Here is a 57,671-nt window from a genome sequence, read left to right on the forward strand (position 1 = left end):
CGCACTTAAGCAGGATCTTGCCACGTTAGGACTCGAGTGGGATCTGGCTTTACTCACATTGTCCTTTGCCGAACTTTCGCTTGGCTCTGATATTGCCGCTGATATTGGCTCTGACGATATTGAAACAGCTACTTCACCTAACATTGATCTTGTTGAGCTGGCTCACTTTAGTGCCCATATTAAAGGCCGTAAATGGGAACAAATTACCGCCTTTGTGCAGCATTTACCCGATGCGGGACTCCCCGTGCTGGAGTGGTGTGCGGGCAAAGGCCATTTAGGCCGCTTAATAGCCAAAACTCGTGGTGTGGATGTGCTAAGCCTTGAGTGGCAAGCAACGCTCTGTGAAGAGGGCCAAGCCTTTGCCGATAAATGGCAATTATCACAGCGATTTATCTGCGCCGATGCCTTTGCTATCGAAGGTAATGCTTGCGAAAATTCCACTCATCAAACCAACCCTTTTCGCGCCCAGCAACAGGCGGTAGCGCTACATGCCTGTGGCGATTTACATGTGCGTTTACTGCAATTCGCCGCAGCGGCGGGCACGCAGGCGGTGGCGATTTCACCTTGCTGCTATCATTTAATTCAAGCCAATCAATACCAAGGCTTATCGACGCTTGCTCAACAAAGTGGCTTGACGTTAACTCGCCATGATTTGCAATTGCCATTGCAGCAAAGTGTGATAGCCAATCCCAAGCAGCAGGCGCTGCGCCATCAGGAAATCGCTTGGCGGCTCGGATTTGATGCGTTGCAGCGAAGCTGTCGTGGCATAGATGCTTATTTGCCGCTACCCGCAGTAAAACAGAGTCAACTGAGCGGCAGTTTTGCCGACTTTTGTCAGTGGGCAGCGGCGCAAAAAACGGTAAATTTAGCCGCCAATATCGATTTTGATGCGTGGCTTGAAATCGGTAAGCAGCGACAAAGGTTAACGCGGCGCATCGATTTAGCCGCGCATTTATTCCGCCGTGCGCTGGAGCTATGGTTAATTCTTGATCGTTGCTGCTTTTTGCAGGAAAGTGGCTATCGCGTCAGCGTGGGGGAATTTTGTGCAAACAGTGTCACGCCCAGAAATGCGCTGATTTTGGCGCAAAAATTGAGCGACTAAAAATTAATCTGAGATTTAACCTTGTACCTGACTGTTTTTTATAAAGTATTTCTTTATTAGTTCATTTTGAATTAACGGCCAAGTGGCATGATCTCTGTGAGCTTATTGAGGTGCCGTGGGACAAGTCTTAAGTGAAAGGTGGTTTTTTATTGAATCATCGGGCTTTTCTTGTTCAAATGTCGCCTTAATGACAAATAACAACTCAAAACTGACCGAAAGATCAGTGATCCTAGTGAGCGAATAAAACAGTTTCATGAAATATTCCCGCGTATTTATCAATAGTCTTGCCTATGAACTGGCACCTGTGGTGGTTTCCAGTAGTGAGCTAGAATCTCGCCTCGCGCCTCTATATCAAAAATTTCGCATTCCCATGGGGCAACTTGCGGCGTTAACGGGCATCACTGAACGTCGTTGGTGGCCGAAAGGGCATCAATTATCCGATGGAGCGATTAACGCGGCGCATAAGGCCATTGCAGAAACGGGAATTGATGTGGCTGAGCTGGGCGCGGTTGTGTATACCGGCGTGTGCCGTGACCAACATGAACCGGCCACCGCCTGTCGTATTGCAGCAGCACTGGGTGTTTCTAAAGATACGGCAATTTACGATATCAGCAATGCATGCCTTGGGGTGCTGTCAGGGATTTTAGACATAGCCAATCGTATTGAGCTTGGTCAAATTAAAGCGGGCATGGTGGTGTCCTGCGAATCGGCGCGGGATATTGTGGATGTGACCATTGATAACATGCTCGCCGATCCGACCATGCAGAATTTTGCCCAGTCGCTGGCGACCTTAACTGGCGGCTCGGGTGCGGTGGCGGTGATCCTCACCGATGGTAGCTTACCGCTGACCAATGTGCGTAAACACCAGCTACTTGGGGCTTCTCATTTATCTGCACCGCAGCACCACCAACTGTGTCAGTGGGGCTTGCAGGAAGTAGGGCACAATATTTACCGTGAGTTTATGCGTACCGATGCGGTGACCTTGCTCAAAGAAGGGGTCGAGCTGGCGAAGCATACGTGGGAGCATTTCCTCGCTCAACGGAATTGGTTGGTCGAGCAGGTCGATAAAGTGATCTGTCATCAGGTCGGCGCTTCAAACCGTAAACAGGTCTTGAGTGCGTTAAACATTCCGCCTGAAAAAGAATTCCCAACATATCAACTGCTTGGCAATATGGGTACGGTGTCGTTACCCGTAACCGCGGCAATGGCGCATGATCAAGGCTTTTTACGCCCAGGGGATCAGGTGAGCTTTTTAGGCATAGGCAGTGGTTTGAACTGCATGATGCTGGGCATTAAGTGGTAGTTTTCAAGTGCTGTTATCTGCCCTAGCTGACGCTTGAGAGCAAGGCTCGCTAGGGCATTTTTATGCTTATTGGTTTAGCGATGAGCATTAGCACTGAGCATAGGTAAAGGCAAATTAGCCACAACCTTCTACCAATACAAAAATAATTAGAACAAAAGATAGGAAGCGTCATGTTAGACACTCTGTTGCCGTTTAAACGTCATTTTATCAGCCGTAATGGCAACAAGCTGCATTACATCAATGAAGGCCAAGGTGAACCTGTGGTCATGGTACACGGTAATCCAAGTTGGTGTTTTTATTACCGTAATCTAGTTAGTGCCCTTAAGGATACTCACCAGTGTATCGTGCCCGACCATATTGGTTGTGGTCTGTCGGATAAGCCAGATGACAGTGGCTACGATTACACCTTAAAGAATCGCATTGACGATTTAGAAGCCCTGCTTGACAGTTTAAAGGTAAAAGAAAACATCACTTTAGTTGTACATGACTGGGGTGGCATGATAGGTATGGGCTATGCGGCGCGTTATCCTGAGCGAATTAAACGTCTGGTGATTTTAAATACCGGCGCCTTTCATTTACCCGAAACTAAGCCTTTACCGCTGGCGCTGTGGATTTGCCGCAATACCTTGCTTGGCACTGTGCTCGTACGCGGTTTTAATGCCTTTTCATCGATTGCCTCCTACGTTGGGGTAAAGCGTCAGCCGATGTCAAAGTACATTCGCGAGGCCTATGTCGCGCCGTTTAACTCTTGGGCAAATCGGATTTCGACCCTGCGTTTTGTGCAGGATATTCCGCTAAAACCGGGTGACAGAAACTATCAGCTGGTGTCGGATATTGCCGCCAGTCTGCCCAAATTTGCTAAGGTGCCGACTCTAATTTGCTGGGGATTACAGGACTTTGTGTTCGATAAGCACTTTTTAGCCAAATGGCGCGAACATATGCCCCATGCACAGGTGCATGAATTTGCCGATTGTGGTCACTATATCCTCGAAGATGCGAGCGATGAGGTGATTACCCATATCAAGCACTTTATGGCTGAGGGGCAAACGCCTGAGCCAGAAGTGCAGCCACTTGAAACGGCGCAGGTCACAGAGCCTGAGGCTGAGACTCAAGCGCCACAGGCCGTACATTAATGACTAGGGTGGAGGATGCGCAGCTCGGCCATGGGACATCTGCCGTCGAGCAAGCACCAGATGCCAATATCTGTCGGCATTTAAAGCAGGCCGCCCATCACATTCCCCATCATCTCGCGGTTGCGGTGCAGCTGGGCAAGGGTAAATCCCTTGCCAATCTGACTTACCAAGAACTCGACTTTATCAGCCTCGATAAACAAAGCGATGCCATCGCCTTCGCACTCAATGCCCATGGGCTGACGCGGGGGATGAAGGCGGTGCTGATGGTCACCCCGAGTCTGGATTTTTTTGCGTTAACTTTCGGCTTGTTCAAGGCGGGGATTATTCCCGTACTGGTTGACCCCGGCATGGGGATTAAAAACCTTAAGCAATGTTTTATTGAAGCTGCGCCCGATGCCTTTATCGGTATCCCTAAAGCCCATATCGCCAGACGCTTATTAGGCTGGGGCAAGGGCAGCGTTAAGCATCTTATCAATGTGGATGGCAATCCCAGCGGACTTGCTGGCGCCTTATCGCGCGTACTCACGGGCGCGCCAAGTTTAGCGTCGATACTCTTATCAACAGCTAAGTCATCTGCGGCTAAGTTGCCGGAACAGGTTGAATACCCGATGGCGCTGCTAGAGCATGACGAGATGGCGGCGATTCTCTTTACCAGTGGCAGCACGGGGACGCCAAAGGGCGTTGTTTATAGCCATGGCATGTTTGAGGCGCAAATTCAGGCGCTAAAACAGGATTATGGCATTGCACATGGCGAGCGTGATTTAGCGACATTTCCGCTATTCTCCCTCTTTGGTCCGGCGCTCGGTATGGCATCGATTGTGCCAGAGATGGATGCCAGCAAACCGATTACGGCCAATCCTGAGTTTTTATTTGCCGCCATTGAGAAATACCAATGCAGCAATATCTTTGTCAATCCAGCCTTGCTTGAGCGTTTAGGCCGCGCCGGTGAGCAAACCGAGTCGAAGCACCAACATAAACTCAGCAGTGTGAAACGCGTGATTTCCGCTGGCGCACCCGCCACTATTGCCTCGATTGCCCGTTTTAGCAAAATGCTCAGTGACGGCGTGCCTGTACTCAATTCCTATGGCGCTACCGAATCCTTACCCATCAGCATGATCGCCAGCGATGAGTTATTTACGACTACTCAGGTTACCGATAATGGTGGTGGCATTTGTGTTGGTCGCGCCATCGATGGTGTCAGCATCGAGATTATCGCCATCACTGAGGATAACATCCCTGAGTGGGATAATGGCCTGCGTCTTAACGCGGGGGAAATTGGCGAAATAGTGGTAACAGGCCCTATGGTGAGCCAATCCTACTATCGCCGCGAAACGGCAACGACGGCGGCTAAAATCTGGGACCGCGAGCGGCAAACCTTTAGGCACAGAATGGGCGACCTTGGCTATTTAGATGACAGCGGCCGCTTGTGGATGTGTGGCCGTAAAGCCCATAGCGTCGATGCCACCCAAGGTGGGCAGTTTGCTAAACGTTATTACTCTATTCCCTGTGAGCGGATTTTTAATACCCATCCAAATGTGAAGCGTTCGGCGTTAGTGGGGATCAAAGTGAAGGGGCAAGGCGGCGCGAGTGAGATTGAACCCCTCATCTGCATCGAGCTTGACCAATCTTTGGTATGCAATAAGAGCGCGCAGCTGTATCAAGAGCTAATGGCGATTGCCGAGCAGTATAGCCACACTCAGGGGATTAGACGTTTTCTCATTCATCCCGATTTCCCTGTGGATGTGCGGCACAATGCCAAAATATTTAGAGAAAAATTAGCCGTTTGGGCACAATCGCAAACCAAAGGCTGATGTTCATTTAAGGGACTTTTAACCTTACTCGTCTAGATTTTCTGTTGCTTTTTAGTGGCATGGGGATGAAATATTATTCCATTGCATATAAGCGCTGAACTTAATACTGTAAACGACACTGTGTGTCTCGGAATAGCAAGATGACCGATAATTGTTCCATTTCTCTCGCCCCTACGGACTTAGAATGTACGCCGTCGCAACCAACAGGCCTAAACCAAGTGGGCGGTGACCAAGCATGTAGCAAGCTAAGTCTCGATATGCGTGAGCAAGTCGCGCTTTATGCCTTGGCGGCTAATGTCAGTCATGCCTTTGTGACTGGCGCGGGCGGATTTTTGGGTAAGGCCATTTGCCTACGCTTACTTGCTGCTGGGATTAAGGTGACAGGGTTTGCCCGTGGCCATTATCCTGAGCTTGAAGCCCTTGGTGTGACTATGGTACAGGGGGATTTAGCCAATCCTGAGCAAGTCAAACAGGCGATGCAGGGCTGCGATATCGTGTTCCATGTGGCCTCAAAAGCGGGTGTATGGGGCGACAGGGACAGCTATTTTTGCCCTAATGTGAAGGGCGCCGCTAATGTGATTGCTGCTTGTAAAGCGCTTAAAATCAGTAAATTAGTTTATACCAGCACTCCTAGCGTGACCTTTGCCGGCGAAGATGAATCGGGGATTGATGAGTCAACACCTTACGCCAGCCGCTTTTTAAATTATTACGCACATTCCAAGGCGATTGCCGAGAAGATGATGCTCGATGCCAATCAGCTTACGACAGCGGACAAGGCATTTTTCCTTAAAACTGTTGCCCTGCGGCCGCATTTGATTTGGGGTCCTGGCGATCCCCACCTTGTGCCGCGGGTGCTGGAACGTGGCCGTTTAGGAAAGTTAAAACTGGTTGGCCGTGAAGATAAATTGGTCGATACCATTTATATCGATAACGCCGCTTATGCCCATATTCTGGCGGCCGTTGAGCTTTGCCAAGTCTCGCCTAAGTGCCAAGGGAAAGCCTATTTTGTCAGTAACGATGAGCCTGTAACTATGGCCAAGATGCTGAACCTCATTCTAGCCTGTGATGGGTTACCACCCGTTACAAAAAGGGTTCCACAGACATTGGCTTACCTTGTGGGTGCCGTGCTAGAAGTCGTGTATCGCCTGCTGAATAAGCAAGAAGAGCCGATAATGACCCGCTTTGTGGCAAAACAACTTTCCTGCAGTCATTACTTTGATATCAGTGCGGCAAAGCAAGATTTTGGCTATAGCGCCTTAGTGTCGATAGAAGAGGGTATGAGGCGCCTCAAGGCATCGCTCTAGTGCGGTATTTAGCACAGGACAAACTTGGTGATATCTTATGCCGTTACGGTAAGCTAATGGATTAAAACGTTAATGGCGTGCGACGATTGTAATACTTCGATTTTTCAGCAAAAGATTGGCCGCTGCAAACGCTGCATGTGGCAGTTGACGTTGCTGTCGCTTATCGGTTGGCCGTTGTGGTGGTATCTCTACAGTGACGCTCCACGTGAGGTCAACTCCATCGCCTTACTGTTTTTCTGCTCAGCCTTTAGTGGTTTGTTGTTACTGCATCTTGTGGTACTAGTCGCGCGTCGTCTGCTCGGGCGCGAATAGTTTTGCACTTTTTATCGAATCATTTTTTACCCCTTGCAGTGGATAGTTATACTCGCCAGTTACGCTATTTCATGCGGCCATTCTTGCCCGCGGATTTTTCATTTTCGCTTAATACTCAAGTGTTAAACAGTGCGCTCAAACAGCTCGCTTTTCACACCGTTAGTGCAAACGCTATCGATTTGTGCTGGCTAAGGCGTAAGTAGTGATGATCCCGTGAGCGTTAGGACTAGGCTTAAATCTGATAAGAGTACGATAAATGCTTCGAAGATAGGATCTAGTGCAACTAGTTGTTTTGGCTGTTTAGTATGGATTTAAACAAATTTTAATCTGCTATTTTAAACTTTTTACCCTGTTTCACTGTTTTTGGTGCCGCTAAGTATTAAGATCGAGCATGGCGATGTGGCCGAGAAAACTCGGTATTTTTAGGTTTTAGGGAGTGTTATGGAGTTTTTTACCACGCTATTTGTGGGTTACCCGATATGGGTTTGGTTAATGTTTTTTGGCTTTGTGTTGGCGTTGTTAGCCTTTGATTTAGGCGTGCTACACAAAGAGCAGCATGAAATCACTGTCGCAGAGAGCCTCAAGTTATCGGCCTTTTATATTTGTATGGGGCTATTATTTGGTGCTTGGTTATGGTGGTACAAGGGTTCGACCGCGGGGATGGAATATCTCACGGGTTACCTTATCGAAAAATCGCTGTCGATGGATAACGTCTTTGTTATTGCATTGATTTTCAGTAGTTTAGGTATTCCCCGTCTGTATCAACACCGAGTGTTATTCTGGGGGATCATGGGCGTTATTGTGCTACGTGCGATTATGATTGGCTTAGGCGCGGCGCTGGTGGCGCAATACCAAGGTGTGTTGGTGTTGTTTGGCCTGTTCTTGATTTTCACCGGTATTAAGATGCTCTTTTCCGATGATGAGCATGGTGATATCCAAGATAATAAGTTTTACAAATGGTTACGCTCTAAAATGCGTTTTACCCCAAGCCTTCATCAAGAGAAGTTTTGGGTAAGGGGAGAGGAGCATCAACTCAGCAAAGGCTGGTGGGCAACGCCCTTGTTCTTGGCGTTGATCTTAGTGGAAACCGCGGATCTGGTGTTTGCGGTTGACAGTATCCCGGCGATTTTTGCGATTACCCAAGATCCCTTCATCGTCTATACCTCTAATATCTTTGCTATTTTAGGTTTGAGGGCATTGTATTTTGCCCTCGCGGCCATGGTGCATCGTTTCGAGTACCTCAAGTATGCGTTGTCGGTCGTGTTAGTGTTTATCGGCGTAAAAGTGGGGTTGGTGTACTTCAATCATGAAGGTATTGTGGACTTTAAGATCCCAACTGCGTTATCCCTAGGCGTCACCTTTGGTCTACTGCTTGCGGGTGTTTTATTCTCATTGTGGAAGACGCGCGAGCAGAAGTAACGACGGTCATATATTGATAAATTAAGGCCATTGAGCAGATGCTCAATGGCTTTTTTTATGAAAATAAAGAGCGCTAATTGCAACGTCAAAAATTAGTCTATGCTTAATTTGCATCATAAAGATGCAAAACTGAATATGACGAATACTTTCAAGGATGAAACTATGAAATTGCCAATCGCGAGCTTATTTTTATGTGCGTTTTTGGGATTTACTGCTCAAGCTGCACAACCCCAAGTTAGTCAACACAAATCTCCCGCTAGCACTACCTGTACAGGAACCTATCCTAGCTATTTTCAAGACCCAGCCTTTAGCAAAACGGGTATGTGGGATAATCAAGTCATCATTAATCAAGCCTATCCCGGATGGCAGGGACCTATTTTTCGGTTAAGTGATGCTTACTCGAGTGCTAAAGCTGATACACAAATGCCATGGCTTAAGTTCAATCCATTTGATAAAAATCTCTCTGAAAAAGATAAGAATACCCAAGCGTGGAATTATCTCTGGGCGGTGATGGCGTATATCCAAGAAGGGAATATCGACAGCGGTGATGTTAATACCGACTGGGACCTATGCAACAATAAAGTACGTTCTTGGTATCACATTCCATATCAGACCTATGACCCGATGAGTGGTCGAGAGTTTATTCATGGATTGACCCGTGAAGCTCCAGTAACGATGACAATCAAAGGGCAAGGGGAGATTAAAACCACCATGTGGGCGGTGGGATTTTATAATCCACAAGCGGCCAACAGCATCTCAAAGGTATGGACAGGTGCGGACTCTCCTGTGATGCCTCAAAGTAATTTTGCCTTTAACGAAGGCAGTGTGATTGGCAAATTGCTATTTACCACCGCAACACCTAATAATTACCCCTTCTTAGAAAATGTGCCGGTATGGCGCGCCAATATCAGTGCAAGTGAGTATTGTGAGTGTAAAAATGCCGATGGCAGCGCCTGTAGTTTTCAACAAGAAACCGAGCAATGCCCGCGTTCTGTCGCCGATGTTTACCTATTACAGTTTGATATAGCAGTGCGTGACAGCCGTTCACCCGTTGGTTGGGCTTATGGTACCTTTGTGGCCGATGGACAGTTTAAAGCTAAGGAAATAAATCCTTGGAACCGTATTTCACCGCTTGGGCTTATGTGGGGTAATGATACGCCGCCCGTCACTGTGGGTGCGGCAGCATTTCCACAAAACCCTGTATCAGGCCTTAAAGATAGCGCGGTATTTCAAGAGGTTGTTACACGTTTAAATGAAAAAACCAATGCGGGACATTTAGGCTGTAATGGACGCTTAAATGGTCCAGCTGATAATGCCTTGAGTAGCTGCTTATCTTGCCATCAAACGGCTTCAGTGCCCGATAGCACCAACAACACCCCCGCAATTATGTACCAGTTTGCGTCGTATCAAGAGCCTGGTAGTGGCCAATGTTTGACAACGCCCAGCAAACTCGATCTTGCGATTGACCAAGTGTATTTTAAGTCCTTCCAGTGTGCTGAATCCTTCACGGGTCCTCAAAATATCGTGCCCTTACCTAAATATCCTCAAGGGCAACAACAGTGGATCTCGACTGATTTCTCGCTGCAACTCAGTATTAGCCTTACCCAATGGCAAGAGTGGCAACAGGATCAGCAAAATCTGCAGAAGAATATTAATGTGCGTGTTTTCGATGGCACGCTGCCATCCCGTTAACACGTGATTTATGTAAGGAGTTGTATTTTATGCTCGCCATAGCGATAAAGTTAACACGTTAACAATTATTTGTATTTTCAATGTAGAAGGGCTCATGTTGAGCCCTTTTTTCTTGTGTGTAATTTAGGATTCCTATTCGCATTTTTTGGGCGTCTATTCGGTAAGTGTATGAATATATTAGTAACTACTGTACTGGTTAAATATTTATGATAACGTGGTGCTATTTTGAACACAAAAGCAAGAGGGAAGCATGCTAACAATTACTGATTTAACCAAAACCTACGATAACGGCGTTAGGGCGCTTGATGGGGTTAACTTAACGATTTCTAAGGGAATGTTTGGGCTGCTTGGCCCTAATGGGGCGGGTAAATCCTCTCTCATGCGTACTATTGCTGCACTGCAAAGTGCTGATAGTGGCAGCATCGTTTTCGACGGGATTGATGTGTTAGCTGATCCGCACTCGTTACGCAAAACTTTAGGTTATTTACCGCAGGACTTTAATGTTTACCCGCGGATCAGTGCCTACGACTTGTTAGATCATCTTGCGGTGCTAAAAGGCATTAATCAGAGCAAACAACGCAAAGAAATCGTGGAAGGTTTACTGGCGCACACTAACTTGTATCAACATAAGAATAAGGCGGTAAGTGGCTTTTCTGGGGGGATGCGGCAACGTTTTGGGATTGCTCAGGCGTTACTTGGCGATCCTAAATTATTGATTGTTGATGAGCCAACCGCAGGGCTCGATCCTGAAGAGCGCAATCGCTTCCATAACCTGTTGGTGAGTCTAGGTGAGGAAAAAGTGGTGATCCTCTCGACTCATATTGTGGAAGATGTGTCTGAGCTGTGCGCCAATATGGCGGTGTTAGCTTCAGGAAAAATTTTATTACAGGGTAATCCACAACAATTAGTAAGCGAGTTAACCGAAAAAATTTGGACTAAAACGGTCGATCAGGCTGAAGCTCAACGACTCGAAAATACCTTACCTGTGATTTCTAAACGATTACTCGCAGGGCGAACCGTTCTGAATGTGATGGCCGAGACGTGCCCTGAAGGTTTTACTCCCGCCGCAGCTGGGCTTGAGGATTTGTATTTCTCAACCTTGCACAGCCATCGCCATCAGGCAGCTTAAGGAGCAAACCCTATGCTGTTATCTATGTTGAGATTTGAGTGGCGTTATTATTTACGTCAGCCATCCTTTTACGTTGTTTCTTTTTTATTGTTTTTAATGAGTTTTTTATCCGTAGCCTCCAATAATATTCAAATTGGTAGCGGTGGCGAAGTGATGAAAAACAGTCCTTTTAGCATTAGCCAAACCTTGCTGATCATGGGGCTTATCTCTATGTTTGCGGTCGTGAATTTTGTCGGCAGCACTGCGATTCGTAACCATCAGCATTTGATGGAGGAGCTTGTCTACAGTAAACCTTTGTCTCCATTCGCCTATCAATTCGGCCGCTTTTTAGGCAGTTTTATGGTGGTGTTGGCCGTATTTGCCTTTGTGCCAATTGGTTTGATGTTGGGCTCATTTATGCCATGGGTCGACGCGAGTCGCTTTGGGCCCTTTGCCTTGAGTCACTATTTGATACCGTATTTGCAGTTGTCTGTCCCAAGTTTACTGCTGATTTCATGCCTATTTTATGCGATGGCAAGCCGTTTTCGCTCATTGATGGCCTTGTATTTAACCGCGGTGGCTATGTTGGTGCTGTACACGCTGACTGGCGAAATGGCGAGCCAGCCGCAATATCGCACCATTGCGGCCTTGCTCGATCCATTTGCACTGCGCACCTTTGCCGAAGTGACCCGCTATTGGACGATCAGCGAAAAGAATCATCAGTTACTCGAATTGTCAGGGCTTGTGTTACAAAACCGCGCACTTTGGTTAGCGATTGCTGGCGTATTACTCGCGATGTCGGGGATTTTTAGTCAACCAACTCTGACGAAAAAGCGTGATAAAAAGTCTTCCAAAGTCGACAAAATCCCTGATTTAGTCCCTCTCACTGCACTCGCGATGGCAACCCTGCCTAATGGTAGATTGCAATTTTGGACTCGGGTGAAGTTTGAGGTTCGCCAAGTGCTATTTACTGCGCCCTTTGTAGTATTGGGTGCACTAACCATTTTCAATTTAGTCGGCCCCATGTTTGATGACTTTGGGTGGTACGGTACCTCCAACTGGCCTTTAACTCAGGATATGGTGGATAACATTGCCGGTGCCACTGGATTATTAATGGTGATCGTGCTGATTTATTACAGCGCCGAAATTGTATGGCGGGAGCGTAGCTCTGGCATGGGCGATATCGTAGATAGCGTACCAGTATCTAACTTAAGTTTTTGGGCGTCAAAATTAGTCGCCGTGCTGATTGTGATGACCTTACTCTATTTGCTCGCGATGGGCACCACCATAGTGTTTCAGCTGATTAAAGGGCAAAGCAATTTAGAAATATCCCAATATCTGATCCGCCTTGGATTTTATTACCTGCTGCCTTTGCTGATGACCTCAGTATTAGCGTTTTTCCTTCAGGTTCTTAGCCCTAATAAATACGCAGGGATGGGGCTGTTTGTCGCCTATTACCTGACTACCTTTGTGATGGCCAATTGGGGCTTTGGCCATAGTTTGTATAACTTTGGCCAATCACCCAGCGTCAGTTACTCAGATATGAACGGTTATGGTTGGGGCTTACTCAGCCATAGTTTGTATATGATTTATTGGGGCGCCTTTAGTGTCTTGTTGTTTGTCTTAGGCTATGGATTGTACCACCGTGGGCCACAGCAAAGTCTTAAAACCCGATTAGGATTATTAGGTTATCAACTTGGCCACAATGGCAAGGTGATTATAGCGGCGGCTCTGGTGATCTTTGTGGGCTCTGGGAGTTATTTGTTTTATCAGACCAAGGTGGTTAATCACTACCTTACCCAAGATGAAACCACGGATTTACAAGCTGATTACGAAAAGACGTTCAAACAATATCAAGGCATGCCTATTTTAGTGACCACTCGGGTTAATGCTAATGTCGATATTTTCCCTGAGCAGCGAAAAATAGCCGCTAAGGTGATGTTTGAATGGCAAAACAAGTCGGATAAGCCAATTGAAAAGATGCTAGTGCAGTTCCCCGAGCATACTCAGGCTGAAACGGTAAAAATCAATATTCCGAATACGCACCTTGGCGAGTTTGATCGCCGCTATCGCAACGCGTGGCTGACGTTTTCAACGCCAGTGCAGCCAGGACAGTTGGTGGTGGGTAATATTGAATTAGTGCGTGAGTCTGTCGGTATGGCCGAGTCTGGTTTTGATTTATCCGTGGTAGAAAATGGCACTTTTATCAATAACCTTGAGCTCTTACCCTTATTTGGTTATCAAGACGGTTATGAGCTGATGGACCGCCATGAACGCCAAAAACGTGGGCTGGCAGAAAAAGATCGCGCCAATAAGCTTGAGGATAGCCGTTTCTATCAGCAAAACTTTTTTGGGGTAGATGGTGATTTCATTCAATTTGAAGCCACCATTTCAACCAGTGCGGATCAAATTGCGCTCGCGCCTGGCTATTTGCAAAAGCAGTGGCAGCAAGATGGTCGCCAATACTTCCATTATTTGATGGACAGCCCAATGGTGAACTTCTATGCCATTATCTCTGGCCGTTATCAGGTTGAAAAGGTTGAACATCATGGGGTTGCCGTTGAGGTGTACTACCATGTGGATCATCCTTGGAACGTTGCTCGAATGGTGGAGTCGGTTAAGGATTCAATCGATTATTACACGGCTGCATTTGGTCCGTATCAGCATAAGCAAATGCGTATTATGGAGTTTCCTGGATACCGAAGTTTCGCACAAAGTTTCGCCAATACTGTGCCTTACTCCGAGCGTATTGGCTTTATTACCGATTTACGCAATGAGGATAATATTGACCCTGTATATTATGTCACTGCCCATGAAGTCGCTCACCAGTGGTGGGGACACCAAGTGGGGGCGGCGGATGTTCAGGGCAGTGCGGTGATCTCCGAAAGTCTGTCACAGTATTCGGCGCTGATGGTGTTAGAGCATAAGTATGGCGATAAAATGATCCGCAAGTTCTTGAAATATGAGCTTGATCGCTATTTGCGTGGTCGTTCAGCTGAGTCGATAAAAGAGCAGCCATTACTGCGTAGCGAAAATCAGCAGTACATTCATTACCAAAAAGGTTCTGTGGTGATGATGGCCATTAAGGATGTGCTAGGGGAGGCCAAGTTAAATGCAAACCTCAAAGCCTTTTTGACACGCTATAAATTTCGTAATGATCCTTTCCCCATCACGTTAGATTTAGTGAGTTATCTAAAGCAGGGGACGGATGAGGTTCAGTCGCGTTTTATCGATGAATCTTTCAATGACATCACGCTCTATGATTTGCGCCTTACCAACGCAGTAGCAAAAACATTACCAGATGGTAAAACGCAGCTTGAGTTAACGATTTATGCAAGCAGAAAGGTAGCTACAGGTAAAGGTGAAGAAGCCGAGCAGCCTTTGGATATGTCTATAGACATAGGCGCCTTTAGTGCCGACCCTGATAAGCTTAAAGATGAAAAGCAAATTTTGTTGCTCGAAAAACATCACTTAGTGAGCGGTGAAAATAAACTCACCATTACCTTAGCTGAAAAGCCCAGTTATGTGGGTGTCGATCCCTTTGTGAAGTTGATTGACCGCGATGCGAGGGACAATATCTTTAAGCTGTAACACAACCCTAAAAACTGACGCCAGAGTGCGTCAGTTTTTTTATTAACAGTCCGCCAGTTTTTTATTAAACCTGTAGCATCAATTTGTGTCGGTATGATTGAACATCTTCCGATGCCACCGTTAGTTTTTCCCGTTGTTGAATTTGGTAAAAGTGCGCAAACTGTTCTATTTTTCGTATAGACAGACAGTTTGGCTCAGTGTTTTTGAAGCGTTAAAAGACCTGAATTTCGTTCAATCGAGCCATAGTTCTGAGCTTTTTCAGCTTTGCACTAATAACAATAAATTATTCGCATCATCAAATGAGTGGCTTAAGCCATTATCTTGCCAAGTTGGCGACAGTTGGACTCATTCTGAGATACAGGAGATTAGGTTACTCCATGATTGCCAACAATCTAACAGATTACAGCGAGCCAGGCCTTTATGCCGAGGTTTGTATAACGAGGAGAACGATCATGTCTATGGTGAGTGCGAAAGAATTTGCTCATTGGTTAATGAAACGCTTCGAAGGTGTGGAAAAGGGCGTCAGTCTAACGCGAGAAGATATTAATCAGCTGACTGGGCGTCAAAATTTCTCATTAGTATTTGTCCATGATATTCACTACGAGTTGATGCGTTTTGGTATGGCATTTGTGACGGACACAGGGCGCGATACTTACTATCTGGTACGAGTGTGTGATAAACCTTGGCGCCGCCAACTGGAGCAGGATTGCGAAACGGATCTGTTTTCTAACGTAGTGTCGATTAATCTTCTGCGTTAACACTGTTTACCTGTGGCCTGTTTCGATACATTTTAGCTTGAGGTGGCAAGCTATTTCGACGAGCCACGGCTTGCTGTTACCCAAGAATTAACAGAGTTAACTAATCGATAGTTTGGGTTATTTCATCGCTTTTAAGTTGCAACATTCGCCTTCTTTACACTCAAATACACTGTGAGAAGTGCAAATGTGCTTGTTCTTCCGCATGGATTTTTCTAAGGTAATTGAAAATGATTTTCACTGAGGCAACCTATGAATACTCATCTGCAATTACAAATTCAGCATTGGCTTAAAAATGATCCCGATCCCCGCACTCAGGCGCAACTGCAAGCCTTAATCGACGCCGGAAATGACGCCGAACTCGCAGCGCGTTTTGCGGGGCGTTTAGAGTTTGGAACCGCAGGGTTACGCGGTGTGGTGGGCGCAGGTCCTATGGGCATGAATCGGCTGGTGATCCGCCAAACATCGGCTGGACTTGGCGCCTATCTACTGGACCAGATCCATGATGCGGCCGAACGTGGCGTTGTGATTGGTTACGATGGCCGCCATGATTCATACACTTTTGCCCATGATACCGCCAGCGTACTCACCGCCATGGGGATTAAGGTGCGCTTAACCGCAAAAGTCGCACCAACGCCGCTGGTGGCCTTTGGGGTGAAACATTTTAATGCCGCCGCCGGCATTGTGGTGACTGCCAGCCATAATCCGCCACAATACAATGGTTATAAAGTATATTGGGAAAATGGCGCGCAGATTATTCCGCCCCATGACTCAGGCATTGCTGCCAAGATTGAGCTGGCAGCGACTCAAGCTATTCCGTTTATGGAACAGGCCGACGCCATCAAGCAGGGCAAACTGATTTGGCTTAATGATGATTATTATGAAACCTACCGCCGCGGCGTAATGCATGCCAAGGTGCTGCAAAATCATACCGCGCCTGAAAAAGTCAGCCTTGCCTATACCGCCATGCACGGCGTTGGCGCGGATATGGCTGAAACCGTGCTTAAGGATGCCGGTTTTACCCAAGTCTACTCGGTGGCGGCGCAGCGCGAGCCAGATGGTGATTTCCCTACGGTGAATTTTCCCAATCCGGAAGAAAAGGGCGCGATGGACTTAGTCATCGCCGAAGCGAAAAAGCATGGTGCTATGCTCGCCTGCGCCAATGACCCCGATGCCGATAGATTTGCCGTTGCTGTGCGCAAGGATGATGGCGAGTATCAAATGTTGACGGGGGATCAAGTGGGCGTACTCTTTGGCCATTATCTCCTGAGTCATGCAAGTGCAGATCAACGTCTCGTTGGTACAACCATTGTGTCCTCCAGTCTGTTATCTAAAATCGCTAAAGGCTTTGGCGTTGAAAGCTATACCACGCTCACTGGTTTTAAATGGCTGATGAATGTGGGGATTGAACTGAGTCAGCCTGATAATCAATTCCTGTTTGCTTACGAAGAAGCTCTAGGTTACACCGTCGGTAGCATGGTGTGGGATAAGGACGGCCTGTCTGCTCTCGTTGCCTTCGCCCAATTAACGGCAGAGCTTGCTGCCAAAGGACAAACCATTTGGGATAGGCTTGAGCAGATTTACCGCGAGCAGGGTTTCCATCTCAATGCCCAAGTCAGCATTGCCTTAAAACCCGACACGCCTAATATCGGCGCGTATCTGCGTGAGCATCCGCCGCTGACGATTGGTGAGCATGCCGTGGTGTCAACCGATGATCTCAAGGCATTAGAGCGCCGTTTTGCCGATGGCAAGGTCGAGAAAATCAATCTGCCCGCCAGTGATGTATTAACCTATCGTTTAGCCAATGGCGCGCGGGTGATAGTACGGCCATCGGGCACTGAGCCCAAAATCAAGTGTTACTACGAGGTTGTAGAACCTATGACGGCGCAAGATACCTTAGCCAGCGCTCAAGCGCGGGCAATTCAGGCGATGGAGACATTTATCTCGGCCCATCAGGCGAGTTTGCCTAAGTAACTCTATTCCCCTTCGTTAAATAAATTCACTTTTACTCAAAGGCTACTGACATGATGTTGTCAGTAGCCTTGTTTTATTCTTGTTGTCGTCCGCTGGTGATACACATTTATAAAATGATGAATCATTGGCATTTTTCAACAAGGAGAAAGTGAAAATGTTATCAATTGCACCGTTAGTTTGGGGAGAAATTCCTGTCAATGATATGGATCGTGCTATTGCTTTTTATCAGCAACATTTTGGGGTTGAATTTAAGCGTGACGATATGGAAGACATGCAATACGCCACGATTGAAACAGAGGATGAAGGCGCACCAAGCATTGGCCTAGTCAAGTGCAGCATGAGTAAACCGTCGATGGATGGTAGCACGGTATATCTGCATTTCAGCGCACAATTGCAACCTCTAGTGGATAAACTCGTGGCCGCCAATGTAACTATGCTATTGCCTGTGACGCCTATCAAGGATGGCAGTTGTGGTTATATCGCGCTGTTTGTGGATATCGAAGGCAATAAGGTCGGCCTCTGGTCGCAAAATCAGTAATTAACCTGAACTCTGGGTAACGAGTGTCGAAAAATCTAAATTTAGCAAACTAAATCAATGCTATAACTGATTATTTCGAAAAGGAAAAAATCTATTTTCTGACTGAATGCGCAGATTTTTGCGCATATCAAGGCGCTCTGTCGTACGCCATAGCGAGCTATGGCTAGACAAGCAACGCAGAGAGGCGCGAAAAGATGCCTATTCAGCGGCTCTGCTTATCCAGAGCTCTGGTTAATTAATATCCTAACGAGTCGTGCCTTGGGCACGGCTCTTTGTACTGACTTTATTACGCCGCTTTTTACCTCAAGTGGATTATACCAATCGTATTAAATATCTGTTCATTCAGCGGGAGTTAAACGGGCTTTAGACAAGGCGAAGGCTTGAAGGCATAGTGGCGCTCTGTCGAAAGCCTTAAACGCAGTATAAAGCCCGTTCAACCCCGCCCTTCGGGAGCCTCACAGGCATCTCACTCCCGTGTTACATTGACTTAAAAGGGAATACCATTTCTTCGTCAATGCGCCTTGGATTGAGATGCCTGTGAGGCTCTGAACTGATTACATATTTAATGTGATTGGTATAAGGTCTGTTTTGCGGATAAAGCGCGACGGGCAATAACGTCTTACTATCGATCTAAAACAAGCAATAGCAAATTTCAGTGATGAAGGTGAAAGGATAATGGAACAGGTTTTTATGACGGCTCAACCTATGCTAGGGCTGAGTGTGCGCACCAATAATAGCGCTGAAATGGCGGCTGAGGGCGGTAAGATTGCAGTGCTTTGGCAGGCATTCTTTGAGTCATCTCAACTCACGACGATGCTCGATTCTCCCATGTATGGGGTTTACTACGACTATGAATCCGATATGACGGGAGACTATTCGGTTTTAGTGGGGAAAAGCGTTGAGTCTGTCAGCGAGACCGGCCCTTTTACGGCATTACAGCTACGTGAGGGGAATTACCTTAAGTTTAGTGCCGAGGGGGAAATGCCCCACTGTGTGGTTGATCTTTGGGGACAGATTTGGCGCTACTTTAGTGCCCCTGATTGTCCGCACCAGCGTGGTTATCAAACGGACTTTGAAGTGTATCGAAGTGCCGATAAGGTCGAGATTTATATCGGGATCGTGTAGGCCGAATCCATAACACTGTGCTTATACACTATCGCTTGGGCTAGCCCACTTTAGCGGGTAAGATCCCAACATTGCCGCAAAGCCAATTTAAGGTGTGATTACTGTCCATGCGCCGTGCCGACCGCCTATTCCAAATAGTGCAAATTCTTAAACATCGAAGGCTAACGACCGCCCAAGAGCTGGCAGATCGTTTAGAAGTCTCGACCCGCACCGTGTACCGCGATGTGCAGGATTTATGTTTGAGCGGCATTCCCATTGAAGGGGAGGCGGGCGTGGGATATCTCTTGCGCCACGAAGTGAATGTGCCGCCGCTGATGTTTAACGAGGCCGAATTAGAAGCGATTCAAGTCGGTATGCGTATGGTGCAAACATGGGGTGGCAAAGAGCTTGGGAGTGCGGCTCGCCAGGCGATGATAAAAGTAGAAGCCGTACTACCTAAGCGTTTGCAAGCCTATCAATCGTTAATGTTTTCACCGGATTTTTATTTAGATTCCAATGAGTTTCAGTTTCTTGACCCACTGCGTCATGCATCTCAGCGTCGCGAGTACGTCAAGCTTTTCTATCAAGATGCCAATAAAGCACTGACTGAGCGCGAAGTACGGCCGCTGGCGATCTATTTCTGGCGTGGTACTTGGACCTTACTCACATGGTGTGAGCTACGGAGCGATTTTCGTAATTTTCGGGTTGATCGTATCACCGGACTATTAAGGCTTAACCGCCATTTTGAACCGACGCCGGGGCAAGAGTTAGAAGATTATATTTGTCTGATGGAAAATCAGTCTTAATCATTTACGCTCATTGTTACCTGATATTTGTTCTATGTTATTGATATCTTATTTAATCATATCGTTGGATTTACATTAGCCAATAAAATACTTTGCCACTGGTGGGGTCTTTATTGGCATGGCAGTCACTAAAAATGATTAAGCATGATAGTGACTCACTTATCTAATTATTTTACCAACAGTATCTTGATGTTACATTATAAGTTAATCGGTTAGAGGTATTATTTTATTACGTTATAGAATGTAAATTCTCATTACTGCTTAGCAGAAATGATGACCACTATAGGACTGAAGTAATAAATATATGAGCCTAAGTTTGAAAAATTATCAATAAGTTATAGACTAACTCCATCGAAATAACATCGTCAGAATCATATTGATATTAATATGTCCTTAAGGGCATATTGATGCTCAATGTATGGCATAAATTATTGAGTCAGGAGTAAGGAATGAAGTGTCTTCAAGGTTTTCAGCGAGTCCTATTTTTGGGATGCGTTATGACAGTGTTGAGTGGATGTGGCGATGAACAAAGTACTCCGCCGGTTGCTGCGGATATCTCCAGACCAGCCTTAATTCTGACGCTTCAGCCTCAAGGTGTTTCACAAACCCACTTTACAGGCGTAGTTCGTTCAGCCGAGCGCGCTGAGTTGGCTTTTAAGCAATCTGGTAAGTTGGCGACTATGGTCGCTCAGGAAGGGAATAAAGTTGAACGTGGTCAAGTATTAGCCACTCTAGACGATGCAGAGCTAAAAACCGCATTGGATTCTGCCAAGGTGGAATACAAACAAGCGCAAACCGATTTTGACCGTGGCAATAAGATTTTCTCAACCAGCCAAGCGATTTCTCGTAGTGATTTGGAGCAGCTAAAAGTGAAACGCGATCTGGCGGCGAATAAGGTTTCTAAGGCACAACAGGATGTGGATAATGCGATAATCAAAGCGCCATTTGACGGCATAATCGCCCAAAAGTTGGTGAATAACTTTGCCACAGTGCAGCCCAATCAACCTATTTATGTGGTGCATAATCCTCGCGATTTAGAGGTGATGATCAATGTTCCCGGTAAGTTATTTTTAGAGCCAACGAGTGGTCAACATGCTATCGCTGAAATTGAGGGATTAGCAGATCAACGTTTCAATCTGACTTACCGTTACTATGCCGCTGATGCTGATCCTATTTCGCAAACTTACCAAGTTGTGTTGGGGTTTGATGACCCCTCGTCGGCGCCTTTGCTGCCGGGAATGACGGCTAAAGTATATCCGTTGATGGATGCGTCAGCCGCGGCCAAATCTATTATGGTGCCGATTGATGCAGTAGTGCCATCGAATACTGGCTCGCAGTTTGTTTGGTTGGTTGGACAAGACAGCACTGTTAGCCAACAGCAAATCAAAGTAGGTAATCTTCTCGGTAGTCAAATACAAGTGACAGAAGGCCTCAGCGCTGGCGATAAGATTGTGGTTGCAGGCGTTCATGCGTTAACCCAGGGGATGAAGGTACATCCAATGAATGCTGAGGAGTCGAATTAATGGATATTGCTCGTTATTCGATTGCCAAGCGAACCAGCGTTTGGGTGATCATATGTTTGCTGCTGCTCGGTGGCTACTTGAGTTATCAACAATTGGGGCGGTTTGAAGATCCTGAGTTTGTGATCCGTCAAGCGGTGGTGATTACACCTTATCCGGGGGCGACCGCTAAGGAAGTGGCAGATGAAGTGACCGATGTTATCGAGTCTGCTGTTCAAGCATTGCAAGAAGTAAAGGAGATTAAATCGGTCTCCAAACAGGGCATGTCCGAGGTCACGGTTGAAATAGACTTACAGTTTGCCCGCTCCAAAGGTGAGCTCGATCAAGTATGGGATAAGTTACGTCGCAAAATCGCTGATGCGCAAAGGCAATTGCCTAAAGGCGCGGGGCCTGCGATGGTGAATGATGACTTTTCCGATGTCTATGCGCTGTTTTATGCCGTGACAGGAAAGGGATATTCAGACAAGCAATTATATGACTATGTTGATTTTTTGAGTAAGGAGTTGGCTTTAGTCGATGGAGTGGCAAAAACAGCTATTTTAGCCAATCGTCAGGAAGAAATTTATCTCGAGTTTTCTGCTGAGCGCCTGACGTCATTAGGGATGACCGCCCAGCAAATTTTTACCGTTCTACAAAAGCAAAATATCGTCACCGTGGCCGGTGAATTACCCGCGGGCAATATGCGTTTAGCTGTTATCCCAAAAGCGGCGGTTAACAGTATTGATTCGCTTAAAAATTTGCCACTTGGAGTGGGGAGTCAAGGCCAAACATTACGGCTTAAAGATGTGGCTAATGTGGTTCGTGGCTACAAGGAGCCCATGAGTTTGATGATGGCCTACAATGGCGAACGTGCCATCGGGTTAGGTATCTCGAATATTAGCGGCGGTAACGTCGTTAATATGGGGGATGCGGTTAAAGCACGACTTGCGGAACTTGAAAATCAGCGTCCTATTGGCATGGAACTGAATGTGGTATCCATGCAATCTGATTCGGTAAAGGCCTCGGTTGCTAATTTTGTGGATAATCTTATCGCCGCCGTGGTGATTGTGTTTATCGTGCTCTTGCTATTTATGGGGGTAAGATCGGGGCTTATTATTGGCTTTGTGCTGGTGCTGACGGTTGCGGGTACCCTGATTATTATGCTGATGGATGATATCGCCATGCAGCGTATCTCCTTAGGGGCTCTGATTATTGCGCTCGGGATGTTAGTCGACAATGCCATAGTGGTCACCGATGGCGTATTAGTGAAACTGCAACAGGGCGAAGCGCGTGAAAAGGCGATAAGTGATGTGGTTAACGCCACGGTTTGGCCACTCTTAGGCGGAACCTTAGTCGGTATTCTCGCATTCAGCGCCATTGGTTTATCACCCAGTGATATGGGGGAATATGCGGGGTCCCTGTTTTGGGTAATCCTCTACTCTATGATGCTCAGTTGGGTATTTGCGGTCACGATTACACCTTTATTATGTCATCAGTTTTTGCATGTTAAGCCGCAATCAGCTGAGCAGGACGAAGGCAAAATTCTTACATCATATCGTGCGATGCTTATCTGGGTGCTTGGTCATCGCAAACTGACCGGACTTGGATTAATCGGCCTGTTAGCCTTGGCATTAGTTAGCATGGGTTTGGTTCCGCCTGGATTTATGCCGGAATCACAGAGACCACAGTTTGTTGTTGATGTTTATTTGCCGCAGGGCACGGATATTAACTACACCCATTCTGTGGTTGGTCGTATCAGTGATGAGGTTGCCAAAGAACCCGCGGTAACAGGGATCTCCAGCTTTATCGGAGGCGGAGGGCTGAGGTTTATGCTTTCCTATTCACCCGAGCCCCGCAATCCTGCCTATGGACAATTACTAATTGATGTGGACGATTATCAACACATCTCAGCGCTGGTGGAAAAACTGCAAACGGGCCTTTCTGAACAATATCCTGATGCGTCTATCAAGGTATGGAAATTTATGCTCGGCCGAGGCGGTGGTAAGAAAATTGAGGCAGGATTTAGTGGTCCAGATCCAAAAGTTTTACGTGAGCTAGCCGAACAAGCTAAAGCCGTGATGTTGCAAAATCCCGAACTGATTGCTGTACAGGATGACTGGCGTCAGCAAGTGCCTGTGTTGGTGCCACAGTATAATCAAACGGTTGTGCAGCAAATGGGGCTGACGAGTGTAGAGCTTAATCAGGCGTTGGCACAGTTACTCACGGGGACGACGATTGGCTCATACCGTGAAGGCGATGACTTAATTCCCCTCGTCGTGCGTGCTCCCGAGAGCGAACGTCGATTTGAGCGGGCGATTGAAAGCCTACTGGTTTACAGTCCTGTTGCAGGTCGCCAAGTGCCCATGAGTGAAATGGTCAGTAGCATTGCGGTTGAATGGCAAGATGCGATTGTGCGTCGTATTGACAGGCAAGCGACTATCTTAGTTCAGGCCGATCCTGCGCCGGGCGTGCTGTCAAACGTGGCATTTTCGGCTGTGCGTGGTCAAATTGAAGCCATTAAACTGCCACCAGGCTATAGCCTAACATGGTATGGTGAATATAAAGCCTCAAATGATGCCAACGAAGGTTTAGCTTCATCAGCGCCTTTTGGTTTTGCCGCGATGATCCTTGCCGTGGTGTTTATGTTCAATGCGCTGCGCCAACCGCTCGTGATATGGCTGACAGTGCCATTAGCCGTGATTGGGGTCGTGGTCGGTTTAGTGTTATTTAAGACACCTTTTGAGTTTATGGCGATTCTCGGTTTCCTGAGCTTAATCGGGATGATGGTGAAAAACGCGATAGTGCTGGTTGACCAAGCGGATAGTGAAATTCGCGCCGGTACACCAGCATTAGAAGGATTAATCCAAGCATCGGTCAGCCGTGCTCGCCCAGTGGTATTGGGCGCGCTTACAACGATATTAGGTGTTGCACCGCTGATTATGGATCCGTTCTTTAAGAGTATGGCGGTGACGATCATGTTTGGTTTATTATTTGCGACCGCGTTGACATTGATTGTGATTCCATTGCTTTACGCTGCATTTTTTAGAATACCGCGTCCAGTGGTTTAATTACGTCGTTAACACATGTGCAAAGGGGGCTTAATTTAGGCCCCCTCTATTTTGGAGTTTTGCTATGTTTTTTCAGGTGACATTACTTGCCTTCACCGCGCTATTACCTATGGTCAATCCCCCAACCACAGCCACATTATTACTTGGGCTCACAAAAGATCAGACCCCAGCGTTTATTAAACGTCAGGTTAACCTTGCTGCGATTTGGCTGTTTCTGACCTTATGCATTACCTTTTTTATTGGTTCTTCAATCTTAAACACTTTCGGTATATCCATTCCCGGCTTAAGGTTAGCGGGGGGATTAATTATAGGTGTGATAGGCTTCAGAATGTTATTTCCTGCGCCCACATCAGATAACCAGTTGCCTAGTGAGGACAGTATTGCATTTGTCCCATTAACGATTCCAAGTATGTGTGGCCCAGGGACAATGGCGCTAGTGATCAGTGGTGCTGCTCAAATTTCGGATTTACCAACAGATTATGAAAGAATGCCCATTTATGCGGGGATGGTGGCTGCGTTTGCATTAATTAGTCTTACCAGTTGGATAGTGTTAAGAATGGCGCAGCCAGTTTGCCGTTTTATGGGGAAAACCGGTATTGATGCTTTAACTCGTATAATGGGCTTTTTGCTGATTAGCATGGGAATGCAATTTATGATTAATGGCGTAAAAGAACTCTTAGCTGATCCAGCATTCCGTATTATGTGTACAATGCAATAATCAGTTGTGATCAAGGCATATTGATAGAGAGCGACATTATCCGCCAAATTGAATATTTTGGAATGCTATATTGTATAAATAGATGCCTCGCCACGGCTTAGGCTAAGCTATTTGCTGGGTTTGACTCATGACATGTGGTTCAGGGAATATCTGCCGGAGCTATTCTTTCTGCTAAAATTAAACCTAATGGGTAGCTTTAATATAGTGTAATGAGCATATATGTTGATAATTCAGCGTGTTAGTCTGTTAAGTTGGCTTTTCTGTATTGGAATATTGACCTGTATTCCAAACTCTCATGCTGTCGATACTTTTAAGATGAATCCTCCCGAGTCAGAGAATGACCATCGATATCAATATACCTATGATCTTTTGACGTTAATTATTGAAGCAACTAACAATGATTTTGGTGTTGCATCGATACAAATATCTGATGATACTATGAGCCGTAATCGAAATTTTAGGGAGTTATTAGAAGGTAATAACATTAATGTAATGGCAGAGGCTTCTAATGCTCAGTGGGATGAACAATTAATTCCTATAAAAATTCCTATCCGCAAAGGTATTCAGGGTTTTAGAGTATTTATTATCAAGGACAAAAATGTATCTATTATGGCCAAGGTAAACACATTGTCGCAGCTAGTCGCGTTAGAGGCAGGCTCTGGCAGTCAATGGTCAAGTAAAGCCGCGATGCAAAGTGCAGGGTTTAAGGTCATTGAGAGTATTCACTATGATAATTTGTTTAATATGTTATCTATGGGGAGGTTTGTGACTTTTGGACGAGGCATTAATGAAGCATTTAAAGAAATTGAGCTGTTTAAGTCTCGCTATCCCGATTTAGTCGTAGATAACCATATTTTGCTGCATATCCCTCTTGCAACTTATTATTACGTTGCACCTGATCAACCTCGCTTAGCATCAAGAATACAAGAGGGGCTTAAACGAATTATTGCTAATGGAAAGTTTGATGAATTATTTTATCAGCGGCATTGCGATTTTTTATTAAAAAGTAATATGAATCATCGAACAGTTTTTAAGATTAATAATCCACTGGTTTCTGAAGCGGAAATGACATCTATTGTTGGCAAGGACTTCTTAATCAATCCAAGTAGTGACTTTTCGACGTTATGTGAAAAATATCATTAAGTCACTATTCTCTTGTATTTTAGCTTTGCCTTATCGCTATTTTTACGGTTGTATACACGGTAAGATTAACGCCTTAATGAATAGTGAAAAATAATCCCATACTCAGCACTGTGGTCAATAGGGTATTACGCGTGACAAATGCTAATAACGTTGCGACCACAGCGCATATCAAGTAGCTGTTATCTAAGCTTAAATCGAGTTTTCCCTCCTGCACAAATACGATAGGTGAAAAGATGGCCGTGAGTACCGCGGGCGCCGAATAACTCAAAAAGGTCTGAGTGTTTTTACTCAGCCTTAGCGGCAGTTTGGGCTCGAGCAGTAAATGCCGACTGATAAACACTACCGCCGCCATTGAAAAAATCATTAACCAAATCATAGTGTTTCCTCCGCTTGAATGGCGGTTGTGTTGGTTTTGGGGGCTGGCTTATCTTCGCCCGTGACTTTGGCATAGAGTACGCCAGCGCTCATTCCCAATAGGGCTGCAATTAATAGTCCCGCCTGAATATCCAGCACGGCGCATACCACTGCTAAGGTCAGTGACACCAGCACACAGACTAGGATGGACGGTTTTTTCACTGTGGGCACCACGAGGGCTATAAAGGTTGCGGCAATGGCAAAGTCCAGTCCTAATTCACCCAAGTTATCAATGGCATTGCCGGCGATAATGCCGAGCAAGGTGGCGAGGTTCCAACCGAGGTAAAAACTCAAGCCGCCACCAAGGGCGTACCAAGGGTCGAATTTATGTAACTTGCCTTGATTGGCAATGGCAAACAGTTCATCGGTCAATAAAAAGCCCAGAGTGAGACGCCATTTCAGTGATAAGGGGCTGATTTGGCTGCGCATCGCCATGGCATAAAGTAAATGACGTGAAGTGATCAGCAAAGTCGTGATTAAAATGCTCCACAGACCAATCCCCGCCTTAACCATTCCAAGAGCGACCAATTGTGCGGCGCCCGCAAAAATAATCGCCGACATGGCCTGACTTTCTATTGGTGTCAGTCCAACCTCAATGGCGAACGAGCCCGCGAGGATCCCCCAAGGAATAACCGCGATGGTGAGTGGCATCATCGCCAACGTGCCTTTTAAAAACGCCTTGGCTTTTGAGTTCGGTGTGCGAGCAATTTCAGCTTCGATAGTTTTTTCGGTTCTCATTTTAGCGCCTAAAAAGAGTGGCGACGCGAGGGCCGCTGTGAACATTGAATGCGTGAAGCAGATTTATGTGCTCAATCAATTAAGCCGGTCTGCAAGAATATGAGTGGCAGATTAACGTAAAGTGCTTGATTAGGCTTGGATAAAATTGCGGCCTATTTCTTTGGCAAATTGCCCCGGCGTTACGCCAACGGTTTTTTTAAAATGGCGATTTAAGTGGCTTTGATCGTGAAAACCACAATCGAGGGCGACATCGAGTAGCCGAGTGCCTTGTTTGATTTTTGCCTTGGCGAGTCTCACTCTGGCTTGAGTTTGATAGGCGTGGGGTGGCAGACCATAGCAACGTTGGAATTGTCTGAGCAAATAATAGGGGCTTAATCCCGCGAGTGTGGCCAACTCTTCGAGGGAGATATCGGCCGCGGGGTGATCGTCGATAAAGGATTTTACCAGTGCTAACGCAGGCTTAGCGTTTGCTGCCAACTGGTCACAGGGATAATTACGGCCATGGCGCGCCATAAGTTGCGTCAGGCTCGAATAGACCAGACTTTCGCGCAGTAAGCGATTATCCGAGGTATCTAAGGTGGTAAAAGTGAGGCGCAGCAGTTCGGCGAGCTGCGGATCGTACACCACGGGATTTGGGAAATACGGCGCGCCGCGACTTGAAGTGACCTCTTTGTTTATATTGGCAAACTGCGCAGGTACTGGATACATAGCCCGATAGGACCAGCCATCCTCTGTGGCGCTACAACCATTATGCACTTCGTCGGCGTTAACAAGAATAATGCTGTGTTTTGGCGCCACATGGTTGCCACCCGTGCGATAAAAACGTTGGGCGCCCGTTTCAATCACGCCGACGGTGTAACCTTCGTGGGTATGGCGGCTAAAATTTTGTTTGTGGTAGTGGGCATTGAGTAACTCAAGGCCACCTAATTCATTGGCAATTTGGTAGGCCGCATGTTCAGTGTTCATTCGGCCTCCTATATCGACTGGATGAATGGCGAGTTGGTTTATCAAGATCAAGGTGTTTTGCCAGATAGTAACCCAGATCGCCTCGACACTTTTGTACAAAATTGCGCTTTGCCGTGTTTTTGGGGATGCGTTGGGCGCCGTTTTCTGACATATGTGGTTAGGGCTGCGTGTGTATCCCATCGGCCAAGCGGGCTAATTGGCTAAGATCGGCGCTTACAATGGCAGGTAAATGCTCGCTGATTTTCTCAATCGGCCAGTCCCACCACGCAATGGCGAGTAATTTGTCTCTTACTTCTGGCTCGAATCGCAATTTAATCACAGTCGCGGGGTTACCGCCGACGATGGCATAGGGCGGCACATCTTTGGTGACCACGGCTTGACTGGCGATAATGGCGCCGTGGCCAATGTTTACTCCAGGCATAATGGTAGCGTTATAACCTATCCACACATCATGGCCTATGCGGGTGTCGCCCTTAAAGGGTAAATCCTCGGGCGCTGGCGCCGCCTTCTCCCAACCATTGCCGAAGATATAAAAGGGATAAGTGGAAAAGCCCGACACTTGGTGATTGGCGCCATTCATAATGAATTTTACGTCCCGTGCAATGGCACAAAATTTACCAATAATCAGTTTATCGCCAATAAAGTCAAAGTGATAAAGCACATTTGACTCAAATCTTTCAGGCCCCGCTGGGTCGTCATAATAGGTGTAATCGCCGACGATAATATTGTCGCGGCCAATAAAGTTCTTCAGAAACCCCACCTGAGGAAAGCCTTTTAAGGGGGATTTGTCATTCGGGTTAGGTCCCAGTTGGGATGGGGAATGCGTCGGCATGTTTGCCTCCCTGATTATTCAATGGCTAAGAATTGGGTCGTCGCGCCGATAAGAGTTGAGCGCAGTTAAGAGTCGAGCGCCGTTAAGCACTGGAATGCTCAGTTACACCTGCTGGTGGATCTTTTTACTCACAATAGGCCGCTTCCCTTGCCAATATGGCATGTTTACGGGTTTCACCCCAGCGATAGCCGCCAAGTTCACCACTTTGACGTAGCACTCTATGGCAGGGGATAAGTAATGCCACCGGATTGGCGCCAATCGCGGTGCCGACGGCGCGTGAGGCCTTAGGCTTACCAATGGCCTTGGCAATATCACCGTAGGAGGCAACCTCTCCCTTAGGTAAATTCAGTAGGGCGCGCCACACATTGAGCTGAAAATTAGTGCCTTTTACCCAGAGTGATAACGGGACAGGCTCGCCTTGGTGAATTGCTTGAGTATTGGGCGCAGTTAAATTAACCTCTGTGGCACTCGAGCCCGCAAAGTACTGGCTAAAGAGGTGATCAATTAAGCTTGCCGTTTGCGCCGTGTCCTCATAAATGGTGGCCTGACTCCAGCTTTGCTTTAAACGTTCCAATGGCGATTGAATTTGCTGCATATCGACAAAATCAAACTGGCAAATGCCCCGGGCCGTTTGGGCGATAAAGGCCAACCCGAAGGGCGTAGGATGATAGCCATAGGCAATGCTGATCCCTAAACCCTGCTGGCGATATTCGAAGGGGGTGACTGCCTCGAGTTGCACAAAATGATCGTATAAGCGTGAGCCACTGCTCAGACCTAACTCATAACTGGCACTCAAAGTCGAGTGGGACGGCTGCTGCAATAACTGTTTTGCCCGTTCTAGGGTTAAGGCCTGCAAGTAACGTTTGGGTGTGATCCCAGCCCAGCGACTAAAGAGCCGCTGGAAATGGAATTCACTTAAATGGACGTGCGCCGCAATCTCTGCCAGTGAGGGTTGATGACCCACATGTTGACGAATAAAGTCAATGGCACGCGCAATTCGTTCGTAATCTTGGGTCATCGTTATCCATTCCCTAGGTTTTACAGATGGACACACCACCATCGACCAATAAGGCGATTCCTGTGGTAAAACTGGCCGCATCGGAGGCGAGATATAGCGCCGATTGGGCAATTTCCGCGGGATCTGCGAGGCGCTTGAGGGCATGGAGGTTTTTCACAAAGGCCATGGCCTCCGGGGTATTAGCAAACTCCCGCCCCATCGGCGTATCTGTGCCGCCTGGCAATAGCGCATTGACCCTAATGCCGCGCGCGCCGTATTCAACGGCCAAGGATTGGGTTAAGCCAATCATCCCCGCTTTACTCGCCGCATAGGCTGCCGTTTGAGGAAAACCTATGGTATAGCCAACAAAGGAAGATGTAAAAATAATCGACCCCGCGCCACGTTTAAGCATCTGTGGCAATTGATATTTTGCCGCTAAAAATGCACTGGTAAGGTTGGTTGTTAGAGTGTTTTCCCATTCGGCTCGGCTAAGCGCATCCGAATCTACGCCTAACTCACCATTAATGCCGGCATTGTTAAAGGCGATATCCAATCCGCCATACTGCTCAACGGCAAGTGCCACTAAATCATTGGCATACACCTCGTCGGTCACATCGCCCGCCAGATAAACCGCCTCACCGCCTTGGGTGATGATCTCATCCACCAATGAGGCCAATATGGCGCCGCGGCGCGCCCCCAGTACCAGTTTTGCGCCTTCACGGGCAAAGCGTTTTGCGGTGGCATAGCCAATCCCCGAACTTGCCCCACTAATGATTGCGACCTTTCCCTGTAACATTGCCATAGATATGTCTCCGTTGATTGCCTCGGCCAATATGCGCCGATAGAGACATAGTGAAGGGTTAGGGCATGCAACTCGACCCGAATCTTGCGCTTTTACACTCGGATGCTAACGTCGTGGAAGTTGGGTGGATTGTCACTGAGTTTTAGGCAACGCCAGCGGCATAAATCAGTAGCAAAGAGAGTGGGACGGAAACAACACCGATTAAGCGGAATTGATTCTTCAACGCTTGGGCTGACCATAGGGCAAATTTACGATGCTTACTTGGCGGCGTGCATGCCAAGCCGATTCCCACACAGAGTAAGACAATGCCTATCGCAAGAATGAGCTGTGGAAATCGGGTATCGCCGCAATATTTGATAAAAATCACACCCGCAATAATTCGGCTAACCATTTCAACAATATGGAAGTAGGGCTGCTCGCTAAATGCTATAATGCCATCCGCGAAAGCCGCGGGCTTAACGACCATCACAAGGCTAAAGAACAGCATCAATAGGCCAAAAGCCGCAATAAAATACATCGTCATTCCTTGTATTGGTTCTTATGTATTTGGCATGGGAAAGCGTGAGTGGCTGTGCTTTATCTACTTTAACTTGAGTCGTAATTGTTCTATTTGCCTATCGATAGACGCAACCTGTGTATCTGCTTGCTGCGCCACCGCAGACATTTCTTGCGCCAAGCTTTGCTCCCAAGTCGCCCCAGCAAGATTGTTATTGGCGTAACTTCTATCGTTTCTCAGCTCGACAATACGTTTATCCCTTTGGTCGATAATGAGTTTTCTGTCGTTTTCTAGTTTAGTGATTTCACGGCTAATGCGTTGTTTATCAATAAAATCGGTTATTTCTTGTTTTTTATCCGAGTGAGTAACTGCGTTTGCATGGGCAATATCAGGGCCTTTAACCACGCTACCGACGCCGCTGAGATCTATGGGTTGGCTATTTTCATCACAGGGATCGGCCTGATATTTTCCATCGGCACATTGGTATACGGCGGCATTGGCCGAAAAAGGCAGGATAAGTGTCACTAGCAATAATGATTTTCTGTCCATAGAACACCCCATTGTTGATTTTGGCTAGATTACTCTGTCGTGGTGTAAAAACCAACAGCGAGGTCATGGGGCTTTACCCCACAGCCTAATCCCATTAAGCCGTTGGTATGGCTGATGGTCTGTTACTTACAATTAGGACATTCTAAGAATTTAACAATGGGTGTTTTGTTAAATTTTGCTTAGTTAACTTATTTAAGAGCAAAGTCAAAGTCGTGGGGCTTCACCCCACACCCGAGCAAGGAGGACTGCTCGTCCTATCCTCCTTGGATGCTCCAAGACGCCCCTAACGGAGTTGAAAGCCCCTTGGGCATTTAGCGTCCTTATGCTATCGCGTCAGACGCTCGTCCCTGATTCGACTGACGCCATCTCGGCTTCCCTGCCTCGATCACGCAACGAACGCAAATGCCCAGCGGCAACTCCGAGGGGAAGGTGAACTCCTTCAGCGTTTGTGTTATTTGCAAGTCATGCAAAGTAAACCGAGTAATGCTTACAACCACTTTTGGAAATTTAACAATGGGTGCTTGTTAAATTTTTCTTAGAGCTAACTTAATAACTAATTGCTTGAACGTAAGCAGAAAGCACATTATGTTATTGTTTTGAAAAGGGTTGCTCGATTTTCTGTGAAAAAGGATAAACAGTGAAAATTATTCCCACGGTACCGAAAAAATCTAAATTAATGAGCTGGTTGAAGCAGTTACCAATTTCTTTGCAAGTACTATTAATCATATCTTTATTCTATCTGACTTGGCACTTTAGATACTTTGTTAGCGGTGTTAATGAATCTGAACTTGTAAAAGTTGAAGGTATTCTCTACTCGATTGAATGTAAAAATAAAATTGCAGGGGCGGATAGTATTATTTTGTATACATCCTTTCCTGAGCGAGAGGTATGGTTTAGTGGTTGGCAAAAGTGCAAAAATCTATCTAGAGCATTAAATGAGTTACATTTTCCCGAAAAAGTAACCTATTATACCAAGAGATATAATGGTGTTTTTAGCCCAAATAGTGAAGGAACTCTATGGATTTATGCCGTTGATCTTAGAAGAACGAACGAGCCATTAATTTATCCCGTAAATGGATTAGGTGTTAGTTACGAGCCGAATATTTGGTGCTTGGTATTTTTCTTCATTGCACTATCTCTAATTGATTCATTAAGAGAGCGTTGGTCGGATTACAGAAAATTAAAAATGAGTTAAGTAACCGTTAGTTACATACAAACGGCAATATATAAACTAAAAAGTGGGTGAAAATATTGACTCTCAACTTTAATAGCGTGGTAGTGAACCTTCTGCTATGCCTTGGTTAAACATTGAACAAGAGGTTTGTATGCCGCGCCCTCTCAAGGGGGAGGACTCCTACTCCTTAATATCCCCCATAGTTACTATTTTACTGCATAATTCCTATGGAAAGTGGTGAACAATACAGCACTGTTAACACGGTATTTATCCTGAATATACAACAGATTAAGCCGTAATTTGTTTAGCCGAATTCGATTGCGGACGTGACCTTCGATGATATGGATATCATCGCAGAGCCGCCATGGATGGCTTTACGGCGTGTCACGGAAGCAATTGAATTCGGCGTATCTACGACTGAACAGAAGCGCTTTATCTTTGTTATCTCACCAAGTTTTCCGCCAATTTAGCCTGCAAACAAAAACAGCCGCAAATATTTGCGGCTGTTTGTGGTTAACGCATTGTATTTAAATGAGATTTTAAGCTTATGCTAAACCGCTCGCTATTCAGCGACCATAGCTAATAGCGCAGGTAAAAACTCGTTATCCAAAGCAGCAATTTCACCTTGTTCGATAAGCACTTGATTAAGGATCTCATGGCTAGTCAACGGATTAGCTAATACGACGCGAAACACCACTGTGGGCTGTCTAAAGTAGCGCGCGGGTTGAATACGGGTGCGAGATACAAAAGATTTGCCCTGTTCGCGTTGGTGTTTTTGAATAAATTGGGTTAGGCCATCGAGCAACTCATTAAAGCGCTCAAGCTTTGCCTTATCGCCTTGTTCTATCGCCACTTGCATGGCGGCCTGCAGCTGCGCGGGTACATAACGATAGGTGAGCAGGCACAGCTCTGGCGCGGTGACTAACTCAAAATCGGGGTGCGCGTTGATTTGCTCGGCAAAATAACGGGCTTTTTCAAGGCTGTTATTTATCAGGATTTCGTAGCCATCGCGGCCGATAATCTGCAAACAGGCGTGCACTAACATGGCCATGCCGGGGCGTGAGCCTTCGAGCGTTTGGCTGCCTAAATCCTTAGAACCTCGGCGCAGAATGTATTCAGCGTGGTGGGCAATCGCATGGGCAAACTCAGGGTTTTTAAATAGCACCATACCCGCGCCCATGGGCACATACATTTGCTTATGGGCATCGATAGTGACCGAATCTGCCAGTTCAATACCATCGAGTAAGTGACGGTATTTATTGGATAATAAGCTTGCGCCGCCCCAAGCCGCATCCACATGGAAGTGGCAGTTTAACTCACTTGCTAAGGCCGCAAGCTCCCTTAGCGGGTCGATATTGCCCGTCTCGGTTGTGCCTGCCACACCCACAATCGCCATGACTTTAATGCGCTTATGTGCAAGTTCAGCTGCGATTTTACGCATTTGGGCGACATCAACCTTGTTATCAGCATCGGTTGGGATGCTGATGATATTGTCGCGGCCAATGCCGAGCAGATCGACCGCCTTGCCTAATGAATAGTGACCACGCTCGGAGACCAGAATCGCTAAATCATCGAAGCCATAGTGGCGCAGCGCCTTAATTAAGCCTTCGCGGGTGACGCCTTTAAAGTCGCCATCGGCCTTGAGTAATTGGTTGCGGGCAATCCATAGGGCGGTGATATTGGCCACAGTCCCACCGGAGCAAAATGCGCCAAGGGAATGGTTGGCGCTGTGCATCCAATTGCGATAAAAATCTTCATCTTGGGCATAAATCAAATGGTGCATCATGCCGAGCACTTGGCGCTCAAGCGGGGTAAACGCCTTGGAGGTTTCGATTTTGACTAAGTTTTGATTCAGCCCCACCATCATTTTAGACAGTGGCAACACGAAATAGGGCAGTGCCGAGGTCATATGGCCGATAAAACTCGGCGCCGCCGTATGCACCGAATGCGCCACCAGATTCTGCATAATTTCGTCGGTATAGTCGGAGACAAAACGCGGCTGGTTTGGAATTTCAAAGGTTTGAAAATCGGTTTCGATCTCTGATAGCGGCTTTTCTAGCGCGGCAATACTGTCACCCAAAAAACCTGCTAAGTCCTCGGAAAGCTTCTGCTCGATAATGCTTAAGGTGGAATCTGCATCTTCGGGCACAGTAAAAATTCGCATCAGGCTTTCTTCAGACGCGATGGCTTGGCGAGGGAGTTTTTGGGTCATGGGGCTTGCCGTCTAGTTATTCTTATAGTGAAACCGAAAAGGTGATTAAGCGTATAACCAAATACATGGCGCTTAAACCCGTTTACGGATTACCAAAAAGGGAGCTCACTTTACTGCAAGGCCTTTTAGGCATCAAGCACTAAAATATCGCTTGAGTTAGTGCTTGGGTTAAAGAATAAACAAAGGCGCTATCAATAGCGCCTTAGGTGTATGTCGTTAGCTATCACAATACTAAGGTAAAGTTAACGCTGGCCTAGCATCAAGACCGCGGCAATGTTACGGGCGGTATTGGTCAGATTGGTTTTGGCGTTAGCCAGCACATCGTCCAGCGGACTTAAGTGTGGAATGATAGGGAAAATCGCCGCCATACCTTGCTCAAGCACGGCATTGGCATTATCGCCAAGGCAACCGGCAATCCCGATAGTCGGAATATTTTGCAACTGCGCTTGCTTTAAGACGCCCATCGGGGTTTTGCCAAATATGGTCTGGCCATCAATTCGGCCTTCGCCAGTGATAACAAGATCCGCGCCGCGAATTTTGTCAGCCAGTCCCACCGTTTGCATCACAATCTCGACACCGGGTCTAAGCTCAGCGCCTAAAAAGGCCATTACGCCGAGCCCCATACCGCCCGCTGCGCCCGCACCAGCTTGGTGGCGATGATCGGTCACGCCACTTTGGACTATCACATCGGCATAGTGACTCAGGGCCGAGTCTAAAATGCTCACCATCTCTGGCGTTGCGCCTTTTTGCGGGCCAAATATGGCCGAGGCGCCACGCTCGCCGCACAGGGGATTATCGACATCGCAGGCCACTTCAAAGGTACATTCCTTCAGTAGCGGATGGGCGTGGCTCATATCGATACTGGCGAGTTCCGCTAGCCCCGCGCCGCCTGCACTGAGGCTTTTACCATCTTTATCCAGCAGCAAAATATCCAGTGCTTGGGCCATACCTGCGCCGCCATCATTGGTTGCACTGCCGCCTAAGCCTAAAATAATGTGCTTTATCCCGCGATTGAGCGCATCACAAATCAGCTCGCCCGTACCATAACTGGTGGTGATAAGGGGATTACGTTGCTCACGCGGTACATGGTGTAAACCCGAGGCGGAGGCCATTTCAATCACCGCAATCGTACCATTGGCTTGCTGGCCTAAAATGCCGTAATGGGCGTTGACTTTATGGCCAAGTGGCCCCATGACCTCTAGATTGACAATGCTGCCGCCTGTGGCATCGACCATAGATTGCACCGTGCCTTCGCCACCATCGGCGACGGGAATTTTGACAATCTCACAGTCAGGGATCACTTGCATTAAGCCTTGTTCGATCGCATTAGCTACATCGAGTGCGCTTAAGCTTTCTTTAAAGGAATCGGGGGCAATAACTATCTTCATTCAAAATCCTACAGCTTTTTGGGCGCACGGATGCGCCCAAGGACAAGATAAGGCGGCTTAGAGCAGCACTAAGCTTAGTACATACACGGCCAGCATTGCGGTGACGCCTTGGATAAGGGTCGCCATGGTTTGGGCTTTATAGGCTTGTTTAACGCTCATGCGGCTAAATTGGGCCACAACCCAAAAGAAACTGTCGTTAGCGTGGGAGACTGTCATCGCGCCAGCACCAATTGCCATCACAGTTAACACGCGGCCCATTTCGCTGCCAAGACCGATATCGCCCAGCATTGGGGCGACTAAGGCCGAGGTTGCGACCAGGGCGACCGTTGATGAGCCTTGTGCCGATTTCAGCGCAGCGGCGACGATAAAGGGCATAAAGATACCAACGCCGAGCGCCGACAGTGAGCTACCTAAAAAGTCACCGATAGGTGTGGCTTTTAATACAGCACCAAAGGCACCACCGGCACCGGTGATCAAAATAATTGGCGCTGCTGCAACTAAGCCTTGGCTGATGCGCTCGCTAAACTCGGCGATTTTGTTGGTACTTTTCAGTAACAGCGCGGATAGGAACAGGCCAATCAATAGCGCGTTTACGGGCTGGCCGAGGAACACTAATAGACTAAACAGACCTTCTTTGCCCAGTGGCGCAGAAGGGAAATTAGCAACAGAACCCAAACAAATTAATAGGATAGGCACAAAAATCGGAGCAAAAGCCTTTAATGGGCTAGGAAGTGTGCCATAGCTTTGTTTTAAGGCTTCAAAATCCGCGGCTTGGGCTTTGAGTTCTTCCGCGCCTTCACCATCGGGTTCAACCCCTGCAAAGCGATTCGCCCACAACATGCCTGCAAACGAGGCAACAGCAGCAACCAATAAACCGACACCTATTACTAAGCCTAAATTTGACTCTAAGCCTAAGTTACCGGCCGCGGCGATCGGGCCAGGAGTCGGTGGCACGAAGGTGTGAGTAGCATAAAGACCTGTGGCTAAGGCCACACTCATGGACACACTCGAAACCTTCATGCGGTTGGCCATGGATTGTTTAAGCGAGTTTAAGATCACGAAACCTGAGTCACAAAACACTGGAATCGACACTAAATAGCCGATAATCGACATCGTGAGTGTAGGGAAGCGTTTACCTAAGACTTTAATCACCACGTCCGCCATAGTAATGGCAGCGCCACTTTTTTCGAGGATGATACCTATAATCGTCCCGAGCACAATCACCAGACCGATATAGCCGAGGATATTACCAAAGCCTGTGGTGATGGTTTTGGCAATATCGCCACTGGGTAAACCGTAGGCGAAGGCGCCGATAAAGGCGGCGAGAATTAAGGTTAAAAATGGATGGAGCTTAAATTTTGAGGTCGCGATAACAATAAATGCAATCACACCGATGAGGATGAGCACTAAGTTCATAGGATGTCCCGTTCAGTCTTGGCTGAAGTTCTTAAGTGGTTTTGGCTGTTTTTGTAGGGCGCAGTCTTTATTTAACCCCAAGTCAAATAAAGGCTGCTTTAAGGTCAGCCTATTATTGAATACTGCAGATTGAATAGCTTTGGTTAAACTGACGGAATTACGGGATAAATAGGGCATTATTTTGTGCGTGTGCACAAAATAATGCGTGTGACTTCGAATGCAATAGCAGAAATATTGTTGCGAGGGGTTGGTAAACCTGCGGTTTACTAACCTTAAAAAGTGTAGCGTTTAATATCTTGAGTTATTGACGACGAATAAAAGACTCGACATAAGCCGCCGTTCGAGCATTGAGTATCGGATCGGCTGAGGGGGCAATCCCCTTAGGCAATAACAGCGGGTTGAAAATGCCTTTGTCGCATTCTTGCACTTGGGAGTCGCTATCGCGCTCACCGTTAATCACCACTTGGCCGACCAGTAATCGCTTACGAGTCTCAGGCCAAATCACCGTTGGATTATTAATGTCATCACCCGATTCCGCCAGTTGAACATAGAGGTTCCATTGTGCTGGCTGGGTGTTTATGCGCTGGAGTAATTCCGCCTTTAAAAAATCATCACCCAGATTGGCAAGTTCGCTGGCTGACAGCGCTGCGGTGCCAGCGACGGGTTCAAAAATCCATTTACCCGCAACGCTGTTATTTTGCTTGTCGGTAAACAGAAAGCTGTTTACGCCAAAGTAGCGACTATTGGCAAAGCTGGGGCTGGGAGGCAGTTGTTTTACATAGTCGAAAAAGGCTTTGGCATCGGGCTTATTATCGATAAGCCACTGTTTTCCTTCGGCACCTTGCTTCACTTTAGTCTGAAAGGTAAAAAAGTCATCCAGATTGCTGGCAAAGAACACCGGCACATTGGTGGTGACAAAATTAAGGTTTTCTTTATCGCCATCAATTTTGAGTGACATAAAGCGCCCTGGGGTTTTATCGGAAAGCTTAGGATTGGTACCGCCTAGGGAAAAACGAGCGGTAACCTTAATTTGGCTTTGATTAAAAAATGGAATCGCTAGCGAATCTTGTAACTCTGGGTTAGGCGCAAAATAGCCGGAGGTGCAAAATCCTTTTGTGTGATTACGCAGTTTCACTTTTTTACCCGCTTCGCGACTCGCCGCATCCGGCGTGCCATTGACTGCATCAACTAGCTCGGGAATGGTTTTTTCGGCGGCGATTAATGTCGGTGAACTGAAGGCTAAGCCTGTGAGGATGCAGGCTTGGGCGAGTAAAGTCAGTTTGAATAGGGGCATTGCAATTCCTTTTTATGCACTGGGTCGAATGTTTACTATGTCGACGTGAGAACGTTATCTGAACCCATAGGACAGGGGATTTGGTATAAATCTTTCACTCAATGCATTATTTATCCAATGGCGCAGGAAATAACGTCAACTTGAGAGATTATTTCTATATCCAATGAGTCCTTAAGCTACGGGAGCTAAATACCTAGCCGTAAAATTTAGCCGCTAAACTTTGCGCTAAACGTGCATCTTGCAGTACAGAGGCCGTTACCTTGGACTTGCAGAAGTATCAAGCAGTTGCCCCAGATACAAACTCAATAAGCCATGCAAGGATTGAATATCGGTTTGGGTTAATTGTTGAATTTTATCTAGACGGTATCTTAAGGTATTTCGGTGGATAAACAGGGCGTTGGCACATTGCTGCGCATCACCAAAGTGGGTGATATAGGCCGCTAAGGTTTTGCGTAGCTGACCATTTTTGTCGGCTTGAGTCAGTTGTTGATAGGGACTTGCTAGTGCTTGTCCGCGCCAGTCATGTTTAAGCCCAGAGAGCAACACTTGTAAGGAATAATCCTCAAACAGATATTTTGTGCCTTCAGGGTTTAGCTGTTTACCTAAGTTCAACGTCTCTTGGGCGGTTTGATAAGAGCGAGCAATGCCGCCTTTTTCGGGGAAGAAGTGGCCGAGGGCTATTTTAAAATGTAAACCCATTTGCGCCGGTAAACGTTGCAATAACTTATCGATACGTTGGTTTTCAAGCTCGGGGTCCCATTGTTTGCCATCTAAAAAGGCGGGTTTTAGGATCACCAGTTGCGACATCGACGTCATCGCAATTAGGTTGCCTCGGTCGGGATTTTGCAGTAAATGCAGCACTTGTTTGAGGGTTTCACTGACTCTGGGATTACGTTCATCAACGCTTGATTCGCTAGCTGCTGCATTGATATGCGATGCGGTTTTATGGATGGGCGCAGACAGCTTTTCACTGATCTCGATAATGGCCGCAACTCGGGGAAGGTTAATATCGATATCGAGTTGTTTCGCCCAGCGCTGCAGCTGCTCATCATCGGTGTTTGCTTTAATCAGTTGCAGAATAAATTCTTCCCGCTGGCGATTTTCCCACTGTAATTTGTCCTGCTGATTGGCCTGCTCGACGATCATCTCAGCAGTCATTTTCAGTAGCTCGCCATAATGGGCTAACTCATCGGGAGCGCCTGTAATTCCAATTACACCAATGATTTGTCCTTGGTAATGCAAGGGTAAGTTGATGCCGGGTTTCACGCCATGTAAGCCAGAGGCGACTTCGTCACTCAATTCCACATTGCGATTTTGGGCAATTGCAAGCAAAGCGCCTTCATGGGTTGAGCCGATACGTTTGGGATCGCCCGAGCCTAAGATGACGCCCTGACCATTCATCACATTGATATTGTGTCCGATAATTTTCATCGTGCGACTGACAATTTTTTTGGCGATGGTTGAATCGAGCAGATACATGTCCGGCCTTGTTGTGGTTATCAGGTTAATAAGGAGCTAATACGTGATCTTAACGTGGGAATAAGATGCTGTTCAAACTCGGGATGTTGTTTTAGCCAAAGATTATTTCGAGGACTTGGGTGCGGCATCACCATTAATTGAGGCCAATATAATGGCCACTGCTCAACGGCTTGGGTAAGCGTGATTTTTTTGTTTGGTGTCGCCTTGCCTATGGTATTTGCTGCCGCTAACGGTGTTGAATTGAACCCCCTGTTTTTATGCATATTATCCATTAACAGCCGTGAAAGGTGGTAATCCATGGCATATTGGCCGAGTACTATCACTAGCTCAATATTTGGCATTAGCGCCAGTAGTGCTTTGTGCCAGGTTGCAGCGCACTCTGGACGTGGCGGCTTATCTCCTTGCTTTTTCCCCTTGCTTTCAATATTGCCCGGAAAACAAAATCCCATCGGTACTATGGCAAACAGGGCGGGATCGTAAAATTGCTCACGACTTACATTTAGCCAAGCCCTAAGGCGTTCACCACTGGCATCGTAAAAGGGAATGCCCTTATGGAGGGTTTTTACGCCGGGGGCTTGGCCAGCGATAAGAATTCGTGCTTGGCTACTGGCTTGCAAGATAGGTTTAGGCGGCAAGGGCAACTCGGCCTGACACTGTTGGCAAGCGCGGATTTGCAGGAGCAGTTCACTTAGTTCTGCGGAGCAATTTGGCTCGATAGCTGGGCGTGAAGTGTCTGTCATCATCAAGCCCCAAATTTGCTTAATAAATGAAAGAGCCAGTAGCCAAAGAGCGCATAGGACGCAGCTAATATAAGATAACTCAATGGTTTGGCGATGATTTTTTTGGCTTCTGTGTTGGGGCGTGAGGCGATGGCAATATGCGCAAGAATCATCGCAAACAGGGCGCAGGGCGGCACTAGATAACTGATGCCTAACACGAGTATGGCGCCAAGATTCAGTAACCAGTCAGCATGTTGGTTACTGGGCTGGTTAAATTGACTCAACTGCAGTGGCAATAAAATCAATCCTACTCCCACAATGATCATGCCGAGATGAAGGGTAAAGTCGCTCCAAGTGCGGTGATCATAAAGGGTTAAGGCAAAGGCGAGTAGAGGTACTATGAGTGCGCTCAGCACGTGGCGTTTAGCAAAAATGGGATTACGATACTGACCTGCAAAAAAGAACAATCCTTGCATCAAGCTATTGAGCAAGGTAAATCCGCCAACACCTACGATGATAAATAGGCTTGCCGTGCCAGCGCTTGAACCAAATGCCATGGCAGGGGGAGTGAGCAAACTTAAGCCGACAAAGGCAGGCAGAGGCGATAAACGCCAAGAAGATATGAAGAACGACATCAGATATCCACTGAAAATTAACGGGCTGAATTAACATCCGCTAAAGTGCTTGTAAACTCAAGGAATACCTTATTTTGAGTGCGAGTTTTACCCCAGAGAATGATCTTATTCAAGATTTTGTGAGTTGGAATAGCGCGATTTTTAACTAACCTGAACTCGATGTATGGACTCCACCAACCTACAGTCGTAAGTTGGTGTCGACCAAAACAAAAGGAGTCCATACATGAGTAAGCCTACAATCATCTCTCTCGACCTTGCAAAAAAGTCATTCAAGTTTGTAAAGTGAATCCATATGGTGAGTTGTTATTCAATAACGCCATGTCATCCCAAAAACGAAAGACCTTCTGGCCAACTCTCCTCCTTGTGTCGTTGCGATGGAAGGCTGTGCTAGCGTTCACTACTGGGCTCGAGTCGCACAATCATTTGGACATGACGTCAGAGAGATGGCACCTAAAAAAAGTAAAACCCTATATCAGCAATCAAAAAAACAGACGCTAATGATGCTATCGGCATTGCCATCGCATCAACACAGTTAGGAATGACTTGCTGGCAGGTTAAAGCCCTATCACAACAGAACATTCAAGCGATTCAAATCAGCCGAAAATGGTTCGACCGAACAATCACATCACTGGGTAATCACATACGAGCGTTGTGTTTTGAATATGGCGCTATCATCACGTTAGGTAAAAAGTCATTAGGGCAAGCCATCACTCACTTTATTTCGCCAGAATCAACAGACTTACTTGAGCAAATCAAACCATTGCTCATGATTTTATGGCAACAATATCAAACAACAGAAGAGCACTACAAAGCGATAACGTTACAGTTACAGCAGTGGGTTACTCAATCAGAACCTTGTAAGCGCTTGATGAAACTCGAAGGCGTTAGTCATATTGGTGCAGCCGGTTTACTGGCTTACTTAGGTGACGGTCAAGGTGTTAAGAATGGCAGAGATGCGGCTGTCTTCGTTGGTGTTACCCTTAAACAACACGGCAGTGGAGGTAAGGTTGTGATGATTGGAATAGATAAGCATTGTGGCGATAAATACCTGCGTTCAATCCTCTATCAAGTGGCACTCTCTGTCATATCAAGGCTGCCAGTAGAGGTGAAAACCTATAAACAGCCATGGCTTATCAATTTAGTCAGGCGAGTGGGTATAAAACGTGCTTGTGTCGCGTTAATCAATAAAACCGTTCGCACCGCATGGGCATTGCTCAATTACAGAACCGAATATACCAATCAGATTATATAGAGTATTGTTTTAGAAAGAGTTTATAAAAAGTTCAGCAAAATGCATTAACAAATAGGTAAGAGCAACCTTCTGAAAACCTGTTTATCCCGACAGCGTTAATAACGCTACAATCTCGATAAGGACAGAGGGGGCGAATAGATCATAGGTTAGAAGATAGCTTCTTCAATAAAAAACCGTATATACGTGCGCATCTAATCTTTTTGTCAAAGCAATTGCTAACCAGGTGGAGTCCATATACGGGATAAGCAGAGCCGCTGAATAGGCATCTTTTCGGGCCTCTCTGCGTTGCTTTGTCTCACCATTGCTCGCTATGGCGTACGACAGAGCGCCTTGATATGCGCAAACATCTGTGCATTCAGTCAGAAAAAAGATTTTTTATCTTCAAAAAATCACTTATATCATTGGTTTGTTAATTTTAGATTTTTTCGACTCTCGTTACCCCGAGTTCAGGTTATTTAATGCGATTGGCGTGACTGCATAATCATTAAAAGCAAGTGAATAAGTACGTAAAATGCGAAGCGCCTCAATCAAACAGTGCAATACCATTAGTGCCCCATTGTGACTTCCCTCGCTGAATTAGCCAATGGTGATTAAGCTCACATGCAAGGGCAATGAGAAATCGCGATAGCCCCCGTGTTCATCACCTAATCAAGCTGTTCATGGGGAACGACAAGGGTTTAACGCAAAATCGTCACCTACCTCTAAAGAAATAGTCAGATCTCAATCACATTACCCGCTTAAAGTGACTGATAAATACCAATGACTTAGTTAGCCTTACAGGTGGGATCTAATTCCACACATTAAATACGACTAATGAGATTTATTCTTATTTAGTTAGTGTTTAATGATGATTAAAACTATTGCAGGGAAATATCATGATGAAACGGTTCAATTTCAATACCGCAACAAAAGCGATGTTGGGTGCCGGTTTACTTTCACTCCTTCTCACTGGCTGCGGTGGCAGTGATGGTAAAGATGGTGAAGACGGTAAACCAGGCGTTGTTGGAGTTAATATCAACTCAACCTCAACCTTAAAAGCAAAATTCACTAATGCAACTGTTGATGCAGGTAAAGTCACTGTCAACTTTACCTTAGAAAATGCTAATGGTGTGGCCGTATTAGGCTTAACCAAAGACCACGATTTGCGATTTGGTATTGCGCAATTAGCCCCCGTTAAAGAAAAAGTGGGTGAAACTGAAGCTGACCGCGGTTATCAATGGCAAGCCTATATCAATGCAAAAAAAGAACCCGGTACAATTCCACCAGGAGTTGATAACCTTAATCCATCTGCTCAGTTCCAAGCGAACGTTGAGTCAGCAAGTAAATGTGACACTTGCTTAGTCGATAACGGTGATGGTAGTTACAGCTATACCTATCAAGCTAATATCGCCAATGTCACCGCCCCAGTAGCTGTGACCTACAATGCTGATTACACTCAGCGTGCCACTCTCGAATTAGAACTTCCACAAGTTGTCGCTAACGCACACTTAGATTGGCAACCATCAACAGGTAAAACTGAAGGCATAACTAGTCGCAATGTCGTGTCTATTGACACCTGTTATACCTGTCACCAACCTGACAGTTTGCAACTACACGGCGGTCGCCGTTTAGACATTGAAAACTGTGCTTCTTGCCACACTGCCACATCAGGTGATCCGGAATCAGGTAACAGCATTGACTTTACCTATATGATCCACTCGATTCATAAAGGTGCAGACAGAAAAACGGTTAACGCTGAAGGCGTAGAAGTCGCAGCCCCTTACAAAATCGTGGGCTACGGCGGCAAAGTCATTGATTATGGCAAAGTACAATATCCACAAAAACCCGCTGCAGACTGTTCAGCATGTCACGTGGAAGGCGCAAATGCTCCTGCCAATGCCGATTTATTCAAAGCGGACTTAAGCAACACTGCCTGTATTGCATGCCATCAAACACCATCGAAAAGCCATCTGACTGTGGGTAAAGATTGTGTATCTTGTCACAATGCAACTAAACCTTATGGTGGAACAAATAGTGCAGCCAAACGTCATGGCGATGTGATGAAAGCTTACACTGATGCAAAAGCATTAGCAGTTAAGTTTAGTAATGTCGGCATAAACGATGCGGGTAAGATGACATTTGATGTACAAGTCGTTGACAAAGATGGTAATGCTGTCGATAAAGTCTTTGTGAACCAAGACTCACGTGTCGTTGTTGCATGGGATTCTGACAAAGATTATCCAAGTGACTCAGATGCATCATACAGTGCTCGCCGTATCCAATTAAAAACGGGCACCTATAATGATGCAACTAAAGTTTACTCTATGGTCGGAACTGGCTTCACTTTACCGGCAGATAAAGATGGTAAAACATTTGAACTTTGGTCTGCCCTTGAAGCATGTTTCAACAATGGCGGCTATGGAGTAGCAGACGTTGCACTGACTGATTGCTCAACAGCTGGAGTACGCAAAGTAGTCATCAAAGAAGCTCCATATCATTTCGTGTGGAAAGGCACAGGCGTAGATGAAGGTGCGAAACCTGGTGTTCGTCGCGACATTATCGACGCAGGTAAATGTCAAGGTTGTCATAATCAACAAATCTATCACTATGACAACGGTGTGAACTGCCAAGCTTGCCATACATCAGATAAAGGCTTAAAGAACGATAGTAACTACCCTGGTGGCAAAATCCCAACTAGCTTTGCGTGGAAAGCGCACGAGCGAGAAGGTCACTACCTGAAGTACGCTGGTGTTCAATCAGGCACAGTGCTGAAGAGTGATTGTGCAACCTGTCACGTTGAAAACAGCGGGACTGTATCGGGCATCACCTTAGGCAGAGCACCAGAGCGTGCATGGCGCTTTGGTGACATCAATAATCCTGGTACAGAGATTTGGGTTTCTTCCGATGCGGGTACTTGCTTAAGTTGCCACCAGAAGTATCTGTCTGACGCAGCTAAATCGCACATCGAGACTAATGGCGGTATCTTAAATGGTACTAGTGCTGCAGATGTTCAAACCCGTGCATCTGAAAGCTGTGCAACTTGCCATACGCCATCGCAATTGATGGAAGCACACGGTAACTAAGCCCGCTTAATGCTCTGAATAGAGAGCCAAAACGAAAAGAGAGAGGTGTCCCCTCTCTCTTTTTTATTTCTATCTCACAATCTGTTGTTTTTTTGTTCTTGATTTGTTTTTCACCTGTGGTTTAACTACCTCTTTAGAAATAGAAAGATCCAAGTCACACATTAGCAAAGGCCTAGAAGATTTTAACGGCATGTTAGGTTAGCCTTTCCTTGGGGAATTCTATTTCCAGCATCCACTTAGGTTGCCTCCCAGACCAAAGCACAGACAAAGAATCTGTCGGGCGCAGGAGATAAGCACTTAGGTAATGCCAAACCTATGCAGGGAAAAAAATGATGAACGCAAAAAAATCAAAAATCGCACTGCTGCTCGCAGCAAGTGCCATCTCCATGGCCTTAACCGGTTGTGGTGGTAGCGATGGTACCGATGGTAACCCTGGTGAGCCAGGTGGAGAACCCGCTGGTACTATCCATAAGGTAAACCTCGATATCACGAAAGTGAGCTATGAAAACGGTTCGCCTGTGGTCACTGTTTTCGCTACCAACGAAGCCGATCTGCCAATTGTGGGTCTCGCAAATTTAGAAATCAAAAAAGCACTGCAATTAATACCGGAAGGGGCGACAGGCCCTGGTAATAGTGCTAACTGGCAAGGATTAGGCTCTTCAAAGAGCTATGTCGATAATAAAAACGGTAGCTATACCTTCAAGTTCGACGCCTTCGATAGCAATAAAGTTTTTAATGCCCAATTAACACAACGGTTTAACGTTGTTTCTGCTGCGGGTACGTTAGCAGACGGAACGACCGTCCCCGTTGCCGAAATGGTTGAAGATTTCGACGGCCAAGGCAATGCTCCGCAATACACCAAAAATATCGTTAGCCACGAAGTATGTGCTTCTTGCCACGTAGAAGGCGAAAAGATTTATCACCAAGCAACTGAAGTCGAAACCTGTATATCTTGCCACACACAAGAGTTTGCTGATGGTCGCGGTAAACCCCATGTCGCCTTTAGTCACTTAATTCACAATGTGCATAATGCCAACAAAGCTTGGGGCAAAAACAATAAAGTCCCTGAAGTTGCGCAAAAAATTGTCCAAGATAATTGCCAAGTGTGTCACATTGAATCCGACATGCTTACCGAGGCAAAAAACTGGTCACGAGTTCCAACAATGGAAGTCTGTTCTAGCTGTCACGTAGACATCGATTTTGCTGCGGGTAAAGGCCACTCTCAACAACTCGATAACTCTAACTGTATCGCTTGCCATAACAGCACTTGGACAGCCGAGTTACATACAGCTAAAACCGCTGACAAAAAAGCCGTTATCGCTCAATTAGGTATGTCTGCAACGTTAGCTGCTCAAGCTGATAATACTGCGGTATTAACCGTGTCTATCTTAGATAAAGACGGCAATGCCATTGATGCGGCGAGCATACAAAATAAGATCAAACGTTTAGAAACTATCACTAACGTTGGTCCTAACTTCCCCATCATGGGCTATAACCCAAGCCCAGTAACACAATATAAGAAAGTGACTAAAGACTTGGTCAAAGATGGCGCATTGCAAGCAGATGTGACCATCGTTGACGGTAAACTGGTGTTCACTACACCTGCGCTGCCATTTGGCTCGGGCGATACTGACACCGCCTTTAGCTTCATCGGTCTAGAAATGTGCAATACCGGCACAGATCTAACAGCTTGTACCGCTAATAGCACAACCACCAGTATGAAAGCCGAGTTAGCCTTTGGCACTAAGTCTGGTAATGCACCAAGCATGCGCCATGTTAACTCGGTTGAGTTTGCGACATGCCAAAACTGTCACGGCGACACCTTTGAAATCCATAAAGGTCACCATGCAGGCTTTGTAATGTCTGAACAAGTTTCACATGCCAAAGATGCAAGCGGTAAGCCAATCGTCGGCGTTGATGCTTGTGTGGCATGCCATACACCAGACGGCACTTATAGTCCAGCCAACCGCGGTGCGTTAGAGTTAAAAGTACACAAAACTCACGCTGACAAGGCTTATGGCTTAATTGGTGGTAACTGTGCATCTTGTCACAATGACTTCAATCTTGACTCTTTCAAGAAGAAAGGTGCATTGAATACAGCCGCAACGGCCAGTGATGATGTGACAAAACCAGGCTACTCCACTCCTATCGCAGCTACCTGTACAACCTGCCATACCGTCGGTAGCCAGTACATGATCCATACCAAGGAACAACTCGAATCTTACGGTGCTGTTATTGATGGTGATTATACTCAAGCTAACCAAGCGGCACAGTCAGAAACCTGTTTCTACTGTCATAAACCCACACCAACAGATCACACTCAAGTGAAAATGTAATTTGCCCAAGCAGGGGGAGTTCGCTCCCCCTTTCTTGAGTTTTGTTGGGACAAATTGGGAAGCCTATTATGAAGAACAGCCACAAAATGAAAAATCTACTGCCGGCACTTGTCATCACAATGGCAATGTCTGCAGTCATGTCTTTATGCATCACACCAAATGCTTATGCGTCGAAGTGGGACGCAAAAATGACACCAGAGCAAGTCGAAGCCACCTTAGATAAGAAGTTTGCCGAAGGCAACTACTCCCCTAAAGGCGCCGATTCTTGCTTGATGTGCCATAAGAAATCTGAAAAAGTGATGGACCTGTTCAAAGGTGTCCACGGCGCGATTGATTCATCAAAAAGCCCCATGGCTGGCCTGCAATGTGAGGCGTGCCACGGCCCACTGGGTCAGCACAACAAAGGCGGCAACGAGCCGATGATCACTTTTGGTAAGCAATCAACCTTAAGTGCCGACAAGCAAAACAGCGTATGTATGAGCTGTCACCAAGACGATAAGCGTATGTCTTGGAATGGCGGTCACCATGACAATGCCGATGTTGCTTGTGCTTCTTGTCACCAAGTACACGTCGCAAAAGATCCTGTGTTATCTAAAAACACTGAGATGGAAGTGTGTACTAGCTGCCATACTAAGCAAAAAGCGGATATGAATAAACGCTCAAGTCACCCACTTAAATGGGCACAAATGACCTGTAGCGACTGCCATAATCCCCATGGGAGCATGACAGATGCCGATCTTAACAAGCCTAGCGTGAATGATACCTGTTATTCCTGCCACGCCGAAAAACGCGGCCCAAAACTTTGGGAGCATGCACCCGTCACTGAGAATTGTGTTACTTGCCACAATCCTCACGGTAGTGTGAATGACGCTATGCTGAAAACCCGCGCACCGCAGCTGTGTCAGCAATGTCACGCCAGCGATGGCCACGCCAGCAACGCCTACTTAGGTAACACTGGCTTAGGTGCCAATGTCGGTGACAATGCCTTTACTGGTGGAAGAAGCTGCTTAAATTGCCATAGTCAGGTTCATGGTTCTAACCATCCATCTGGCAAGCTATTACAGCGCTAAGGAGACGAGAAAATGAAATTTAAACTCAATTTGATCACTCTAGCGTTATTAGCCAACACAGGTTTTGCCGTCGCCGCTGATGGTTATGGTCTAGCGAATGCCAATACTGAAAAAGTGAAATTATCCGCATGGAGCTGTAAAGGCTGCGTTGTTGAAACGGGTACATCAGGCACTGTAGGTGTGGGTGTCGGTTTTAACAGCGAAGACGATATTCGCTCAGCCAATGCCTTTGGTACATCCAATGAAGTGGCTGGCAAATTTGATGCCGATTTACGCTTTAAAGGTGAAAAAGGTTACCGTGCCAATGTTGAAGCTTATCAACTCGGTATGGATGGCGGTCGTTTAGATGTCAATGCGGGCAAACAAGGCCAGTACAACGTCAATGTAAACTATCGCCAAATTGCTACCTACGACAGCAATAGCGCCCTATCGCCCTACGCGGGTATGGGTGGCAATAACCTCACGTTACCGGATAACTGGATAACGGCTGGTTCAAGTAGCCAAATGCCACTCTTGATGGACAGCCTCAATGCCCTCGAATTATCACTTAAACGTGAACGCACAGGATTGGGATTTGAATATCAAGGTCAGTCCCTGTGGAGCACCTATGTTAACTACCTGCGTGAAGAAAAAACCGGCTTAAAACAAGCCTCTGGTAGCTTCTTCAACCAATCGATGATGTTAGCAGAGCCAGTGGATTACACCACTGATACCATCGAAGCAGGCGTGAAACTCAAGGGTGATCGTTGGTTTACAGCACTCAGTTACAATGGGTCAATATTCAAAAACGAATACAATCAATTGGACTTTGAAAATGCTTTCAACCCCACCTTTGGTGCCCAAACCCAAGGTACGATGGCGCTCGATCCGGATAACCAGGCACACACAGTGTCGTTGATGGGACAGTACAACGATGGCAGCAATGCACTGTCAGGCCGTATTCTAACCGGACAAATGAGCCAAGATCAGGCGTTAGTGACGGATAACTACCGTTATGCGAATCAGCTCAATACCGATGCTGTCGATGCCAAAGTCGATCTACTGGGTATGAACCTGAAAGTCGTTAGCAAAGTGAGTAAAGACCTTCGCTTAACAGGTAGTTACGATTATTACGATCGTGACAATAATACCCAAGTGGAAGAATGGACTCAGATCAGCATCAATAATGTCAACGGTAAGGTGGCTTATAACACCCCTTACGATAATCGTACGCAACGCTTTAAAGTTGCCGCAGATTATCGCATTACTCGCGATATTAAACTCGATGGTGGTTATGACTTCAAACGTGACCAACGTGATTATCAAGACCGTGAAACCACGGATGAAAATACCGTTTGGGCCCGTTTACGTGTCAACAGCTTCGATACCTGGGACATGTGGGTAAAAGGCAGTTACGGTAACCGTGACGGCTCACAATACCAAGCGTCTGAATGGACCTCTTCTGAAACCAACAGCCTATTACGTAAGTACAATCTGGCTGACCGTGACAGAATCCAAGTCGAAGCGCGGATCACCCATTCGCCGCTTGAAAGCCTGACTATCGATGTTGGCGCCCGTTACGCGTTAGATGATTATACCGATACTGTGATTGGCTTAACTGAGTCAAAAGACACCAGTTATGATGCCAATATCAGCTATATGATCACCGCTGACTTACTGGCGACAGCATTCTACAACTACCAAACCATTGAGTCTGAACAGGCGGGTAGCAGCAATTACAGCACCCCAACTTGGACAGGCTTTATTGAAGATCAGGTAGATGTGGTCGGTGCAGGTATTAGCTACAACAATCTGCTGGAGAACAAGTTACGCCTAGGACTGGATTACACCTATTCCAACTCCGACAGCAACACTCAAGTCAGACAAGGTATCACTGGCGACTATGGTGATTATTTTGCCAAAGTGCACAACATTAACTTATACGCTCAATATCAAGCCACCGAGAAACTCGCGCTGCGCTTCGATTACAAAATTGAGAACTATAAGGACAATGACGCTGCCAACGATATCGCCGTTGATGGCATTTGGAACGTTGTAGGTTTTGGTACTAATAGCCATGACTACACCGCACAAATGCTGATGCTGAGCATGAGTTACAAGCTCTAATCTGCGTTTATTGATAGTCAAAAGCCCGCACTGCGGGCTTTTTTATTGCCAACAAAATCTCACCGCACTTTAGTTAACCAGAACTCGATGTATGGTTAAATATTTAATCAGTTCAGAGCCTCACAGGCATCTCAAGCCAAGGTGCATTGATGCAGAAATGGTTATCCCCTTTAAGACAATGTGATGCGTGAGTGTGGTGCCTGTGTGGCTGCCGAAGGGCTGCTGATGTTCACACCATGGAAACGGGTTTTATGCTGCGTTTAATACCAATCACATTAAATATCTAATCAGTTCAGAGCCTCACAGGCATCTCAATCCAAGGCGCATTGACGAAGAAATGGTTATTCCCTTTTAAGTCAATGTAACACGGGAGTGAGATGCCTGTGAGGCTCCCGAAGGGCGGGGTTGAACGGGCTTTATACTGCGTTTAAGGCTTTCGACAGAGCGCCACTATGCCTTCAAGCCTTCGCCTTGTCTAAAGCGCGTTTAACTCCCGCTGAATGAACAGATATTTAATACGATTGGTATAAGGCTTAGGTAGAGCACCGTATGCCTACAAGCCTTCGCTTTGTCTAAAGCGCGTTGTATTCCCGTGCAATGGACAGATATTTAATACGATTGGTGTCATTTCTTTTCTAGCTGAATACATTCAATTAGTTGATTATCCAATTAATATTTGATTAACCTTGTGGCGCTTACTGAGGTATGGCTGCAATATTGCGATGGGCATTTTGTCATCCGCGCTACTCGGATGTGGGGCCTGCAAGGTGGTAGGGTTGAATCATCAAATTTGCGATTGGTGTTTATTCATTGAGATTTTTGTCACATAATACCCAACACAATTGAAAACTATTATCGTTACCAGTCATAAAGGTTGATCTAGGTAAAGTTATTAGCTCCATAGCTCAGTTAGAATGAGCGCAGTTTTTCAAGCTGAAGCTGTTACAAGGTGAAATAGGTAATGAAGTTAAGCGAACTCAGTCCCGGTGACCGTGGCATTATTTCTGAAATCGGGCGATTAGATTTGCCGCAAACAGTGAAGCGCAAATTATTATCCATGGGCATTACCCCAAATACACGGTTTTCGTTGATCCGCCGTGCGCCAATGGGCTCAGGTTTAGAGCTGGATATTCGGGGTAGTAAGCTTTGTATGCGCAGAGACTTGGCAGACATTATTGAGGTGGAAAAGGCGAATGACTAAGCAGTTTCATTGCGTCACCGTCGGTAACCCAAACGCAGGGAAATCGACGCTCTTTAACGCGCTAACAGGCGCAAATCAACAAGTTGGCAACTGGTCCGGTGTGACTGTTGAGAAAAAAACTGGCCATTTTACTCTTAATGGTGCTGACGTTTACTTAACCGACTTACCCGGTATTTACGATTTACTGCCCGCTGGCAATAGTTGTGATTGTTCCCTCGATGAGCAGATCGCTCAGCAATATCTCGCCGAACAACGTGTCGACGGCATTATTAACTTAGTCGATGCAACCAATATCGAACGCCACCTCTATTTGACGGCACAACTGCGTGAATTGTCGATCCCTATGGTAGTGGTATTAAATAAAATCGATGCTGCCATCAAGCGTGGTATTCGTGTTGATTTAACGAAAATGAGCCAAGAACTGGGTTGCCCTGTGATTGGTGTTTGTTCTCGAGACCCTGCCGATGTGGCCAAAGTACAAGCGCAGGTATTGGATTTACTCCAAGGCCGCGTTTCCGAAGCGCCTCTGATGCTCGATTATGACCAGCAAATAGAAGCGGGTGTGCAGCTACTTTGCAGTAAAGATCCAAATCTAAGCCGTGGCCGCGCCTTGGCGATGTTAGGTAATGGTTCTGGTTGTGGCAGTTGTAAAAATGCGCAGTTGCAGGATGAGGTGAATACTTGCACCCAGCAAATTGCGCAGCAAGGGCATGACATCGAAGTACTGGTCGCCACGACGCGTTTTAACTTTGTCGAGCGAGTATTCAAAGGTTCGGTCAAGGCCGACGGCTTTTTAACCCTAAGTGATAGACTCGATAAATTAGTTTTACACCCCGTACTTGGCATCCCAGTGTTCTTATTTGTCATGTATTTGATGTTTATGTTTAGCATCAACATCGGCAGTGCATTTATTGATTTCTTCGATGTGTTTGCTGGGGCATTACTGGTCGATCATTTTGGTGCACTGCTTACTAATATCGGTGCGCCTGCATGGGTGGTGACTATCCTTGCGGGTGGTGTCGGTCAAGGTATTCAAACGGTTTCTACCTTTATTCCGGTGATCGCAGCATTGTTCCTCGGTTTATCCATTCTTGAAAGTTCAGGCTACATGGCTCGCGCCGCGTTTGTGGTAGATGGGTTAATGCGCCGTATTGGTTTACCGGGTAAAGCCTTCGTGCCCATGATCGTTGGCTTTGGCTGCTCTGTGCCAGCCATTATGGCGACACGTACCTTAGGCAGTGAACGTGAGCGTATCGTTACCGGTATGATGGCGCCTTTTATGTCCTGCGGTGCGCGTTTACCTGTCTATGCACTATTTGCCGCGGCCTTCTTCCCTGATTCTGGTCAAAACCTCGTGTTTTTACTCTATGTGATTGGGATTTTTGCCGCCATTGGTACGGGGTTGCTGCTGCGTAGCACTTTATTACCCGGCACTAGTAGCGCTGTGGTAATGGAACTGCCAAGCTATGAGTTGCCAAAATTTAAAGCCGTGATGGTACGTACTGGTAAAAGGACTAAGAGTTTTATCCTTGGTGCGGGTAAAACTATCGTACTTGTGGTAACCCTGCTTAACTTTATCAATGCGATTGGGGTTGATGGCACTTTTGGTCATGAAGATAGCCAAGCGTCACTCTTAAGTGTGGCGAGTCAAAAAGTCACACCTATCTTTGCCCCAATGGGTATTGAGCAAGATAACTGGCCAGCGACTGTGGGTATTATCACGGGTATTTTTGCTAAAGAAGCTGTGGTAGGGACTCTCAATAGCTTATATACTAATGCAACTCCTGAGGGCAGTGAATTAACATCATTAGCAGACAGTTTTAATGAGGCACTTGCGACCATTCCTGCAAACTTGTTCGGTTTAGATTTGGAAGACCCGCTGAAGCTATCCGTTGGTGATGTTTCTAATACTGAGGTGGCGTCTGAAACACAGGGTGTAGCTACTTCGACGTTTAGCGCCCTGCAGTCAGGATTTACTACTAAGGTGGCAGCATTTTCTTATCTACTGTTTATCTTACTCTATACACCCTGTGTTGCAGCCATGGGCGCATTAGTGAATGAGTTTGGTACTCGCTGGGCGACCTTTGCCGCAACTTGGACATTCGCACTCGCCTATGGTAGTGCAACCATTGCTTACCAAGCGGCAACCTTTGGCGCGCATCCATTGCAATCGAGTCTGTGGATTGGTTTCTTCCTCGTTGCCTTAGTTGTGTTCTATCTATGGCTTAAACGTAAGGGCCGTAGAACCCAGCAGATCATTCCAGGCGTTAGGATCATTACCGAGTAACCGCTGAGTAATAAATGTCAGCTTAGTAATGACAAAGATAAAAGCAGCTTTCATGGCTGCTTTTATTGTTTTACTATCCATGCCATAAACCATAGTTTTTTATACTGGGCATTGTAACTGGCCGAGATCTGTAGGATCATGCGGGTTTTGTTAAAATTGCCATTGTTCGCAAAGAGGAATTCCATGAGTCATGTGGACACTGAAGTACGTCCGAGTAACTTTATTCGTAATATCATTGATGAGGATCTGAGAAGCGGAAAGCACACCAATGTGCAGACGCGTTTTCCACCCGAGCCAAATGGTTATTTACATATAGGTCATGCTAAGTCCATCTGTTTGAACTTTGGCATCGCCCGCGATTACCAAGGTCTCTGTAACTTACGATTTGATGATACCAACCCTGAAAAAGAAGACATCGATTATGTCAATTCTATTCAGGCGGATGTGCGTTGGTTGGGATTCCAGTGGGATGGTGAGGTGCGTTATTCATCTAACTATTTCAACCAATTACATCAATATGCCGTTGAGTTAATCAATAAAGGCTTAGCCTATGTGTGTTTCCTCAATGCCGATGAAACCCGTGAATACCGTGGCACCTTAAAAGAGCCGGGTAAAAACAGCCCGTACCGTGACACTTCCGTTGAAGAAAACCTGCACTTATTTGAAAAAATGCGTAAGGGTGAATTCAAAGAAGGTGAGTGCGCACTGCGTGCCAAAATTGACATGGCATCGCCTTTCATGTGTATGCGTGATCCGGTGATTTACCGTATTCGTTTTGCTCACCATCACCAAACGGGTGATAAGTGGTGCATTTATCCAATGTACGACTTTACCCACTGTATCTCCGATGCGCTGGAGCATATTACTCACTCGTTATGTACGCTTGAGTTCCAAGACAACCGTCGTTTGTATGACTGGGTTCTCGACAATTTAGATGATTTCCAAGCGCCAAATCGTACTCGTCAGTACGAGTTTTCTCGCTTAAATCTTGAATACACGCTGATGTCTAAGCGTAAATTAAATGACTTAGTGACGCGTAAGTTAGTTTCTGGATGGGATGACCCACGTATGCCAACGATTGCGGGTCTACGTCGTCGTGGCTATACCCCTGCATCTATTCGTGAATTTTGCCAACGTATTGGTATCACCAAGCAAGAAAACATGATTGAAGCCGCGATGCTTGATGCTTGTATTCGTGAAGAGCTTAATGAGCATGCACCACGTGCGATGGCAGTATTGCGTCCATTAAAAGTGGTGATTGAAAACTACCCTGAAGGTCAAATCGAGACTATTCAAGCGGCCTCTCACCCAAGCGATGAAAGTATGGGCACGCGTGACCTAGCTTTTGGTCGTGAAATCTTTATTGATGTGGCCGATTTCAGAGAAGAAGCCAATAAGCAGTACAAGCGTTTAGTGATGGGCAAAGAGGTCCGTCTGCGTAATGCGTATGTGATCAAGGCTGAGCGTTGTGATAAAGACAGCGAAGGCAATATCACCACCGTTTACTGTAGCTATGATGCGGATACTTTAGGTAAAAATCCTGCCGATGGTCGCAAGGTGAAGGGCGTAATCCATTGGGTTGAAGCGACTACGGCTAAACCTGCAGAGTTCCGCTTATACCAACGTTTGTTCACTGATCCAAATCCTGCAGCAGCAGAGACAGTGGATGAAGTACTTAACCCTAACTCACTTGAAGTGGTTAATGGTTTAGTCGAAGCAAGCCTTGCTAACGCGCCAGCGGAAAAAGCCTATCAGTTTGAGCGGGAAGGTTATTTCTGTGCTGATAATCAAGACTCATCAGCCGAGCATTTAGTGTTTAACTTAACCGTTGCACTGCGTGACTCGTTTGAATAGTTCGAGCAAGTT

General features: G+C 46.4%; 43 protein-coding genes (1 of these 43 running past the window's edge). 28 read left to right on the top strand and 15 right to left on the bottom strand.

Features of this window, described 5'->3' with window-relative positions; all coding sequences use genetic code 11:
- The 19 genes from H9J30_RS07965 to H9J30_RS08055 form a co-directional block, all read left to right on the top strand.
- A protein-coding gene (locus H9J30_RS07965) for a methyltransferase (protein WP_427915902.1) crosses the window boundary here: on the top strand, window positions 1-1,102 show its 3' portion. Its footprint begins 221 nt before the window's first position; 1,102 of the gene's 1,323 nt are visible here — the last part of the coding sequence; its start codon lies beyond the left edge, outside the window; it ends in the stop codon at window positions 1,100-1,102.
- Window positions 1,103-1,355: 253 nt separating this feature from the next.
- Window positions 1,356-2,405: a 3-oxoacyl-ACP synthase III gene (locus tag H9J30_RS07970; RefSeq protein WP_011071874.1), complete on the top strand. Its 1,050-nt coding sequence runs from the start codon at window positions 1,356-1,358 to the stop codon at window positions 2,403-2,405.
- Window positions 2,406-2,575: 170 nt separating this feature from the next.
- A complete protein-coding gene (locus H9J30_RS07975) occupies window positions 2,576-3,538 on the top strand; it encodes an alpha/beta fold hydrolase (RefSeq protein WP_240130529.1) in 963 nt (320 codons plus the stop codon).
- Window positions 3,538-5,349, top strand: a complete 1,812-nt coding sequence (oleC, locus tag H9J30_RS07980; RefSeq protein WP_240130530.1) for an olefin beta-lactone synthetase — start codon at window positions 3,538-3,540, stop codon at window positions 5,347-5,349. The genes H9J30_RS07975 and oleC overlap by 1 nt, the downstream gene beginning before the upstream one ends.
- A gap of 257 nt (window positions 5,350-5,606) precedes the next feature.
- Window positions 5,607-6,653 carry a 2-alkyl-3-oxoalkanoate reductase gene (oleD, locus tag H9J30_RS07985; RefSeq protein WP_240130635.1) on the top strand — a complete coding sequence of 349 codons (1,047 nt, stop codon included), beginning with the start codon at window positions 5,607-5,609 and terminating at the stop codon, window positions 6,651-6,653.
- A gap of 72 nt (window positions 6,654-6,725) precedes the next feature.
- On the top strand, window positions 6,726-6,965 hold the full coding sequence (locus H9J30_RS07990) for a DUF3624 domain-containing protein (RefSeq protein WP_240130531.1): 240 nt from the start codon (window positions 6,726-6,728) through the stop codon (window positions 6,963-6,965).
- A 441-nt stretch (window positions 6,966-7,406) separates the two neighbouring features.
- On the top strand, window positions 7,407-8,384 hold the full coding sequence (locus H9J30_RS07995) for a TerC family protein (protein ID WP_037417025.1): 978 nt from the start codon (window positions 7,407-7,409) through the stop codon (window positions 8,382-8,384).
- Between the two features lie 162 nt (window positions 8,385-8,546).
- On the top strand, window positions 8,547-10,076 hold the full coding sequence (locus tag H9J30_RS08000) for a hypothetical protein (RefSeq protein WP_240130532.1): 1,530 nt from the start codon (window positions 8,547-8,549) through the stop codon (window positions 10,074-10,076).
- 250 nt (window positions 10,077-10,326) lie between these two features.
- Window positions 10,327-11,205, top strand: a complete 879-nt coding sequence (locus H9J30_RS08005) for an ABC transporter ATP-binding protein (RefSeq protein WP_240130533.1) — start codon at window positions 10,327-10,329, stop codon at window positions 11,203-11,205.
- Between the two features lie 12 nt (window positions 11,206-11,217).
- Window positions 11,218-14,775 (top strand): ABC transporter permease/M1 family aminopeptidase, encoded by a 3,558-nt coding sequence (locus tag H9J30_RS08010; protein ID WP_240130534.1) that lies wholly within the window; start codon window positions 11,218-11,220, stop codon window positions 14,773-14,775.
- Between the two features lie 452 nt (window positions 14,776-15,227).
- A complete protein-coding gene (locus H9J30_RS08015) occupies window positions 15,228-15,533 on the top strand; it encodes a hypothetical protein (RefSeq protein ID WP_011071883.1) in 306 nt (101 codons plus the stop codon).
- 249 nt (window positions 15,534-15,782) lie between these two features.
- Complete coding sequence (locus tag H9J30_RS08020) at window positions 15,783-17,504, top strand: phospho-sugar mutase (protein WP_240130535.1); 1,722 nt, start codon at window positions 15,783-15,785, stop codon at window positions 17,502-17,504.
- A gap of 154 nt (window positions 17,505-17,658) precedes the next feature.
- Window positions 17,659-18,042 carry a VOC family protein gene (locus tag H9J30_RS08025; RefSeq protein WP_240130636.1) on the top strand — a complete coding sequence of 128 codons (384 nt, stop codon included), beginning with the start codon at window positions 17,659-17,661 and terminating at the stop codon, window positions 18,040-18,042.
- Between the two features lie 675 nt (window positions 18,043-18,717).
- Window positions 18,718-19,167 carry a GyrI-like domain-containing protein gene (locus H9J30_RS08030; RefSeq protein WP_240130536.1) on the top strand — a complete coding sequence of 150 codons (450 nt, stop codon included), beginning with the start codon at window positions 18,718-18,720 and terminating at the stop codon, window positions 19,165-19,167.
- Between the two features lie 107 nt (window positions 19,168-19,274).
- The gene (locus tag H9J30_RS08035) at window positions 19,275-19,952 is read left to right on the top strand and encodes a helix-turn-helix transcriptional regulator (protein ID WP_240130537.1); all 678 of its coding nucleotides are present in this window, start codon (window positions 19,275-19,277) and stop codon (window positions 19,950-19,952) included.
- Between the two features lie 497 nt (window positions 19,953-20,449).
- The gene (locus H9J30_RS08040) at window positions 20,450-21,475 is read left to right on the top strand and encodes an efflux RND transporter periplasmic adaptor subunit (protein ID WP_240130538.1); all 1,026 of its coding nucleotides are present in this window, start codon (window positions 20,450-20,452) and stop codon (window positions 21,473-21,475) included.
- Complete coding sequence (locus H9J30_RS08045; protein WP_240130539.1) at window positions 21,475-24,519, top strand: efflux RND transporter permease subunit; 3,045 nt, start codon at window positions 21,475-21,477, stop codon at window positions 24,517-24,519. Before H9J30_RS08040 ends, H9J30_RS08045 begins: the two co-directional genes overlap by 1 nt.
- A 64-nt stretch (window positions 24,520-24,583) precedes the next feature.
- A complete protein-coding gene (locus tag H9J30_RS08050; protein WP_240130540.1) occupies window positions 24,584-25,237 on the top strand; it encodes a MarC family NAAT transporter in 654 nt (217 codons plus the stop codon).
- A 219-nt stretch (window positions 25,238-25,456) separates the two neighbouring features.
- Window positions 25,457-26,380 carry a type 2 periplasmic-binding domain-containing protein gene (locus H9J30_RS08055; RefSeq protein ID WP_240130541.1) on the top strand — a complete coding sequence of 308 codons (924 nt, stop codon included), beginning with the start codon at window positions 25,457-25,459 and terminating at the stop codon, window positions 26,378-26,380.
- A gap of 73 nt (window positions 26,381-26,453) precedes the next feature.
- On the opposite strand, the gene H9J30_RS08060 is transcribed toward H9J30_RS08055, so the two are convergent.
- From H9J30_RS08060 to H9J30_RS08095, 8 genes are all read right to left on the bottom strand, one after another.
- Window positions 26,454-26,756 carry an AzlD domain-containing protein gene (locus H9J30_RS08060; RefSeq protein ID WP_240130542.1) on the bottom strand — a complete coding sequence of 101 codons (303 nt, stop codon included), beginning with the start codon at window positions 26,754-26,756 and terminating at the stop codon, window positions 26,454-26,456.
- Window positions 26,753-27,532, bottom strand: a complete 780-nt coding sequence (locus H9J30_RS08065) for an AzlC family ABC transporter permease (RefSeq protein WP_240130543.1) — start codon at window positions 27,530-27,532, stop codon at window positions 26,753-26,755. Before H9J30_RS08065 ends, H9J30_RS08060 begins: the two co-directional genes overlap by 4 nt.
- A gap of 129 nt (window positions 27,533-27,661) precedes the next feature.
- Entirely contained in the window at window positions 27,662-28,498 is an 837-nt protein-coding gene (locus H9J30_RS08070) for an AraC family transcriptional regulator (RefSeq protein ID WP_240130544.1), read from the bottom strand.
- Between the two features lie 157 nt (window positions 28,499-28,655).
- Window positions 28,656-29,330: a Vat family streptogramin A O-acetyltransferase gene (locus H9J30_RS08075; protein WP_240130545.1), complete on the bottom strand. Its 675-nt coding sequence runs from the start codon at window positions 29,328-29,330 to the stop codon at window positions 28,656-28,658.
- Between the two features lie 124 nt (window positions 29,331-29,454).
- On the bottom strand, window positions 29,455-30,348 hold the full coding sequence (locus tag H9J30_RS08080; protein WP_240130546.1) for a bifunctional transcriptional activator/DNA repair enzyme AdaA: 894 nt from the start codon (window positions 30,346-30,348) through the stop codon (window positions 29,455-29,457).
- Window positions 30,349-30,361: 13 nt separating this feature from the next.
- The gene (locus tag H9J30_RS08085; RefSeq protein WP_240130547.1) at window positions 30,362-31,129 is read right to left on the bottom strand and encodes an SDR family oxidoreductase; all 768 of its coding nucleotides are present in this window, start codon (window positions 31,127-31,129) and stop codon (window positions 30,362-30,364) included.
- 142 nt (window positions 31,130-31,271) lie between these two features.
- The gene (locus H9J30_RS08090; protein ID WP_240130548.1) at window positions 31,272-31,646 is read right to left on the bottom strand and encodes a hypothetical protein; all 375 of its coding nucleotides are present in this window, start codon (window positions 31,644-31,646) and stop codon (window positions 31,272-31,274) included.
- Between the two features lie 63 nt (window positions 31,647-31,709).
- A complete protein-coding gene (locus H9J30_RS08095; protein WP_240130549.1) occupies window positions 31,710-32,174 on the bottom strand; it encodes a hypothetical protein in 465 nt (154 codons plus the stop codon).
- 637 nt (window positions 32,175-32,811) lie between these two features.
- Here H9J30_RS08095 and H9J30_RS08100 point away from each other — a divergent pair.
- Window positions 32,812-33,369, top strand: coding sequence for a hypothetical protein (locus H9J30_RS08100; RefSeq protein ID WP_240130550.1), 558 nt, complete (start codon window positions 32,812-32,814; stop codon window positions 33,367-33,369).
- 541 nt (window positions 33,370-33,910) lie between these two features.
- On the opposite strand, the gene panP is transcribed toward H9J30_RS08100, so the two are convergent.
- From panP to H9J30_RS08135, 7 genes are all read right to left on the bottom strand, one after another.
- Window positions 33,911-35,560, bottom strand: a complete 1,650-nt coding sequence (gene panP, locus H9J30_RS08105; protein ID WP_240130551.1) for a pyridoxal-dependent aspartate 1-decarboxylase PanP — start codon at window positions 35,558-35,560, stop codon at window positions 33,911-33,913.
- 242 nt (window positions 35,561-35,802) lie between these two features.
- The gene (locus tag H9J30_RS08110; RefSeq protein WP_240130552.1) at window positions 35,803-36,948 is read right to left on the bottom strand and encodes a glycerate kinase; all 1,146 of its coding nucleotides are present in this window, start codon (window positions 36,946-36,948) and stop codon (window positions 35,803-35,805) included.
- 57 nt (window positions 36,949-37,005) lie between these two features.
- Window positions 37,006-38,364, bottom strand: a complete 1,359-nt coding sequence (locus H9J30_RS08115) for a GntP family permease (protein WP_240130553.1) — start codon at window positions 38,362-38,364, stop codon at window positions 37,006-37,008.
- Window positions 38,365-38,665: 301 nt separating this feature from the next.
- Entirely contained in the window at window positions 38,666-39,658 is a 993-nt protein-coding gene (locus tag H9J30_RS08120; RefSeq protein ID WP_240130554.1) for a catalase family peroxidase, read from the bottom strand.
- A 255-nt stretch (window positions 39,659-39,913) separates the two neighbouring features.
- On the bottom strand, window positions 39,914-41,137 hold the full coding sequence (locus H9J30_RS08125; RefSeq protein WP_240130555.1) for a sugar diacid recognition domain-containing protein: 1,224 nt from the start codon (window positions 41,135-41,137) through the stop codon (window positions 39,914-39,916).
- A gap of 20 nt (window positions 41,138-41,157) precedes the next feature.
- Window positions 41,158-41,880: a uracil-DNA glycosylase family protein gene (locus tag H9J30_RS08130; protein WP_240130556.1), complete on the bottom strand. Its 723-nt coding sequence runs from the start codon at window positions 41,878-41,880 to the stop codon at window positions 41,158-41,160.
- Window positions 41,880-42,491, bottom strand: coding sequence for a hypothetical protein (locus H9J30_RS08135; protein ID WP_240130557.1), 612 nt, complete (start codon window positions 42,489-42,491; stop codon window positions 41,880-41,882). Before H9J30_RS08135 ends, H9J30_RS08130 begins: the two co-directional genes overlap by 1 nt.
- 478 nt (window positions 42,492-42,969) lie before the next feature.
- Here H9J30_RS08135 and H9J30_RS08140 point away from each other — a divergent pair, with 478 nt between their 5' ends.
- From H9J30_RS08140 to glnS, 8 genes are all read left to right on the top strand, one after another.
- Complete coding sequence (locus tag H9J30_RS08140; RefSeq protein WP_345795990.1) at window positions 42,970-43,743, top strand: IS110 family RNA-guided transposase; 774 nt, start codon at window positions 42,970-42,972, stop codon at window positions 43,741-43,743.
- An 875-nt stretch (window positions 43,744-44,618) separates the two neighbouring features.
- Window positions 44,619-46,805 (top strand): OmcA/MtrC family decaheme c-type cytochrome, encoded by a 2,187-nt coding sequence (locus H9J30_RS08145; protein WP_240130559.1) that lies wholly within the window; start codon window positions 44,619-44,621, stop codon window positions 46,803-46,805.
- Between the two features lie 329 nt (window positions 46,806-47,134).
- Window positions 47,135-49,141 carry an OmcA/MtrC family decaheme c-type cytochrome gene (locus tag H9J30_RS08150; protein ID WP_240130560.1) on the top strand — a complete coding sequence of 669 codons (2,007 nt, stop codon included), beginning with the start codon at window positions 47,135-47,137 and terminating at the stop codon, window positions 49,139-49,141.
- Window positions 49,142-49,209: 68 nt separating this feature from the next.
- A complete protein-coding gene (mtrA, locus tag H9J30_RS08155; protein ID WP_240130561.1) occupies window positions 49,210-50,211 on the top strand; it encodes a decaheme c-type cytochrome MtrA in 1,002 nt (333 codons plus the stop codon).
- A 12-nt stretch (window positions 50,212-50,223) separates the two neighbouring features.
- Window positions 50,224-52,317, top strand: a complete 2,094-nt coding sequence (locus H9J30_RS08160) for an MtrB/PioB family decaheme-associated outer membrane protein (protein WP_240130562.1) — start codon at window positions 50,224-50,226, stop codon at window positions 52,315-52,317.
- A gap of 961 nt (window positions 52,318-53,278) precedes the next feature.
- A complete protein-coding gene (locus tag H9J30_RS08165) occupies window positions 53,279-53,518 on the top strand; it encodes a FeoA family protein (RefSeq protein ID WP_011623257.1) in 240 nt (79 codons plus the stop codon).
- The gene (gene feoB / locus H9J30_RS08170) at window positions 53,511-55,805 is read left to right on the top strand and encodes a Fe(2+) transporter permease subunit FeoB (RefSeq protein WP_240130563.1); all 2,295 of its coding nucleotides are present in this window, start codon (window positions 53,511-53,513) and stop codon (window positions 55,803-55,805) included. The genes H9J30_RS08165 and feoB overlap by 8 nt, the downstream gene beginning before the upstream one ends.
- A gap of 183 nt (window positions 55,806-55,988) precedes the next feature.
- Complete coding sequence (gene glnS, locus H9J30_RS08175) at window positions 55,989-57,659, top strand: glutamine--tRNA ligase (protein ID WP_240130564.1); 1,671 nt, start codon at window positions 55,989-55,991, stop codon at window positions 57,657-57,659.
- Window positions 57,660-57,671 lie beyond the last annotated feature (12 nt).

Source organism: Shewanella cutis (genome assembly GCF_022410515.1).
Taxonomy (GTDB): domain Bacteria; phylum Pseudomonadota; class Gammaproteobacteria; order Enterobacterales; family Shewanellaceae; genus Shewanella; species Shewanella cutis.

Bases quoted from the DNA above. Each gene is read 5' to 3' on its own strand.
- H9J30_RS08005 (WP_240130533.1), top strand. From the start codon at position 10,327: ATGCTAACAATTACTGATTTAACCAAAACCTACGATAACGGCGTTAGG.
- H9J30_RS08040 (WP_240130538.1), top strand. From the start codon at position 20,450: ATGACAGTGTTGAGTGGATGTGGCGATGAACAAAGTACTCCGCCGGTT.
- H9J30_RS08025 (WP_240130636.1), top strand. From the start codon at position 17,659: ATGTTATCAATTGCACCGTTAGTTTGGGGAGAAATTCCTGTCAATGAT.
- oleD (WP_240130635.1), top strand. From the start codon at position 5,607: ATGCGTGAGCAAGTCGCGCTTTATGCCTTGGCGGCTAATGTCAGTCAT.
- H9J30_RS08125 (WP_240130555.1), bottom strand. From the start codon at position 41,137: ATGTATCTGCTCGATTCAACCATCGCCAAAAAAATTGTCAGTCGCACG.
- H9J30_RS08035 (WP_240130537.1), top strand. From the start codon at position 19,275: ATGCGCCGTGCCGACCGCCTATTCCAAATAGTGCAAATTCTTAAACAT.
- H9J30_RS08095 (WP_240130549.1), bottom strand. From the start codon at position 32,174: ATGGACAGAAAATCATTATTGCTAGTGACACTTATCCTGCCTTTTTCG.
- H9J30_RS08010 (WP_240130534.1), top strand. From the start codon at position 11,218: ATGCTGTTATCTATGTTGAGATTTGAGTGGCGTTATTATTTACGTCAG.
- H9J30_RS07990 (WP_240130531.1), top strand. From the start codon at position 6,726: ATGGCGTGCGACGATTGTAATACTTCGATTTTTCAGCAAAAGATTGGC.
- H9J30_RS08045 (WP_240130539.1), top strand. From the start codon at position 21,475: ATGGATATTGCTCGTTATTCGATTGCCAAGCGAACCAGCGTTTGGGTG.
- H9J30_RS07975 (WP_240130529.1), top strand. From the start codon at position 2,576: ATGTTAGACACTCTGTTGCCGTTTAAACGTCATTTTATCAGCCGTAAT.
- H9J30_RS08075 (WP_240130545.1), bottom strand. From the start codon at position 29,330: ATGCCGACGCATTCCCCATCCCAACTGGGACCTAACCCGAATGACAAA.
- glnS (WP_240130564.1), top strand. From the start codon at position 55,989: ATGAGTCATGTGGACACTGAAGTACGTCCGAGTAACTTTATTCGTAAT.
- H9J30_RS08070 (WP_240130544.1), bottom strand. From the start codon at position 28,498: ATGAACACTGAACATGCGGCCTACCAAATTGCCAATGAATTAGGTGGC.
- panP (WP_240130551.1), bottom strand. From the start codon at position 35,560: ATGACCCAAAAACTCCCTCGCCAAGCCATCGCGTCTGAAGAAAGCCTG.
- H9J30_RS07995 (WP_037417025.1), top strand. From the start codon at position 7,407: ATGGAGTTTTTTACCACGCTATTTGTGGGTTACCCGATATGGGTTTGG.
- H9J30_RS08120 (WP_240130554.1), bottom strand. From the start codon at position 39,658: ATGCCCCTATTCAAACTGACTTTACTCGCCCAAGCCTGCATCCTCACA.
- H9J30_RS08115 (WP_240130553.1), bottom strand. From the start codon at position 38,364: ATGAACTTAGTGCTCATCCTCATCGGTGTGATTGCATTTATTGTTATC.
- H9J30_RS08020 (WP_240130535.1), top strand. From the start codon at position 15,783: ATGAATACTCATCTGCAATTACAAATTCAGCATTGGCTTAAAAATGAT.
- H9J30_RS08080 (WP_240130546.1), bottom strand. From the start codon at position 30,348: ATGACCCAAGATTACGAACGAATTGCGCGTGCCATTGACTTTATTCGT.
- feoB (WP_240130563.1), top strand. From the start codon at position 53,511: ATGACTAAGCAGTTTCATTGCGTCACCGTCGGTAACCCAAACGCAGGG.
- H9J30_RS07970 (WP_011071874.1), top strand. From the start codon at position 1,356: ATGAAATATTCCCGCGTATTTATCAATAGTCTTGCCTATGAACTGGCA.
- H9J30_RS08060 (WP_240130542.1), bottom strand. From the start codon at position 26,756: ATGATTTGGTTAATGATTTTTTCAATGGCGGCGGTAGTGTTTATCAGT.
- H9J30_RS08145 (WP_240130559.1), top strand. From the start codon at position 44,619: ATGATGAAACGGTTCAATTTCAATACCGCAACAAAAGCGATGTTGGGT.
- H9J30_RS08165 (WP_011623257.1), top strand. From the start codon at position 53,279: ATGAAGTTAAGCGAACTCAGTCCCGGTGACCGTGGCATTATTTCTGAA.
- H9J30_RS08110 (WP_240130552.1), bottom strand. From the start codon at position 36,948: ATGAAGATAGTTATTGCCCCCGATTCCTTTAAAGAAAGCTTAAGCGCA.
- H9J30_RS08160 (WP_240130562.1), top strand. From the start codon at position 50,224: ATGAAATTTAAACTCAATTTGATCACTCTAGCGTTATTAGCCAACACA.
- H9J30_RS08150 (WP_240130560.1), top strand. From the start codon at position 47,135: ATGATGAACGCAAAAAAATCAAAAATCGCACTGCTGCTCGCAGCAAGT.
- H9J30_RS08015 (WP_011071883.1), top strand. From the start codon at position 15,228: ATGTCTATGGTGAGTGCGAAAGAATTTGCTCATTGGTTAATGAAACGC.
- H9J30_RS08090 (WP_240130548.1), bottom strand. From the start codon at position 31,646: ATGTATTTTATTGCGGCTTTTGGCCTATTGATGCTGTTCTTTAGCCTT.
- mtrA (WP_240130561.1), top strand. From the start codon at position 49,210: ATGAAGAACAGCCACAAAATGAAAAATCTACTGCCGGCACTTGTCATC.
- oleC (WP_240130530.1), top strand. From the start codon at position 3,538: ATGACTAGGGTGGAGGATGCGCAGCTCGGCCATGGGACATCTGCCGTC.
- H9J30_RS08050 (WP_240130540.1), top strand. From the start codon at position 24,584: ATGTTTTTTCAGGTGACATTACTTGCCTTCACCGCGCTATTACCTATG.
- H9J30_RS08130 (WP_240130556.1), bottom strand. From the start codon at position 41,880: ATGATGACAGACACTTCACGCCCAGCTATCGAGCCAAATTGCTCCGCA.
- H9J30_RS08000 (WP_240130532.1), top strand. From the start codon at position 8,547: ATGAAATTGCCAATCGCGAGCTTATTTTTATGTGCGTTTTTGGGATTT.
- H9J30_RS08085 (WP_240130547.1), bottom strand. From the start codon at position 31,129: ATGGCAATGTTACAGGGAAAGGTCGCAATCATTAGTGGGGCAAGTTCG.
- H9J30_RS08065 (WP_240130543.1), bottom strand. From the start codon at position 27,532: ATGAGAACCGAAAAAACTATCGAAGCTGAAATTGCTCGCACACCGAAC.
- H9J30_RS08055 (WP_240130541.1), top strand. From the start codon at position 25,457: ATGTTGATAATTCAGCGTGTTAGTCTGTTAAGTTGGCTTTTCTGTATT.
- H9J30_RS08030 (WP_240130536.1), top strand. From the start codon at position 18,718: ATGGAACAGGTTTTTATGACGGCTCAACCTATGCTAGGGCTGAGTGTG.
- H9J30_RS08135 (WP_240130557.1), bottom strand. From the start codon at position 42,491: ATGTCGTTCTTCATATCTTCTTGGCGTTTATCGCCTCTGCCTGCCTTT.